The following is a 57,671-nucleotide window of genomic DNA, read 5'->3' as shown; positions in this document are numbered from 1 at the left end:
ATCTAGACATCTGCCCTTACGAGCACCGCGTTCTTGTCTCGCAACTGAATATACGTGGTGCAGCCTTTGGAACACCAACGCAGATATTATCTGGGGCGGTCGTCGTAGCAGAGAAAGCAGTATCGCCAGCATTATCTAAACCCAGGGAATATTTTGCTTGCGGAATACCGAAAGCAGTTGTATAAACTGCATTCGCACTCAAAATCAGCTTCCGCCTTAAAACATGCGAGCAGCCGAAACTAACTTTGGCAGTGAATTGTATGCCCTAAGAATTCGCACAGGCGTGACGCAAGCAGACGTTGCCTCTCGTGCCGGATTGGGTAGAGGCTACTACTCGCAGCTGGAGAATTCAAGAAAGGGGCCGCCTTCGACGCTCCTCTTGTGCCGCATCGTCGAGGCGCTGGAACTGAGCGACGCTGAGTCGCACCGTTTGTTCGCTGTCGCGGTTGCAGATCGGTGCGCCGCGACTTGTCACAGTTCTGTGGCCTCGACCTCTATAGCACCACTCGTGAAGTCATTGATTCAATCGGCGCCCAGGATTACACACGAGCAAGCGGCGCGTATCGCAGCGATCCTTAAGGAGGAATAAATGTAGAAAACGACGAACCCCCTACAACTGAGATCCGCCGCTTTCTGGCCGAGATAGTATCTTCGAACGTGGAAATTCTAAGATATCGCTCTCCGGCCGGACGGTCAACTGTTGTTTTCAAAAAAGCTGCATCCGTCTATTAACTGGAGGGTAGAGCAATGGTGAAAGCAGTCTTAGAACCCGTTTGCGCAAGTGCACATGCGCGGGAAACTTTTACGCCTTTGTCCGTGATACGCAAACGCGCGGCCAAGGTATCGAATCTCTGGATCTTCGATTCCCCCAAGAACAATCGCCGCCTTACCGTGTCCGGTGACGTGCCCTTCATGCACTTGATGCTACTTGAAGGTGATACGGGCGTTGCTGGTTACGAACTCGTCGATGATCCTTTTAAAGTTGCTTCAAACAGTGATGCCGGCTATGTCAGGGTACGCAGCCGCGACGGCGCTGAGCATTGGATCGTCATAGCTCGTTCTGGGCGCTCTTCATCAGGCAAGGAAAGTGATCCCTCGATTCCGGAGGGTCTGCGAGAGAAGGCATCATCGGCCGGTGTAGAAGTTCATGCGCGCAGCGAACTTGAACTGCTTGGGAAAGAAGTCTTCCTGGACAACTGGCTCATGCTCTGCGCAATCATGACCCGTGTCAAAGCTTATCCCACGTATCGCGAAACCGAGCTGTTCTTGGCATTAATGTCTCGACATGGCGCGTTGCGCGTACAGGATGTCTTGGCCGACGCCCGGGCCGATCGGAGCATCATGCTTGCCGTGGTGGCCAGGGCGCTCCAGGAAGGCACGGTGCATACCGATCTGACTCGCCGCCTATTCGGAACTCACTCGCAACTCGACCGGGTGCGGTCATGAGTGTCCCACGTAGCCGGACCCTTATTCCTGCTGCCTTTGCGAACTTGTCGCAGTGGCCAGCACCTGATGAGGAAGTCCTGAACGAAGAAATCCTGCGTATTTACCGACCTCGTAAGCTGGCTGTCGCAATGTACGCGGACGGAGTAGCGCACGAACAGATCACAGCTGCTACGGCGATACCGCGCCAGAAGATTTTCTACCTGGTTGGCCGATGCATGGCTGGTGGTGAGGACGGCACGATCGCCGGCTTTCGTGCGCTGGTGCCTTGGAAGCGTTTGCGCGGCTACGAGCGACGTGCTCCAGTTGTCCATGAGCTAGGTGAAGGATCGGGTGGGTGTGCAGGTGCTCTATCGCAGCTGTTCGCGCGATTTCCCGAAGTGGAGCTACACATTCGGAACCGCTTTCTTGGCACTGGAGAGCGTTCGGTTCGAGTAGTTCGGATCAGCTACGCCGAGCTTCATGGTGAATTTCTTGACCAGCTACGCTCACTGGGTTTTACGTCGGAGGACTGGCCATTCAGTACGAAGAATTGCGGATACAAGTCTCTTCGGCAATTTTGTATCGGTTTGCTGAGCGAGAACGCAACGCGCTGGTTCTCGGCTCGCTCTGGAGAGGAAGCGGCGCGTCGACATGGGGTCGGTTCTGGGAGGCGCAGCCTTTTTCCGCAGCTTCGCGGCTATGGCGCCTGCCAATTAGATTTCCATAAAGTCGACGCAGCTTCAGTTCTGATCCTGGAGACCGAAGATGGCGGACGCTTGCCAGTACCGCTTGCTCGCTGGCACATCGGCTTTCTTATTGAGGAGCGATGGAATCTTGTGCTGGGCGCGTTTGTAGCGCTCGAGGGGAACCCGAGCGGGGACAGTGTGCTAGAGGTGGTCGAGTCCGCGATACGTCCACCGGCCGAAGAAAGCGATGCGGCTACTTGCCCATTAACTGTTGACGGCAAGGTTTTCCCCATACAAATCATGCCCGAGATAGCGTTCCAGGGCTTCGGCGTCCTGAAAATGGATAACGCATGGTCGAATGCGGCGACCGAAGTCGTCGATAACATAATCCGTACACTCGGTTGTGCGATCAATTTCGGTCCGGTCAAGGCGTGGTGGCGTAGGCATCCAGTTGAAAGGATTTTTGGCAAACTGAGCGAGCGTGGTTTAAAAAGACTGCCTTCCACATTCGGGTCTGGGCCAAAAGACACGCGCCGCAATAAGCCCGTCGAGCAGGCCGTGAAGTTCGAGATCACCATACGTGACCTCATTGATGTCATTTATGCCTGCATCAGAGAGCACAACGAGGAAGGGAATGAGGGTAACAATTTCTCTTCGCCGATAGGAGCGCTCCAGCATGGCTTGAATCGCTCCGATTCGGGAGTGTTTCTGCAGCCTTTACCCATTCCGGCGCAGCAAGACTTGAAGCTTCTTTCTCATGTCGAAGTTGTTAAGGTTTGCGGCAGCCGCAAGAATAACATCCGGCCTCATGTGACTCTCGGGCGATGGAAATATACAAACGCCGCGCTTGCGAACGCCTACGACCTCATCGACCGGCAACTCATCGTCTACTGCGATCGACGCGATGTCCAGGTCGCAAATGCGACCGTACTCGAGACGGGCGAACAGCTCGGCGCTCTGCAGGGCCCGGCGAACAAGCAAGGACACCATATTTCCTGGCGTAACCGTGCACTTATGAACCAGGCAGGTCTGTCGCAACGCCTGCATGAGAATTCGACGTCAGTGGCGGCACGCTGGTGCGATGGCAAGGCGGACGAACTGCGCGAACGCAGCAAGCGTGCTCGAAACGCCAAGCGCGCTTCTAAGGAAGCGCTCTCCCTTTCCAAGGTCCAGGCCGATCAAAAGCGCATCGGTGATAAAGCGGCGCTAGGGGACTCACTGATACCTTCCCCACCTTCAATCTTGCCAAAGACCGGTAGCTTCTTCGATTTCGAAGCTCCCAAGACTGGTCCTACTTATTTAGGAGATTAAATTGACTGCATTCGCTAACCTACTGACGATCGACCATCCTGCATTTAATCGAAATACTGTCCTATTGACCGAACCAATCAAGGAACTCTACCAAATCGTCCGCCACATCCTGCTCGTGCGCGAAAGCGGTTGCTGTTTCACTGCGCAAAGCGGTGTAGGAAAGACTCGCGCGCTTGTACTACTCGAACATCTACTGCGTGACCGCATGCCCGAGTTGGTCGTGATCCGGCATAACAGTTGGAACCAGCAGGTTTCATCGATCCGGGCATTCTTCAAACATTTTCTTACTGCGGTAGGTCACCCGGAACTTCGTGGCGAGACCTTCGACCTGCGCCACCGACTTGTGCGACGCCTCATTGATCTGGCTCGAGTATATCAGTCACCGTTTGTCGTGCTCCTTATCGATGAAGCAAATGCCATGCGTCTCGAAGATTTCCTCTTCCTGAAAGATATCTATAACGAGCTGGACCGTGAAGGCGTCCAGTTGGTAACGATCATGATGGGACAGGACCCAGATTTTTCCGACGTTATTGGCCACCTTCGGGAGATGGGCAAGTCTGACCTCATCTCTAGATTTGCACGGCGCCGTCAATCGTTTCGAGCATTCTCGTATAAGGAAGATGTGGCGTCAATTTTTGCTCAGTATGATAGTTCCGTCTGGCCCGCTGAAACTTCCCAGACCTGGACCCAGTTCTTTATGCCGACTGCCTGGGACGCTGGATTTCGGCTGGAAAACGAAACCACAAGGTTTTTCGACGCTGTGAAAAAATGTTCCCCGCATTCGGTCCACAAAGTGGGTTTTCCAGCCCGACAATTCTTCACGGCACTACGGCGCTATCTCACGGTCCAGCACCATCGCGACGCACCGGGGGTTTTTCCAAGCTCGGAAGCTTGGGACGACGCTGTTGACTTTGCACTTTTGGCGGACTCAATTGCCGAAATGAAAGGTGAGGCCAAGCGGGCACAAGGGAGACCGCGATGAAGATTTACGATAACGCCGTTAGAGAGTTTCCTTCCAACGCCGCGCTCGATTTGGTTCCCTTGCCGGAAGAATCGATGGTCTCCTCAATATGGCGATTCGCATGGCGTAACGGCCTCGGAGTAAAAGAACTGCTTACCCATTGCACGCACGGTGCGGGCTATCAGAAAGAGCATGCCACTTTTTCCTATAAGCGTGGTTTCGACCCGGACGTGTTCAGCCACAGCAGCTGGTGGATTGATGAGCCGAGTGAAAAAGAGGTATTCGGATCATCATCTGAAAAACATAGGTCTATATGGTGGAATACTGCGTTTCGCTATTGTCCCCTATGTCTAGGGCATCTTTATCATAGCTTCTGGCATCAATCGAAGTTCCTCTCCCACTGCCCGCTAGATGGAGCAGCACTGCGCGATACTTGTTACTCGTGCGGCAAGCATTTGCCCACTTATGGATTTCATCAAGAGATCCTAAGCAGGCCATACGTCTGCCCGCACTGCAACGGTCCCATCTCAGGCGTTGGATTGAGCGTGGATGCTCGGTTGGAGATACAGCAAAGCAAAAGGGAATACGCGCGAGCTTTTGAAAGTCTTGATCATTGGTGGGAGGAGTCGACAGCAGTACGCAATCAGCTGGAATCATTTTTGTCTTCACGGGCATATCATTTCTCGCCGTGGTTGAGGCCTGAAACTACATGGCTACAGTGGGTTATTCACCAAGTCCCCCCGCCGGCAACGCTACCTTTCACGACACGCGAAGTTCCCCAACTCGTGGTCTTGACTTGGAAAATCGCTCTTGAACGATGCGACCCTATGAAAAGCGTCCTTTTTCCGAAGCGTTGGAAAACTGAAAAACTTAGTCTTGCAATAAAGGTTTATCGTGCAACGCTACGACGGTTACTTCGCGTAATCGCAGAATCGGAACCGTTCGACGATGAGGACTATGTTCGTCATCGAGCCGAATCCATCAAAGACCTTCTGAATTCTCCGAGCGGCTGCAACATGAAATTATTAGCCTTCATCATGCTCAGAAATAGCTACGAGACCTATTTTAGTGTGATGCATGCATCGCCAGACCAAGCAGATTTCCAGGACTGGAATGTGGGATTCCCTTATGGGAACGAGTTTGCACAGCGGGTAAGGATATGTTGGCGGGCGCAGTTTATCGCTGAGTATGCAGCGTTCTATTGGTGGCTAGTCGCTGTGCGGGATGGGAGGAAAAGAGTTGGCGACTTCAGAAGAGAAACCGCGACAATGAGTCATGTTGATGTGAAGTTCGACGGAAGTAATGGTGACTATATTATTGGTAAGGTCGCCTTCCCAGCTGTTGATGGACTTCGGCTTAGTCTGTCTCCCTGATGCCATAGGTGGGTGAAACCGGATAATAAAGTAGCTTCCATGACCGGTGGTGGCAGCTCGCCACCTACCGGTCAGCCATTCATGCAACAAAAACGCTTTACCGCTACCTCAGTTTAAGGATCCGGCGCGCACCAGTGAGCACGATGACGGCGATGATGGTGCCCACAACAAGATCGGGGTAAGGCGAACCAGTCCAGGTAACCAACACTCCAGCAGCGATCACGCCGAGATTGGCGATAACGTCGTTGGCGGAAAATATATAACTTGCCTTCATATGCGCACCCCGATCACGTTTCTTGGCGATCAAAATCAGGCAGGCCGCGTTAGCAATGAGGGCTACGGTTCCGACACTCATCATCAAAACAGATTCGGGTTCACTGCCAAAGAAGAAACGTCGAACCACTTCACTCAGCGCACCTAGTGCGAGCACGAGTTGAAGCCACCCAGCCACGTGGGCCGCACGAGTTTTTAGCGCAGCCGCGCGCCCAACAGCGTATAACGCTAAACCATAGACTGCTGCATCGGCGAACATGTCGAGCGAATCGGCTACTAATCCTGCGGATTCTGCGATTAACCCCCATGTGAGTTCGACCACGAACATCACAGCATTTATAGCCAGCAGCAGCCGCAACGTCTTCGCCTCTGACGCGTCTCCAGCTTTATCGGAGCCGCTAGTCGATTGGGACAGGTCTGGACGGGAACTGATCAGGTGGGCGCCCAAGTCTAATCGTGTCAGCTTCGACAATATAGGATCGATGTTTCCCGAGTGTGCTACGTGGAGCTGCCTTGCCGAGAGATCGAAGTTGAGCGAATGTATGCTTTCGACATCAGCTACCGCCATGCGGATCATGTTCTCCTCAGACGGGCAGTCCATCTTCGGTATTGCGAGCGTGCTGATCGTGCGTTGTACGGTAGAGCGTGGCTCAGCCGGACGTGAGCTGCGAAGCTCCACCCCCAGTCGCAATGGTTGAAGGACGTCGAAAAGGATATCTGCGCTCCCACGGTGGAGCACTCTGACGGTTCGGGTATTTAGGTCGAAGGCGATATGATCGATGCCGTCGACTTTGTCCAAAGCCATCCGAATCAAGTTTTCTTCAGACGGACAGTCCATTTTGGAGACGAACAGCTCGGTTTCAAGGCCGCTAGAAGGCGTGGTCTGATTTTGTGTCATGAAAGTGAGTTTTTTGATGGCTGGTTATTGGAGGGTAAACCTTCAACCAGCTTCAAGGTCAAGTGTGCTCAGGACCTGTGATTGGCACCACGCTGAGTGAGCTACCCGGCTTGTCCCGCCGGCGCGAGGGCATCAATGATGCCGCAATCGGCAAATCGACCGCCCCGGCATGAAACCAGCAGACGGGAAAGATGTTCTTTCAATAAGTTGAGGTCTCTGATCTTTTGCTCGACCTCGGCAAGGTGTTGTTCTGTCAGCGCTGTCACGGCGCAGCAGTCGCCGTCTCGCTGGTCGGAGAAGGCCAACAGGCTTCGAACTTGGTCGACCGTGAACCCGATCTCCCGTGCACGGCGAACAAAGCTCAGGCGGGCTACATCCTCGCTCCCGTACAGCCGGTAGTTGCTGCCGGAGCGGGATGGAGAGTCGAGCAACCCAATTTTCTCGTAATAGCGAATCGTCGCTGGGGGCATCTGCGCCGCAGCGGACAGCTGTCCTATCGTAAATGTGCGTGACATATGCTTGACATTAAAGTGGCTTCAAGGTTTATAAAGCTCATTTATTAATCCGTCAAGCAAATCCAATCATGCGCATCAAGATCAATGCTTCTGTCGCCACGACCCTGTTGGTCATGTGTATGGCCGCAGGCTCTGCCTTTGCTGAGGGCACTCCACTGACGCTTGCCGAGGCCGTCGCACGGGCTAGACTCCACGCGCCGCAATTGCAGGGCGCTGACGCAGCCTTGCGCATCGCCGATGCCAATGTACGCCAGTCTGGACTTCGACCGAACCCGACACTTTCCCTTGAGGCTGAAAATGTCTTGGGATCGGGACGCTACTCCGGTTTCGGTGGGGGAGAAAAGACGGTCGCGCTGTCAATGCCCTTGGAGCTCGGTGGTAAACGCGGCGCGAGGATGCGCGTGGCCCAGGCTGAACGGGCCGCCGCCGGTATTGGGGCGCGCTCCGCGGAAGCGGAGCTGACATTTCTGATTACCGAGGCGTTCGTTACCCTTGCTGCCAACGAGCGCTATGTCGCGATCGCAAAAGCTGGTCATGAACTGGCTGCGCGTGCTCACCATGCAGCACGCGAACGGGTGCGCGTCGGAAAAGCATCTCCAATAGAGGAGCAAAGGGCGGACGTGCTGCGAATCAATACGGAGGTTCGTCTGGGCAAAGCACTACGCGCCGCCGAACTGGCCCAGAAAACGGTCGCACGGCTGACAGGCACGGCGATGCCGCTCACGATCGCGTCCACGTGGTTCGAGCAAATAGAACGCAGCGAGATGACGCCGGCAGCAGGGCAGGGGTTGGCGATCGCAACAGCAGAGGCCGAGGTGGCCGCTGCGGAAGCTCGCGTCGATGCGGCCAGGCGCGACCGGATACCGGACGTAACGCTGACCGCAGGCATGCGCCGTTACGGCGAATCGTCCGACAAGGCCGCTGTGCTCGGCCTGTCGGTCCCACTGCCATTGTTCAATCAGGGCACGGCCGCGCTGGCGCGCTCGCGGGCGGAATTCGATCGGGCTTCCGCCGCGCGCCGCGGCGTCGCACTGCAATTCGAGCAATCCAGCGCGCAGGCGGAAGCCGAGGTGGCCGACGCATTGGCGGCCGCACGGGCCGCCAATGGCCCCGCGCTCGCCGCCGCAGAAGAAGCGGCGCGCATCGCGAGGATCGGATACGCCGAAGGAAAATTCCCGCAACTCGAATTGATCGAGGCCGAGCGCTCTTTGGCCGAAACCCGCGAAAGCTCGGTCGACGCGCTCGCAGCACTCCATACTGCCCGGGCACGTCTGGCTCGGCTCCAAGGTTCCAACTCTCCAATTTATAAGGATTGACCCATGCAAGCGGTATTCCGATCGGGCCTGTGCGCCGCGATGATCCTGTTGAGCGCATGCTCCCCCAAGCCAGAAACAGCCCCTAAAGTAGCGGCCGAACAGGGTGAAAAAACGGCGACCGCCTCAGGCGAGAAAGCCGAGAAGGCCGAGAAGAGCGGCGAAGCCGGCGAGCGGGGCGAAGCTGCGGAGAGAGAAGGCGAAGCCGAAGCCAAGGAAGATTTTGTATCGCTATCGGACCAGCAAATCAAAGCCGCGGGTATCGAGATCATGCCGGTTCGACAGTCCTTCGCTGGGGCGGTCGAGGCGCCTGCAGTCATCGCGGCAGACCCGAAGCATGCAGCCGTCGTCTCGAGCGCCGTTGGCGGCCGGGTTGTCGAGGTCCGGCGCAACCTGGGCGACCCGGTCGCTCGGGGCGACGTGCTGGCTGTAATCGAAAGCCGTGACGTAGCCCAGCTCAGGGCCGACGTTGAAATCGCCAAGCGGCAGTACGAGCTCTCGCAAGCCACGTTCGCGCGCGAAGAACGTCTGTTTGGCGAAAAAGTCACCTCGCGACAGGAATTCGAAATTGCGCGCAATGCCGCGCAAGAAGCACGCACCCGCCTTCGCCTGGCCGAGCAACAACTCGCCGCCGCCGGGGGAACGGGCGGAGGGCAGCTTAACCGGCTGATGCTGCGCTCCCCGATCAAGGGCAACGTCACGGCGCGGCAGATCGCCCTGGGCGACATCGTCGCGCCGGACGCACATCTGTTCGAAGTGGCCGACCTCAACGAACTGGCCGTCGAGCTTTCGCTGTCGCCGAACGACGCCGCCCGCGTCACCGTCGGCACTGCGGTGGACGTGTCGATTGATGGCCGCACCGGCGCAGGCCGCATCACCCACGTATCGCGCGTCCTCGATCCCGCCACCCGCCAGGTACGCGCCATTGCACGGCTGTCGAACGGGGAGGGAAGCTGGCGCATCGGCGAGACGGTCAGGGCATCGATCGCGCTCGAGGGCGGTACCGGCGGCACCCAGCTGGCCATTCCACGGACCGCCGTGCAGACGGTGGAGGACAAGCCGAGCGTGTTCGTCCGGGAGAAAGAAGGGTTCGCGATCAAGCGCGTCGTCCTCGGCGGTAACGCGGCCGGCTACGTCAAGGTGGTGTCCGGCCTCGACGGCAAGGAACAGATTGCGGTCAGCAATACTTATCTGCTGAAGGCGGAGCATGGCAAGGGAGAGGCAGGGGACGATGACTGATTTCCTCGTTCAACGGCTCCTGAAGGATACCCAACCATGATTGCTCGCATCGTCAACTTTTCCGTTGCGCGGCGGTGGCACGTCCTCATCGCCACCATCCTGCTGTCGATCCTCGGCGCATTCGCACTGACGCGCCTGCCGATCGACGCGGTACCGGATATCACCAACACGCAGGTGCAGATCAACGTCGTCGCACCGGCGCTCGCGCCGGCCGACGTCGAACGACAGGTCACCTATCCGATCGAGACGGCGTTTGCCGGCATTCCCGGACTGGAATCCACGCGCTCGTTGACCAGGCATGGATTTGCACAGGTCACGACGGTCTTCAAGGACGGCACGGATATCTATTTTGCTCGCCAGCAGATAGCGGAGCGGCTGCGCGCCGTCGAGCGCAACTTGCCCCCGGGTGCTACTGCGAGCCTGGGTCCGATCGCGACCGGGCTTGGCGACGTCTACATGTGGACGGTGGAGTACGCCTCCAAGCCGGCCCAGAAAGTCGGTACGTCGGCCGGCTTGCAGGCGGACGGAAGCTATATCACCCCGGAACGGGAAGTGCTGCGCGGCGCTGTTGAGAAGGCTACCTACCTGCGCACGGTGCAGGACTGGATCGTCGCACCGCAGCTCAAGAATACCGAAGGGCTGGCGGGCGTCGACGTCATCGGGGGCTACGTCAAGCAGTATGTGGTCACGCCGGATCCGCAACGACTAGCGGCCCTGGGCATCAGCCTGACGATGCTGGGCGAGGCATTGGAGCGCAATAACACGAGCGCCGGCGCCGGCGTCGTCGTCCAGAACGGAGAGGCCCTCACCGTCAAGGCCGATGCGCGCATCACCTCATCCGAAGAACTGGCAAAGACCGTCATCACCACCCGTAACGGCACGCCAGTGCTGGTGTCGCACGTCGCTAGCGTCGGCCTGGGGCAGGAGGTGCGTTTCGGCTCGGCGTCCGAAGGCGGCCAAGAGGTCGTCGTCGGTACGGCCGTGATGCGCATTGGCGAGAACAGCCGGACCGTTGCCGCCGCCGTCGATGTCCGACTCAAGGAAATCGCACATTCCTTGCCGCCCGACTTGCTCATCCGGCCAGTCCTCGACCGCACTCGGCTGGTCGATGCCACCATCAAGACCGTGGCAACCAATCTGACCGAAGGCGCGCTTCTGGTGATCGCCGTCCTGTTCGCGCTACTCGGAAACCTGCGCGCGGCGCTGATCGCCGCAGCCGTTATTCCGGTCACCATGCTCCTGACCTCGGCGGGCATGCTCGAGGCGGGACTCTCGGCAAATTTGATGAGCCTGGGCGCGCTGGACTTCGGCCTGATTGTCGATGGCGCCGTGATCATCGTAGAGAACGCGCTGCGCCGCATCGCCGAACACCAGCATGCGACTGGCAAAACTCTTACCAAAGCGGAGCGCCTTGATACCGTTGCGGCCGCCGCGCGCGAAATGATCAGGCCAAGCGTCTATGGCCAGGCGATCATCATTCTCGTCTATGTCCCCCTGTTGACGTTCCAGGGGGTGGAAGGCCGGATGTTCGCACCGATGGCGGTAACGGTGATTCTGGCCCTGGTATTCGCTTTCATTCTTTCTCTTACCTTTGTGCCGGCGGCGATCGCGCTATGGCTTTCGCGCCATGTCAATGAAAAGGAAAACCGACTGGTCAAAGCCGTATCCACGTCCTATGCACCTTGGCTGGACCGTGCACTCGCGAAGCCCAAGCTGACCGGCGTACTAGCGACCGTCGGTTTTGCGGGCGCGCTGGGTCTGTTTACAACGCTGGGCCAGGAATTTCTCCCGACCCTCGACGAGAAAGACGTGTTGCTGCAGGTCGCCCGCATTCCCGGAACCTCCCTGGACCAGAGCCAGGCGATGCAGTTCGCTGTCGAGAAGGCGGTCGGCAAGCTGCCCGAGGTAAAGCTGGTCTTCTCCCGAACAGGTACGGCTGAACTGGCCGCCGACCCTATGCCGCCGAATATCACGGACACCTTTGTCATCGTTAAAGACCGTTCGGAATGGCCGGAACCCGGGATGAGCAAGGCCGAGCTGGTTGAGAAGATCGAGAAGGCGGTTGCAGGCATCCCGGGCCAGAACTACGAGCTGACCCAGCCGATCCAGATGCGCTTCAACGAACTGCTGGCCGGCGTACGGGGCGACATTGCCGTCAAGGTCTACGGCGACGATTTCAACGCCATGATCCGCACCGCCGAGCAGGTTGCCGAAAAACTGCGTGCGGTCGAGGGCGCGGAGGACGTCCGGGTAGAGCAGGTGCAGGGGCTTCCGCTGCTCGATGTGCGGCTGGACCGCGACGCCATGGCGCGGGTTGGATTATCCGCTCAGGACGTGCACGACACACTGGCGGCAGCCATCGCGGGCCGGGAGGCTGGTTCCATCTATGAAGGCGACAGGCGCTTCGACGTGGTGGTGAAACTGGGTGAGACCAGCAGGAACGATGTGGAAGCCTTGCGCCAGTTGCCAGTGCTGACGCCAAGCGGCAGTTTCGTGCCGCTGGGGTCGGTGGCCGCGCTGGAGACGGCCAAGGGACCGAACCAGATCAGTCGCGAGAACGGCAAGCGTCGCGTCGTGGTACAGGCCAACGTGCGCGGACGTGACATCGCCAGCGTGGTCAGCGAAGCGCGCGCAAGCATCAACGCGGACGTACGGGTGCCCGCCGGTGCATGGATTACCTGGGGCGGGCAATTCGAGAACCTCGAGCGTGCGCGGATGCGTTTGGCAGTCGTGGTACCAGCCTGCTTCGCGCTCATCATCGCGTTGCTGTACTCGGCTGTTGGGTCTTGGCGTTCGGCCGCGGTCGTGTTTACGGGCGTGCCTCTCGCCCTGATCGGGGGTATCGCCGCACTCTGGCTGCGTGGCATGCCGTTTTCGATCTCGGCGGCCGTTGGATTCATCGCACTGTCCGGCGTCGCTGTCCTCAACGGGCTGGTAATGGTGGGCTCGATCGACGACGTGGCGAAACAGCTTCCGTGGGCACAAGCGGTGCGCGAAGGTGCGCTGCGGCGCCTGCGCCCCGTCTTGATGACGGCACTGGTCGCATCGCTGGGCTTCGTCCCGATGGCATTGGCAACCGGCGCCGGCGCCGAGGTGCAGCGGCCGTTGGCCACCGTTGTGATCGGAGGCCTGATCTCCGCTACGATCCTGACGCTGTTCGTGCTGCCGACGCTTTACCAGCGCTTCGCCCGTCCGCCCGAGAACGTGGCGGAGGGAATTTGAACAGTCCAGTAGAGTGAACGCAAGGACTCGAACATTGGAAGGAATCACATGAAAGCGCAATACGACCTGGTCATCGTTGGCGCGGGTTCAGGCGGGTACATCGCCGCAATCCGCGCCGGACAACTCGGCTTGTCCGTGGCCTGCATTGAATCGAATCCTTACGCCGCACCCGACGGCCAGGCGCGCCCCGGAGGAACCTGCCTGAACGTGGGATGCATTCCATCCAAGGCATTGCTTGCGTCGAGCCACCTGTACGAACAGGTCGTCCACCACACCGCCGAGCACGGTATCACCACTGGCGGCGCGGCGATCGAGGTCGACAAGATGATCGATCGGAAGGACGGGGTGGTCTCGAAAATGGCCAAAGGGATCGAATACCTGTTCAAGAAGAACAAGGTCGACTTTATCAAGGCGCGCGCGCGCTTCGTCGGGATGCAGGACGGGGTATATTCCCTGGAAGTCTCGGCCGAAAATTCCGTGCAGGAGATCAGCGCGGGTAACGTGATCATCGCCACCGGGTCGAAGCCGCGCCAGCTGCCAGGCACCCGGATCGACAATGCAATCATCTGCGACAACGCCGGAGCGCTCGATTTCCGCGAGGTGCCGAAACGCCTGTGTGTGGTTGGCGCCGGCGTGATCGGTCTCGAGCTAGGCTCAGTGTGGCGGCGCCTGGGTGCGGATGTCACCCTGCTCGACGCCATGCCGGACTTCCTGCCCGGCTGCGACACCGCCGTGTCCAAGGAAATGCTCAAGCTGATGTCTGGCCAAGGGCTGAAATTCGACCTTGGCGTGAGCATCGACAGCATCGCGCTCAGCGGCGGCGGGGTGCAGATTTCGTATCGCGACCGTGCTGGCGCCGCCAAGGAGCTCGCTTGCGACAAGGTGATCGTGGCGATCGGGCGCGTGCCCAATACGGATGGGTTGGGAATCGAGGCAATTGGCCTGGAGCTTGACCAGCGCGGCTATGTGCCGGTCGATGAACACTGCCGCACGATATTGCCGAACCTGTTTGCCATCGGTGACGTCGTGCGCGGGCCAATGCTTGCGCACAAGGCCGAGGAAGAGGGAATCATGGTCGCCGAGATCGTCGCAGGGCAATCCGGGCAGGTGAATTACGCCGCCATCCCCTTCATCATCTACACGAGTCCCGAAGCCGCGTGGGTTGGCAAGACGGAGCAGGAACTGGCACGCGAAGGCCGCGCATTCAAGTCGGGACAGTTCCCTTTCTCGGCCAACGGGCGCGCACTCGGCCACGGCGACGCACAGGGGTTTGTCAAGGTCCTAGCCGATGCCGAGTCGGACCTTGTGCTGGGCGTGCATATCGTCAGCTCGCTCGCGTCGGAAATGATCGGTGAAGCGGCAATGGCGCTCGAGTTTTCGGCGTCTTCGGAGGACATTGCCCGGATCTGCCACGCGCACCCGACATTGTATGAAGCAATCAGGGAAGCGTCGCTCGCTGTCGACAAGCGTGCGCTGAACATCTGACCGTCAACTGTATAGGAACCGATAGTGGCCAAACCCTTTTCACCGCTCGCTGCCGTGTTGGTCGCCGGGCTTATCGCACTTGCCGACCTGGTCACCAAGGCCGCAATCGTGGAACATCTGGCCTACGGCCAGCAGATCGAGTTGTTACCCTTGTTGAACATCGTCCATGTGATCAACCAGGGAGCGGCGTTCGGTCTTCTGGCCACGGCCGGCGGATGGCAACGCTACCTTTTCATTGTTGTAGCCGTACTCGCGTCGATCCTGATCGTCCGGATGATCCGGAAACCTGAAACAGGCTCCGCGGAAAGGATCGCTCTGGCGATGATCCTTGGCGGAGCGGTTGGCAATCTCGTTGACCGAACTGCGCGGATGGGCGTCGTTGACTGGATCGATGTGCATGCAGGAGCGCATCACTGGCCAGCTTTCAACATCGCCGATATCGGGATCACGGTCGGCGCCACGCTCATCGTTTTGCACGCGCTGTTCGGTGGCCGTGCAGCACCTCCGGTATCCGACAAGACCCGATAGTCATCGCCCCCTGGACGCGCACTGCCACCCGAAGCATGGCCAGTCGCGCGGGGCGGTCTGAACAGGGCGACGATCCAGCCCATACAGAACAAACATAATCAGATCTACAACAATTCGAGACCCATGTTTCTGCCCGGCGGGCGTTGTAAAATTTGCCATACTCCAGTGTTCTCTTCCGTAACCGAGCAGTCAAGGACTCCATGAAGCGCCTGTTTCTGATCATATTGTTCGCGCTTTTGCCCTTACAGACTGGCTGGGCGGCAGGATGGTGCGTGATTTCCGACGACGCGTCGGCCATCGCAGCGGTATCCGACGTAACCGGGGCTGCAAATCCGATAGACGTGCAGCTCGAAGCTGGCTGCAGCGCAACTTGTGTATCGGCATGCGACTTGCAGCCCCTCGGCAGCGATTCTTCCGTGATCGAATGGTCAGGGCTGTCGCGCTCCTATCCCGGCAGACTCAATCAGCTAAATTACCAGTCTCCAATACTGGACGGCCCGATTCGGCCGAAATGGCACTGATCATCGAAGCCGGCAACTACCGCCTGCGCTTGATGGGTAATCGTGCACAAGCACTGCACGACCCCATCCGTCTCTACAAATAATGCAGCCGCAACTGACTTACTCCCGACCATGGCGGCCCACAATCGGCCACGTCGAGAGTCAGTGCGCTTGAAAAATCAAACATTCAACAGGAAAATTCAATGAAAACTCACATCAACTTCTTATCCGCGGTACTTCTCGCGTGCATGTTCATTCCACTCGACTCGCGGGCCAATGAGGGGGGCATGCCCTCAGAGAGCGCCGCAGAAGCGAAGACTGGTAGAGCAGCACCGTTCGGCTACTCCTCCAATGCAGCGCCTGACCGCGTTATCACAATAGTGGAAGGCAAGACCAGATCGATTCACGTCAAGCGACTCGAGACTGTCCGTATTGTAGACGGTCCAAGAAACCTTACCTGGACCTTCGATACGCTCGGCCTGTCGCCGATCTCCTTGGCGAACATCCTTCCAAACGCAACGAACGTAACAATCTATGTTGAGGAAAGTCCAATGTACGCCAACTAAGCTTCGCCATTTGGCGTTCTGGTAGGGCGCTATCACTAGTTCGAAGCCGCCCGCGGTTTCGAGCTAGTGTGAAGCCTGATATGCAATCTACCGGGCGAATACAAGCCGGGGGCACGTACCCCACGTGCGACGCTATTGATATGAGCAGTGCTGAAACAAGCGCCGCTTAACTACGTGCTCGGGCAGTATGAAGACGGCTCAATTTGACGGAGACGCTCATGCATGAGATACCGCGAGATGGTGTTCCAGACAGTACTCTTTCGTTCGCCCGGGACGGCTATCTTTTCATTACTAAACGTTGTACGCGCCTGGGGACCGACCTGTTTCGCCCACGACTGATGCTTCAATCGACGGTTTGTATGCGCGGCGAAGAATTGGCCAGACTATTTTATGACAATGAGAGGTTCAAACGCACCGGTGTTGCTCCATCGAGACTCCAGGAAACACTGTTTGGCCGAGGAGGCGTGCAAGGACTGGACGGTAATTCCCATCGGTGCCGAAAGGAAATGTTTCTCTCCTTGATGAGCGCCGAGCGTATTGCGGAACTGGCGGAGCTCAGTGCCGCGCAATGGCACAGGTCCGCGGCAAATTGGGAGCGCCGCTTCCAGGTGGTTTTATTCGACCAAGCGTGTGAAAGCTTGTGCCGGGCCGTCTGTGCCTGGACAGGAATCCCGCTGGTTGAGTCCGAAGTCAGGAGTAGAACGGATGACTTCGTAGCGATGATCGATGCTGGCGCGGCGATCGGGCTAAGACACTGGCGTGGAAGATGGGCGCGAAACCGCGCTGAGCGCTGGATCGAGGGTCTGGTAGAAGATGTGCGTCATCACCGGCTAACGGTGGATGAAGACTGCGCACTATATGCGATCTCATGGCATCGCGATTTGTCTGGGTAATTGCTCGACAAGCGAACTGTGGCGGTGGAACTCATCAACGTTGCAAGGCCAACGGTCGCGGTCGCCTGGTATATCATGTTCGCGGCCATGGCTTTGCATCAGCACCCGCAATGCGGTGAGCGTTTGCTGGCTGCCGAAGCGCACTACCTCGATTATTTCGTTGAAGAAGTCCGCAGGTTTTATCCGTTTTTCCCGGTGGTAGCTGCGCGCACGCGGCGGGAGTTCGAATCGAAGGGCTATCGTTTTCCGAAAGGAGAAAGGGTCCTGCTCGACTTGTATGGGACGAATCACGATCCGAGGCTTTGGGACGAGCCCCATACATTCATGCCCGAACGTTTTCGTCAATGGAAGCGTAGCCCTTTCAGCTTCATTCCACAGGGAGGGGGGGAATATCTCGATGGTCACCGTTGCCCTGGCGAGTGGATCACCGTCGAACTGATGAAAGTTGCCGTTGTGTTTCTCAGCACCAGCGTAAGGTACAGCGTACCTCAGCAGGATTTGCGGATGAGCCTCTCACGCATACCGGCGTTGCTGTCCAGCCGTTTTGTGATTGGTAATGTACAAATCTGATCACCTGAGGGAAGGGAAATACCTGCCTGATGAGAATGTCCGGGGTTCCGCGTCAGACCTCCCTGATTTGCGTTGCCAGTAATGCTCCGACTAGACAGAGAACTCGGGTTAGCAAAATACCAGTGCCTCCTTCGCACTTGGTTCAACAACTGCGTTTCCGCCCGCGATTTCGATCATGTTACGACGGCCAGCCGCCATAAGGCGCTTTCCGTCAGCTTAGTCGTACACCACACTGGATGTATCTCTGTTGCGCGTGCAGGGTTCGAATGGAATACCTCGTATCACGACTGATGTCCTTTTGCCTCTGAGAGGATTTCATAACCTCCCTTCCCAGCAATGAACGAAACCACTGTTCCAAGCAGCAGATCAGGAAGGTTTGAATTTGTCCACATTACTAACGCGCCCGAAAGCACGATTGCGCCGTTCACAAGCGAATCGTTATTCGTGAATATAGTCGAGGCCTTAAAATTGACGTCCTGGCCGCGATGCTGCTTCAGCAGGCGAATGCAGTAGGTATTCAGTAGGGCATTTGTTGCAGCCATGGCCATCATGGCTGGTCCCAGCGGTGCCTCACCGCCAAGAAAACGACGGACAACTTCAACTAACAATAGGCAGGCGAAACCAATGAGGAGCCAGCCAGATAATTGCGCCGCACGCTTTTTGATTGTGCTGGATCTACCCACCGCGTACAGACTGACGCCATAGACTGCAGCGTCACCCAGGTTGTCAAGGCCAGCGCCAACCACGGCAGTTGAAGATGCCCATATTCCGACAGTCACCCCGGCCAAACACTGGCCCAGATTGATTAGCAAGACCTTCCATAAAATGCCACGATCACGCTCGTTGGAAGCGTCCGAACCTGATTCGTCATCGCTGTCCTTGCCAATATCCGACATCGGATCTCCAAAAGATTGCAGGAAGAACGCGCCCAGCGCTTTTCTCTACCGGACGCGCTTGGATGAACACATAATACGTCAGTTACCAAAGCGAGCGCGCACATATCAAACACGAGCCAGGTAAGAAGCTTGGATTAGGGTTGCCGAGCACTTGCAGTAAACTGCCATGACAACGCACGCATGGAGCGCGTCTGGCGACGCCTGAAGGGCGGATTGATCCATTGCCAGTGGTATAGGACCAGGGCCGACGCTGAACCGGCAATTACGAAATACATCAAAATCTTCTGGAACCGCCAGCGGCGCCATTCGCGTCTCGGCTATCTATCGCCAGAATTTTTTGCCGAAAAGATCAGCAGACGGCAGCTGGCTGCTTGAAACGGACGTGTCCACTATTGACAGTACAGCTCACTTGACCAGGGCAGGAATTGCACGCACATAGACCAGTTCACTGCCCAGTTCGACCAGGGTTTGTGTGATCACAGCCGCCGCCGCAATTCCACGCAAATCGTCGGGTAACGCGAGCGCGAGCGGCAGCACTACCAGAGAATTGCGCGTCGACGCGCTGAAGGTCACGGCGCGAGCCGCTGCTACCGGCAGTTTGAACATGCGCGACGTGAAAGCTCCTACCAGTGGGGCAAGCGTCATGAAGCCAATATAAACCGGAATGACCGGCACCAATTGCTCGATTTCCCTGATGATCGCTCCGATCTGCGAACCGATGACGACCACCAGCACTGCGGCCATGGCGGGGACCGGGAGCCAGGCCCATCCGGTATTCCATTTCTCGACGATGGACGATCGCTTCGCCAGCCCGGCAGTAGCCACCGCAAGCAACAGCGGAGCCACGATCAGCAGCAGGAATGCGTCGACAAACGGCGCGACAGCGATGACGACGCCAGATTCGCCGCCAGTTATTACGCTGAGGTAGATGGGCAGTAGGAGCAGCTGAAGCAGGAGCAGGATTGGCGTGGCGGCCAGGGTCAGGCGCGAATCGCCTTTCCCGAGATGAGTGAATACGACGACGTAGTCAATACATGGCGTCAGCAGAACCAGGAGCGCGCCGATTAACAGCGCAGGACGATCGCTCAGTCCACGCGTCAAGACCCATACCAGAAGCGGTATCAGCACAAAATTGGCGACCAAAACTGCAGATATGAACGCTCGATTACCCAACCCCTGCCTTAGCTCGAGAAAGGGAATCTGCAGAAACATCGCATACATCAGGACCGCAATGGCAGGTGTCACCAACAGATCAAGCCTGGCCGCAGCATCAGGCGCAAGGATCCCCCCGAGCACGGCCAAGGCGGCACTTACAACATAGACTGGAATCTGATTCCGTTCCAGGCTTTCGCGGTTCAAGTTGTTTACCTTTCGGCGATAAGGTGATGATTACCCGGCAGGCATCAGCCGCGACGCCTGCTGCGAGCCATTCAATAACTATTTGCGGACCTTCATCAGATTGAAGCCGAAGCCAAGACCAGCCGCCAGGAGCAGGGCCAGTTGCGCCGCATAAGTCTCTATCGTCGGGTAGAGGCCGAGGACCGGCATCCGCGGTCCCGTGACCGGTGTGGCCGTCAGCCATCCGGCTTCTTGCAGCCCTGCGATTCCTTTTCCGACCAGGACAACTGCCAGGGCGGCCACCAGCACGGAGCTGAACGAGAAGAATTTACCGATCGGCATGCGTGCACTGGTACGCAGGAAAATCACAGCAATTATCGACAGCAGGACCAGGCCTGTAACGAATCCTGCCAACAGCGCAGGGCCGTTGCCGTCGGCGCCGAGCGCCGAGTAGAACAAAACCGTTTCGAAGACTTCCCGGTATACCGCGATGAATGCCAAAGCAAACAAGGCCCATGCGGAGCGTTTTTCCATCGCCGCTGTCAAATGCTGCTTCAGGTAGGCTTGCCACTGTCCGGCCTGGCCTTTCTGGTGCATCCATAGGCCGACTGACAGCAGCACCGCGGCGGCAAAGAGCGACGAGAGGCCCTCAGTCACTTCACGACTTGCACCGCTGATGCTGACCACATAAGTGGCCACCACCCATGTCAAGGCGCCTGCTGCCAGGGCCGAGATCCAGCCGGCGTGCACGTAGTGCAAGGCCTGTGGACGCTCCGCTTTGCGGAGGAACGCAACCATCGCAATCACGATCAACAGGGCTTCGACACCTTCGCGCAGGAGAATGGTCAACGCGCCCACGAACACCGTCGTCGCGTCGGTCTTGCTCGCGCCGGTAAGCTCCTCGACGCGTGCGAAATACGTGTCCAGCTGCCCGGCGTATTCGGTCGCACCCAACACATTGCCTTGCGCAACCGCGCCCCGGTACAGCTGCATGGTTCGCTCCACGTCGACCAGGAGCTGGCGGTCCGTCGCATCGAGCCTCGCCTCGAGCGGCTCGAAACCGTCCAGATAGGCCGATAAAGCAAGTTCGGTAGCCTTCGACCGCTGGTTATTTTTCAAGGCATCCAGACTGTCCTGCAGCAGCTTGCGCGCAAGAACGATGCCCTTGCGTTCTTGCTGCTCCCATACCACCCCGGGGTGGGTACGTGCATAGGCCAGAACCGCCCGCGCGGTCGACGGTGAGCCTGCCTTCGCCAGTTCCTCTTCGGTTGCCGTCACGAGCGTGTTCATGTCGGGAATCGTGGCAGACGCGGAGCTGCTCTGGGCGAATGCAGACTCTCCGGCTGCGATGTCCGTGCCCTTGAACGCCAGGCTACCGACATAGAATGCCAGAGACCAGCGGTCATGCTCGGACAAGCCTGCAAAGGCTGGCATCGATGTGCCCTCGACACCCTGGCTGATGACCTGATATAGGGCCATGAGAGAGCGGGAACGGGCTCTTTCCTCATTGGTAAATGCGATTGGTTTAGGTTCGAGCTTGGCCGTGAGTGGCCCATCGCCGGCGCCGGCCGCTCCATGGCATGAAGCGCATTGCGCCTGGTACAGCGCCGCACCGCTGGCCAGATCGGGCAAGGCGCGCGGCGCAACAGGGAAGGGGTAGGCCTGCAGCAGCAAACGGTTTGCCTCTCGCGCAAGCAGGGAAACCTGTTGCGGCGCTTCCTTGCGCTCGACCGCCTGCTTCAGCTTGGTGGTGGCAGCTGCAAGTTCTGCATGCAAAGGATGCGGAGGCAATGCCGTCACCTGGTTCTGTGCACGCGTCGAGAACTCCTGCATTTCGCCGTATTCGAGTTCGCTGACAATCGCTCCGTTCTGGACCGCGCCGGCGTAATCGACGGCGACATAATCGAGCAACTGCCAGAGCTGGCGGACTTCCGCTTCCGATGATGTGGGATTAGCGTGTGTCGTACCGATCACGCAGCAGCAGAACATTACGAAGGCGATTAGCCGACGCCAAATGGGGTACGTCATATCGGGATACTTGTCTTCAGGTTCGAGAATCTGATATTAAACACCTTCAAGCTACTTGAAGGTCAAGCGCATTGTTCCGGCTGTTCGCTGGTTCAGCAATGCAGTGATGGCGCGGAATGTCCAGGGCTAGTCAATGGCGCCCAAGCCTTACTGGCTCGTCGCAAACGTCCGCAGCGCCGAGCGCCTGCAGGATTTCACATGGATTTGTGCTGTCGGTGGCGATGCAACGGCTCCTGAGGTCTCTGAGCTGCGCTTCTAGTACTGACAGGTTTGCTATACGGTCGACGATGTGCCCGATGTGCTTGTCGAGCAAAGCGTTGACGCTCTCGCAATTTTTTCCGGGCGCCTCGCGAAAATCGAGCAGCGTCCGGATCTCATCGAGTGTAATGTCCAAGGCGCGGCAATGCCGAATGAACAGCAAGCGCTCAGCGTGAAGCTCGTTATAAGCTCGATAATTGTTTGCCGACCTTTCAGGCGGAGCGAGCAATCCGATGCGCTCATAGTAGCGGATGGTTTCAACCAAGCAGCCTGACCGGTCTGCCAATTCGCCGATTTTCAAGAAAAATCCCGGTGCGTTAACTTAGTGCTTGACCCCGTACCCGCTACAGGGTGTTCAATGTGAACTATACACAGTTCTCGAGGAGTCGTCATGTCGGAATGCCAGACAAAATCATGTTGCGAAAAATCTGCACCGATCGAGACCGCGGGTGCCTCATCTGCAGCCTTGGACCATTCTCTTCTCATTCGCATCGACCAGATGGACTGCCCGACAGAAGAGGGACTGCTGCGGCAAGCGCTCGGACGCGTTGCAGGCGTCGGAAAGCTCGAGTTCAATCTTGTCCAGCGCCGCTTGCGGGTGGAGCACAGCCTCGGCGATCCACAGGCGATCCTTGCAGCAGTACGCGCGGTCGGCATGGACCCGGTGATTGAACAGACCGAGGAGCAAAGCGGGTCAGCAGCCGGCACTGTTTTCCGCATCGAGAACATGGATTGCCCCACCGAGGAGACGCTCATCCGTAACAAGCTGTCCGGCATGCCGCAGGTCGAACAGCTCGACTTCAATCTCGTCCAGCGTCGCTTGGTCGTCAGGCATAGTGGGCCGGCAATGGCGATCCTGGATGCACTGACGTCCATCGGTATGCAGGCGGTGCTCGTTGCAGCTGGGCAAGGACGAGCCGCTGCGGTCCCATCGGTCTCCCGAAAGCGGCAGTATTCAGTCCTTGCCCTGGGCTTGGCCGCAGCAGTCGGTGCCGAGGTCGTCGCATGGACGACGGGCGATGAAAACTGGTGGCCAGTCATCCTGCTATCGCTGCTTGCGATCGCGACGACGGGCTTGGGGGTGTACAAGAAAGGCTGGATTGCGGTCAAGAACCGCAATTTGAATATCAATGCCCTGATGTCAATCGCCGTGACCGGCGCGGTACTGATCGGGCAATGGCCCGAAGCGGCGATGGTCATGGTCCTTTTCGCGCTTGCCGAGATAATCGAGGCCCGCTCGCTCGACCGTGCGAGAAACGCCATCCAGGGCCTGATGGCATTGACACCCGAACGGGTAAGCGTGCGCCTTGACGACGGCAACTGGAGTGAACAGGACGCCACCACGGTCGCGATCGGCGCCCTGGCCCGTGTCGCACCCGGCGAGCGGATCGCCCTGGACGGGGAAGTGACCACTGGCCAGTCGTCAGTCAACCAGGCGCCGATCACGGGCGAGAGCATGCCGGTACCGAAGACGGTCGGCGACAAGGTGTTTGCCGGCACGATCAATGAAACGGGCTCTTTCGAATACCGTGTCACCGCCGGCCACAGCAACTCGACCCTGTCGCGCATCATCCGCGCGGTCGAGGACGCGCAGGGCAGCCGCGCGCCCACGCAGCGTTTCGTCGACCGCTTCTCCAGCATCTACACGCCCATCGTGTTCGCCATTGCGCTCGCCGTCGCCCTGGTGCCGCCGCTCATGCTGGGCGCCGAATGGATGCCATGGATTTATAAGGCGCTTGTCCTGCTGGTGATCGCTTGCCCCTGCGCCCTGGTGATCTCGACCCCGGTCACCGTCGTCAGCGGCCTGGCTGCGGCGGCGCGGGCCGGCATCCTCATCAAAGGCGGCGTCTACCTGGAGCAGGGCGGCAAGCTGCGCTCGCTCGCACTGGACAAGACCGGCACGATCACCCAGGGTAAACCCGAAGTGACGGACGTGTTGCCCCTGCAAGGCGATGCACAGACTCATCTGCAGCTCGCGGCCGCGCTCGCGGACCGTTCCGACCATCCGGTATCGACCGCGGTGAGCCGCCACTGGCAAAACTTGGGCCTGGACCTGCTCCTCGCATCCGTGACCGAGTTCGAGGCCTTGACCGGCCGCGGCACGAAAGGGCGGATCGACGGGAAGTGGTACTACCTCGGCAATCACCGCCTGGTCGAGGAGCTCGGCATCTGCAATACCGCGACGGAAAGTGTCCTGGCGACACTGGAGGGTGAAGGAAAGACCGCGGTTGTCCTCTGCGATGAGACGTCGCCACTGCTGGTTATCGGGGTGGCCGATACCATTCGTGAAACCAGTCGCGAAGCGGTGGCCCAGCTTCATGGGCTGGGAATCCGGACGGTCATGCTCACCGGCGACAATGCGGTGACGGCCAAAGCGATCGCACGGCAGGTTGGCATCGATGACGCCCGCGGGAACATGCTGCCCGAGGATAAGCTCTCTGCCATCAATGACGAGGTGGCGCAATTCGGTACCGTCGGCATGGTAGGGGATGGCATCAACGATGCCCCGGCGCTGGCCAAGGCCGATATCGGGTTTGCGATGGGCGCAGCGGGCACCGACACCGCCATCGAAACAGCCGACGTCGCGCTGATGGATGATGATTTGCGCAAGATCCCGCAGTTCATTCGCCTGAGCAGGCAGGCAGCCGCCATCCTCAAGCAGAACATCGTTGCAGCCTTGCTGATCAAGGCCGTGTTCCTGGTGCTCGCTATCGCAGGATCAGCCACCTTGTGGATGGCCGTGTTCGCGGACATGGGCGCCAGCCTGCTGGTTATCTTTAATGGCATGCGTCTGCTTCGCGTACGTCTGCATGGCAGCAACGTGTAACCGCACCGATGCTATACTCGCGACCATGATGCGCCGTTTTCTCACTTGCATGCTGATGATGCTCGCATTCCAGTTTACCTGGAGTGCGATCAGCGCCTATTGCATGCATGAGACTGGACGAGCCGCACAGCACCTTGGACATCATCAGCATAAGACCGGCGCTCACGATCAGGTGGCGGCCGCCGATGACGGTAAGCCTGCGTCGACGAAGAAGATCGCGCAGCACTCGCATTGTTCTTCGTGCGCGCACGCAGTGCTCGCTCCCGCAGCCGTTCAAAACGCCCCCTACCTGACGATGGCGCACTTCGCGCCGGTTGGTCCAAACGTCAGTTACGTTTCAGTCACTCAAGTCCCTCCCGAACGCCCCCAGTGGCCCGCCGCCGTGTAATTCCGGCGGCTATACCTTCTTTTACCAGGTAATCCCCGAGCCTTCCGACCGTGTGCCAACGCACTCGGCCGGTGTGCTCGCTGTCGCCGGATAGCTTTCGATTCGTTAACTTCGGAGTTATCTATGCAATCCAGATCGTTGATCATGGGCGCGCTGTTGCTGTTTTCACAGTCGACGTCCCTTTACGCGCAAACGGAAATTTTGCGCGATCCAAACAGTCCGCCGCTCGCCGGGAATACGTCGCTACTGCCGCTGACCCTGCAGCAGGCGTTGCAGGCTGCGTACGCAGGCAACCCAGGCTTACGAGCCGCATCACAGGCGATCGGCATTGCCGAGGGTGGGAGGCTTCAGGCAGGCGTCATACCCAATCCTGAGCTGGCTCTATCCACCGAAGGAACCGACCGTCGGTCCAGGGTCGAGACCGCCCAGATTACCCAGCTCATCGAGCTCGGCGGCAAACGAAGCGCCCGCATCGCGGTCGCCGAACAAGAGCGTCTACTCGCCGTCCAAGCAGTGAACGTGCGACGAGCGATGTTGCGTGCCGACGTTATGGCGGCCTATTTGGAGGCCTTGACAGCGCAAGAGCGGGTCGGTCTGACCGAGGCGGCCATTGAGGTCGCAAGCCGGGCGACGAATGCCGCGAGTCGGCGCGTCGCTGCCGGCAAGATATCGCCAGTCGAACAAACCCGTGCGAGTGTTGCAGAGTCGGCCGTGCGTCTTGACCTCACCCAAGCAACAGCCGACCTGAAGTCAGCCAAACGCAAGTTAGCGATACTGATGGGCAGCTCGCGAGCGATTGCCCAGCCACTCCAGATGCCAGCCGTCGAGTTCGCTGCCGTACCGACGATGAACGAGCTCGAGCAGCGGCTAACCATGTCGCCGCAACTGCGTCAGGCCGAAGCGCAAGTCAAACGGCAGGATGCTTTGGTCGGCATGGAACGTTCGGCGCGGGTACCAGATGTGACGGTGACCGTGGGTAGCCAGCGGGATCGTGAACGCAGCGGGAGCGAAGCCGTCTTTGGTATCTCCGTACCGCTGCCACTTTTCAATCGCAACCAGGGGAACATGCTCTCAGCACTTAGACGAGCCGACCAGGCTCGCGACGAATTAGGCGCCGAGCAGCTTCGGGTGTATGAGGAAATCGCGGACGCTCACCAGCGTGCAGAGGTCGCTCAGCTTCAGATCGACAGCCTCAAGTCCGAGATGCTGCCAGCGGCGCAGCAAGCCTATGACGCTGCCGTGACTGGTTTTGAACTCGGAAAATTCGGGTTTCTCGACGTTCTTGACACCCAGCGCGCATTAATTCAGGCACGCAGCTTGTATCTGCGCGCTCTGTCCGATCGGTATCGAGCAGCAACTGATATCGAACGAATCGCACCGGCTACTAATGCCGAGAGCACCACCATCTTCAAGGAACACCTGCAATGACGCCCCTGCAAAATCATCGTAAGAAAAATCTGCCAATCATTGCCGCAATCGTGGCCGTCGGTGTCGTGCTGGCCCTGGCCATCCTGTTCTGGAACAAGGGAAGCGCTGAAGGTAGCGCCGGCGAAGATGCCCATGGCCATGCCGAGAGCGGTCAGAAGGAGGGCGCAAAAGAAGCCGGTGGAGCAGGCGACGAACGCGCCGAGGATGAGCACAAGGACGAAGGAGTGGTCAAGCTGCCGGTCATGCAGGCAGAAAAGGCCGGAATTACGACCGCCGTTGCCGGTGCGGCCACGATCGAGAACATTGTCAAACTGCCTGGCGAAGTCCGTGTCAACGACGATCTGACAGCTCACGTAGTGCCGCGCCTGGGCGGCGTCGCCGAATCAGTGCCGGCGCAGCTGGGGCAAACGGTCAAGAAGGGCCAGGTGCTAGCCGTCATTTCAAGCCCGGAGCTGGCTGACCTGCGTAGCGCCGCGAGCGCGGCACAGGTAAGGCTCGGCCTGGCCAAAACCATCTATGAGCGGGAAAAGAAACTGTGGGAGGACCGTATCTCTGCCCAGCAGGACTTTCAGCAGGCCGAACAGGCACTTCGCGAGGCCGAGCTTACCTTGCAGGCAGCGCGCTCGAAATTGGCAGCTCTTGAAGTGGGCTCCGGAGGCGGCGCATTGAACCGGTACGAGTTGCGTGCGCCGTTCGACGCTGTCGTCGTTGAAAAGCACATCACGCGGGGCGAAGCGGTGCAGGAAAACACCAATGTTTTCGTACTAACCGACCTCTCGCGCGTCTGGGTCGATGTCGCAGTCACACCGAAAGACTTGGCAAGCGTGCGCAGCGGCGCAACGGCGGTTGTCAGTGCCACCGGCTCTGATATGAAAGCCGTTGGGAAGGTAAGTTATGTCGGCTCACTAGTCGGGGCACAGTCCCGCGCCGCCACAGCGCGCGTCGTGATCGACAACCCAGGCGGCGCGTGGCGCCCTGGCCTGTTCGTGGACGTCGCACTGGTGCAAGGGACTAAACAGGCTGCTGTGGCGATTCCGGCCGATGCTATCCAGACGGTGGAAGACAAGCCAGTAGTGTTTGTAGTGACGGAAGGGGGCTTTCGCACGCAGCCGATCGTGGCCGGCATTAGTGACGGCAAAGGGGTGGAAATCCTGAAGGGCCTGGCAGCAGGAACGCGCTACGTTAATCGCGGCAGCTTCGTGCTCAAGGCCGAACTTGGCAAGGGCAGCGCCGAGCACGACCACTAATAGGGGATTTCCATGTTCGAACGCATCATTCGTTTCGCCATCGACAGCCGATGGCTGATCATGGGTCTAGTCCTGGCCATGGCGGCAATTGGCGTCTACAACTATCAGCGTCTGCCGATCGACGCTGTGCCAGATATTACTAACGTGCAGGTTCAGATCAACACCTCGGCACCAGGCTATTCGCCGCTCGAGGTCGAGCAGCGCATTACCTATCCGGTCGAGACCGTGATGGCGGGCCTGCCTGGACTGCAGCAGACTCGCTCATTATCGCGTTACGGGCTGTCGCAGGTCACAGTCGTTTTCCAGGATGGTACTGACATCTACTTCGCGCGCCAGCTGGTCAACCAGCGACTGCAGGAAGCCCGTGAAGGGCTGCCGGAGGGCGCAACGCCCATGATGGGGCCAATTTCCACTGGCTTGGGCGAGATCTACCTCTGGACGGTCGAAACAGAAGCAGGCGCAAAGAAGCCTGACGGGACAGCCTATACGCCAACTGACTTGCGCGAAGTGCAGGACTGGATCATCAAGCCGCAGTTGCGTCAGGTCCCGGGCGTGACCGAAATCAATTCGATCGGTGGCTTCGCTAAGGAATACCACATCACGCCGGATCCGAACCGGCTCAGTTCCTATGGTCTGACCCTGGCCGACGTCGTCACTGCGGTTGAGCGCAATAACGATAACACCGGGGCAGGCTACATCGAGCGCTCGGGCGAACAGCTTCTCATCCGCGCGCCGGGGCAGGTGCGAACCATCGAAGACATCCAAAACACCATCCTGAAAAATACCGATGGCGTCGCGGTTCGGATTCGTGATGTCGCGGACGTCGCCGTCGGCCGCGAACTGCGCACGGGCGCCGCGACCGACAACGGTGCCGAAGTTGTGCTCGGTACCGTATTCATGCTCATCGGCGAAAACAGCCGGCAGGTCTCGCAGCTCGTTGCAGAGAAGATGGTCGAGATCAACAAGACTTTGCCTGCTGGCGTCAAGGCCGTCCCCGTGTATGACCGTACGGTGCTGGTCGACAAGGCGATTTCCACGGTACGTAAGAATTTGCTCGAAGGTGCGATCCTGGTGATCGTGATCTTGTTCCTATTCCTGGGCAATATCCGCGCAGCGATTATTACCGCGATGGTCATTCCACTGTCGATGCTATTCACCTTCACCGGCATGGTGACCTACAAGGTCAGTGCCAACTTGATGAGCTTGGGTGCTCTCGACTTCGGCATCATCATCGATGGCGCGGTCGTGATCGTGGAGAACTGCGTGCGGCGCCTGGCGCACGCGCAAGAACAGACCAAACGTGACCTAACCTTGGAAGAGCGCTTCCGTGAAGTGTTTGCGGCCGCAAAGGAAGCGCGCCGGCCACTGCTGTTCGGGCAGTTGATCATTATGGTTGTGTACCTGCCGATTTTCGCTTTGAGCGGGGTCGAGGGCAAAATGTTCCACCCGATGGCGTTCGCTGTCGTCATAGCTTTGCTTGGCGCGATGATTCTGTCGATCACGTTCGTGCCCGCGGCCGTTGCCCTGTTCATCGGCAAGCGCGTGGCCGAAAAGGAGAACCGCTTAATGACAATGGCGCGTAATGCCTATGCGCCTGCATTGCGCGCTGTCCTGCGTAACGGACCGATCGTGCTGACGGCATCGATTGTCACCGTGGTCCTGTCTGGACTGCTGGCGACACGACTCGGGAGCGAATTTATTCCCAACTTGAATGAGGGCGACATTGCGATCCAGGCGCTACGCATTCCCGCGACCAGCCTCACCCAATCAGTCGATATGCAGAAGAAGCTGGAGGTCGGCCTCAAAGCGAAGTTCCCCGAGATCGAACGGATATTTGCCCGCACCGGTACCGCCGAGATTGCATCCGATCCGATGCCGCAAAACATCTCGGACGGCTACATCATGCTCAAGCCGGAGGCCGACTGGCCGAAACCGAAACGCAGCCACGCCGAACTTGTGGAAGCCATCCAAGAGGAGGCGGAAAAATACACCGGCAATGCCTATGAGTTCTCGCAGCCTATTCAACTGCGTTTCAACGAGCTAATCTCCGGCGTGCGTAGCGACGTCGCAGTCAAGCTGTATGGCGACGACATGGAAGTGCTGGCATCGACCGGTGCTCAGATCGCCGCGGTGCTACAACGCGTGCCGGGCGCAGCTGAAGTTAAGGTAGAGCAGACTACCGGTTTGCCGATGCTGACAGTCAATATTGACCGGGACAAGGCAGCGCGCTACGGGCTGAACATCACTGATGTGCAGGCCACGATCTCTGCGGCCACAGGTGGACGCGAGGCCGGCACCATGTTCGAAGGCGATCGCCGCTTCGCCATCGTGGTACGGCTACCAGAGGTGCAACGCGCAGACTTGGATGCACTTCGTCGCCTGCCGATCGCAGTGCCACCACCCTCAGGCACAAGCGCTGGAGGCAATGAAGACGTTCCCGCCTTCATTCCCTTAGGTGAACTGGCAACGCTCGATCTAGCACCGGGTCCGAACCAGATCAGCCGCGAAGACGGCAAACGCCGTATCGTGGTCAGTGCCAATGTACGCGGCCGCGATATCGGCAGCTTCGTGCCGGAAGCGGAGGAGGCTCTGGCCAAGGGCGTGAAGATCCCTGCAGGCTATTGGACCACTTGGGGCGGGACATTCGAACAGCTTCAGTCGGCTACCCAGCGCTTGCAGATCGTTGTGCCGCTGGCGTTGTTCCTGGTGTTCATGTTGCTATTTATGATGTTCCGAAACGTCAAAGACGGGCTGTTGGTGTTCACCGGCATCCCGTTTGCCTTGACCGGCGGGATCGCGGCCTTGGCTTTACGAGGCATTCCGCTGTCGATTACCGCTGCGGTCGGCTTCATCGCCTTGTCTGGGGTGGCCGTGCTGAACGGGCTGGTAATGATTTCGTTCATCCGCTCGCTGCGAGAAGACGGCATGTCGCTCGACGAAGCGATCACCCATGGAGCGCTAACGCGTCTGCGGCCGGTCCTTATGACGGCGCTAGTTGCGTCCTTGGGATTTGTGCCAATGGCGATTGCCACTGGCACCGGCGCCGAGGTACAACGCCCGCTGGCGACGGTGGTTATCGGCGGCATCCTGTCGTCCACGGCGCTAACGTTGTTGGTACTGCCTCTTCTATATCGACTGGCGCATCGTAAGGATCCAGATGGCCCCTGCGTGAGACGCGCGTGGTCACCCCCGTCTAAAACCCGCGTGAAGCTGTGTATCCGGCGGTGTGAACAGCACACCGCCTCTTGAGGGGCGAGTCAGCGGTATGTGCCGGCACTCATGTTTGGCTCGCCCATGCACTTCGTGCGGCCCATCAGGGAGAGGTCGATTATGCGTTTGACACCAAGTGGGATTGAAGTGGTTTTGCCGCATCTTGTGCTGGGAACGAATGTCCTGTCACTGGCGTGGACCGCTTACGGCGCCATATTTTGGGAGAGCTTTTCGCTCGCTGCGAGTGCCCTGTACCAAATTGCCGTCATCATGCTTTATAGCAATAAATGCGAGCGCGCAGTTGGCAAAGAAGAGGAGGCAGGTCGGGACGAAAATATGCGATTCGCCGTTGTCGTCGTTCTGCTAATTCCAAGTCCGTTTATCGCAGGAGGGGCCATACATGCTCTTAACCATGCCTCTAACCTCTTGCCAAGCGATTTGATGCCGCTTGCAATGTGCGCGTTCACGGCCGGCGCATTGCGTGCGCTATACAGTTGTTTATTGTGCGAACAGCACGGTGCGATGTTCGTGATCAAGGCAGCGGTCGCTTTGTTACCCTTTATCGCCCCACTGGTGGCGGTAGGTTTGATTGCAGCAGGGTTCGACAACGTAGATGCCGTAACTGGCATTGCACTGGTGCTGATCCTGCTCTTGGCCGTGCTTGCGCCGCAAGTGGTTCACATCAGGCGGCTTTTCTACTGAGGTAAGGATTGGCCTGTACGCAAATAATTGCGCGCCGCTGCGCGATGCGATGCAAAGACCGGCGGTCGGTCCAGTGCCAACTTAAAAATGTAAGATATTGAGGAGATATCATGGGTTCAGGGCATTCACATTCGCACGCCATTTCACCTACACAGAACGCTCGTCCTCTGTGGATAGCACTAGGGCTGACATCGTCGTTTCTGGTCGCTGAGCTCATTGCCGGGATCATGACGAATAGCCTCGCCTTGATTTCCGATGCGGCGCATATGTTCACAGATGCCGCCGCACTCGCGATATCGCTGGCCGCAATTCACATCGGGCGACGTCAGGCCGACGCAAAGCGTAGCTTTGGGTACTATCGTTTCGAGATCCTGGCAGCAGCCCTCAACGCGATTCTGTTGTTCATGGTGGCCATTTACATTCTTGTTGAGGCCTGGAAGCGGCTGCAGGATCCGCCCGAGATAGCCTCTGGCGCCATGCTCATCGTGGCGGTGCTCGGCCTGGTGATCAACTTGATCAGTATGCGGCTCCTTTCTGCCGGTAAGGATGCTAGCCTGAACGTGAAAGGCGCTTATCTGGAAGTATGGAGCGACATGCTCGGATCGATTGGCGTGATCGTCGGTGCGCTTGTGATTCGCTGGACCGGCGCCACCTGGGTCGATTCGTTGATCGCTGTGGCCATCGGACTGTGGGTGTTGCCGCGCACTTGGATTCTGCTCAAAGCAAGTTTGAACGTCTTGCTCGAAGGTGTACCTGAAGGCATCGATTTAGCTGATGTGAAAACCAAGATTCTTGCAGTGCCAGGCGTTGCAAGCGTCCACGACCTGCACGTGTGGGCCATCACAAGCGGCAAGGTGAGCTTGAGCGTGCACATCGTTTGCGATCCGGGGCATGTGGATCTCGAAGCGTTACTGATCTCGGTCCGTCATGAAATCGCAGATGAATTTCACATCTACCATTCGACAGTGCAAGTCGAGCGCACGCCTTGCGAGCAGGCCACCGAGGTCCATGGCTTCGAGCCATCGGCAAGTCACTGATTTTATAGAGAAGAGCATATGATTGAACATATCAAGAATGGGCTGACCGAAGCGCGGCACGCTCTGGACTTGTTCGTGAACGACGCAACCAAGCTGCAAACCGTGGCTGACGCCGCACAGGTACTGGTGACATCGTTCGGCAAGGGAGGAAGGGCTTTTTCTTGCGGGAATGGCGGTTCAATGTGCGACGCCATGCATTTCGCGGAAGAACTGACAGGACGCTTCCGTCGTGATCGGCCCGGGATCGCCGCAACCGCAATTAGCGACCCAACTCATATCACCTGCGTTGCAAACGACTATGGATACGATCAGGTGTTCGCCCGTTACATCGAGTCCCATGGTCGTCCGGGCGATGTACTGCTCGCGATCAGTACGAGCGGGAAAAGCCCTTCGATTCTGGTCGCGGCCCAGATGGCGCAAAAGCTTGGTATGGTCGTGATCGCTTTGACAGGGACTGCTGGCTCGCCATTGGAGGACTTCTCAGACGTCTGCATCAGCTGCCCGGGCGGTAATTTTGCTGACCGTACTCAAGAGCTACACATCAAGATCATCCATATAATGATCGAGTTGGTCGAGCGCGAACTGTACCCGGCCAATTACTAGCGTAGGCATGGGCGAGTTCCAGGGCCAACGCGAGTGTACAGCGCGTCCCGCTGCCGAGGCGAACGGACGCCTTGAGCATGAGGGGGTCATTGTCCTGGTTAAGAACGTCGGCTAATGCTGCCAAAGCTAAGAATCGCTGTGTCTTTTCTGCCGACGCTACCAATTCGCTCGATGCTTGTCTTCAGTATCGTTGTGCCGCGTGTCGTCCGGTGCGTGCAGATAACCACTAGTGGTGCTGATCGAAGCGTGACCCAGATTGTCTCTGACATGCCGCAAGTCTACGGAGTTGTTCGCCATGTGTGACCCCGCGGTATGCCGCAACCAGTGCGCCGATGCCTGACTGACTCGATGAGCAACATGCACGAATTGTGGTCCCTTGAGCTCGATTCGCTCGGCCGTCATCGCGAAAACAGCCTTGATGATATCGTGGATCCCGCCGCGACTCATCGCCTTAGGCTTCCCGCCGATGGGCAGTAGCAGCGGCGTCGACTCTCCAGGTACAGGCAGCGCAGGGAAGCTTAGTTCACGCCTATATCGGCCGAGTTCGTTCATCAATTCATTGGTCGCCGGCACTAGGCGTACCTTACTTCCTTTGCCGAGGATCTCGAGCCACCACCGTTCGCTGCCATCGCGGTCGCGCCTGCAGAAGAAACTGCCCATATTGTTCTCGGCAATCTCCGAGATGCGTAGACCGCACACATAGAGCAATGTGAACAACCACCGCAGTCGCAGATATCGCTCACGCTCCCTCGGCGTTTCGCGCGGCATGGCGTCAATCGTGGCCTTTACTTCTAGCCAGAGTTCATCGTCAAAATAGCGTTCAATACGAGGCGCCCGTGCGCGACCTCTTTGGCGGGAAAGCGAGAGCGGATTGCCTGCCAGGTAGCCTGCACTGACAAGCCAGGCGAACATCGACGTCAATATGATACCCGCCTGCCTTTGACTTGACGCTGACAATGCCCCTGCGAACGGGCGCCAACGCGGATCATTGCGAGGATGTCTGCGACTCTGTTCACTCACCCATCGGTCTCGGGGCAAGGGGTTGCCCAAGAATGCCTGATAGGCCAACCAATCTTCGTGCGTCAGGGAAGACAGCGGCTTGGCACGCTGAAGCACACACCAGAGAAGCAGCCGCTCAGCCTCTTTTCGATAGGCGTCGAACGTGGCCTTTTTATGGACAAAGTTCGCGAGCCAAGCCAGCACCGCCGCGACATCGGTGTTCGCGCTGATCTGCCTCGGCACATGCCACTCGCGATTAGACCCAACGGACCCATCCAGGTCGCGTGATACCGTCATCACCTCCATAGGCGGAACGGAAATTTCTTCGAGGACGGCGGCTATCTGTTCAGACATTGAAACGTACTGTTTTACGGGAATTTAACTCGGTTGAGATTTCCCGGTGCCGCTCTGAATGCGCACCTCTTGGCGAATCTCGACTGGTTGCAGCGTCTGGTAGCGCTGCCGAATATTATTGTAGACGCCAGGCGTGTCTTCAGCGGCGACTGTTACAACCATCGCATATGGCAAAGCGGGGAGGGCGGCGTTGTCGACGCTTTGTCCGTCCTCACGCGCGCCGTACGTGATGTCGAAAAGCGGATCGTCTAGCGTGTCGACGTTGAACCGATGTTCATGTTTGAGCGTCGTCTCCCACTTTTGCTCGTCAGTGCGCGCTTCGAGCTCGGTCGTGTACATCTTCGATGACGAGAAAAATGGCATCGTTTTCTTCGACGTCTTCTTCGGACGCAACAGCACCGTCAGCCCGGCACGCGTGTAATTCACAGCGTGTTCAGGATCGGTATGACTGGCAAAGCACAGCGTCGCGCGAAGAGTGACTTTCCCATTCAATGGCAGGGAGGGGAACGGGTGAGCGCGCGCAGATTCTGTCCGGCCTGCAGGGTGCCCTGATAGATTACTCGCACTTCGTTGTCCTCGCACGTCAAGACTTCATCGACACTTTGAGGAAACCGGCCGTGTCCGATGTGGCTCATCAGCATGTGCTTTGGCCGGCTAGCGTGGTGCGACATCAAGGCGCGAACCGCTAAAACGCTCAACGGAGAATTGAGGGAGACCTTCACGCCGATCGCTGTTCTAAGGGTCGCTGGAGAGCTAAAACTGGTGCCTGTCGTGTGAGCGTAGTGACCACTGAGAGCGTTGTAGACGACGAAGGGTTCCTCTTCCGAACCACCGAAGGCTACGCCATCGGGTTTGATCATGCCAGGGCTGCGGCCGGGACCGTGTGAGCTATAGGGCGCGCGCTCCCAGGACAAACCTGTGCCGTCGCAGGCGCCCACCGCCAGGGCATTGACCATATCGGAAGGAGGCTGCACCCGGCTCTCCGGCCATTCCTTTTCGCCATCATTACCGACCGCGATAGCTGCCAGCGTGTTGCCAGAGGCGAGATGACTGTCGATTAGCGCCGTCCATGGATGGACCTCGTCATCATCCATCGGCATATATGGCCCGATGCTGAAGTTCACAAAGTCGTATTGCTCAGTTTTGAGGACATGGTCGATATTCTTGAGCACATCGTAGAGGTCGACATCGGGCACATTATCGGAAAGCTGCAACGACGGGCTGATGCAGCGGTAGTGATGCACGTCTGCATAAGGGCGCGGGAACTGCTCGCTATCTTCGTCAAGTGGTCCGAACAGCAGAGCGCTGGTCACACCGTTGCCATGATTGAGATAGGCCGCCGAGGTCGTCTCTGCACCTGGCAAGATTGTCTCTTGTACCCACCGGCCCAGGTCGGTGTGACCGATGCCGCCGTCGAACACTGCAACCTTCAGCTTGGTGTCGATCGCCGGCTGCTCAGTTAAAGCAGGCGCGACGACGCTCGAGCTACGCATGTCCCTGCCGCCGATACGTAATGACGGCATCACCCGCACCGCCCGCACAAATTGGAACGCTGCCAGATCCTGCGCTTTAGCGGCCGCCAGGCGCACTGGAATGAATGTCAGGGCAGATACGCTCAGCGCACGTGATACTTCAGCTGTTCCACCTAGCGAGGCGACGTAGGATGCGAACGCTTTGATGATGTCGGCATCTTCGACAGCGGCATGCAGGACAACCTCAAGAGAGGCCAGCGCTTGATCCGAATTCCTGGCGAAGTTCTTGTCCGCAGCGCTGAACTCCTCCAGGAGTTCGAATCGACAGAGTGCCTTCTGCTGCGTTTCGGAAATCTCTTCCGAAAAAAGCATTCTCTTCAACTTACTGAATGCTACCTCGGTACCTGCGACATACAAAGCTGCGGTGAAGGTCGCTTCACCTGCACGTTGGCGGCTGCTTGCGACGTCGCGCGGCACTACGCGAGCTGAGCGACTTCCCACGCAACGCAAGCCGCTTGCCTTGAGCAGGTTATTGGGATGATGTGTTTTAGCGAGGAAGGCAGGATGTAACGTAAACCTGGCAACGGACTCGCCGCGAGGCTTGAGCGCCGGCGGCTGTGCATGATGGGTGTGCAATAACAGATCAAGTTGCTTGCCCAAGAATTCTCGCTGCTGCGCGATGTTATACGGGTACTTTTTAAGTCCCGATCCGCGCTTGAGCGTGAAAGGCTGCGTGAGCGTCTCGCCGTATCCCAAAATGATGTTCGTTGCCGCCATTCCTGATTACTCCCCGAGGTAACGTTTGATGACACTGCTCACTGTAGGATGGGTTTTCCCCAGCCGAGATGCGATTTCCCGTCGCGATAGGCCTTCCAGATGCAACAGAAGCATCTCGCCTTCATGCGGTTTAACCATGTCGCCTTTTCTCATCCTGAGCTGCAAGGCATTCTTGACCAGAATCGGTACGAGCGCCGATTGCTCGAGGAGGGCGGTTTTACGAGACGAATGGATGAGGTGGCCGATCGAGCTGAACGATTCCCCGTGCAGCAGGGCAGCCAGATTCCGGCGGATGTTCTCGCCCATCGGCAGATCCTGCAAATACTCCACAATCAACTCCGGTGAAGGGGGCTCGAACTGGACGACGTGATCGAACCGGCGCCACACTGCAGGGTCGAGGAGTTCACCGTGATTCGTTGCCGCAATTAACAGCGAGTTCGCTGGCCAGTCGTCGAGGGCCTGCAAGAGCACGTTGACCAAGCGCTTGAGTTCGCCGACATCGCTGTCGTCATCGCGCCGCTTTGCGATCGCGTCGAACTCATCGAGTAGCAAGACGCATGGTCGAGAGATTGCATGATCGAACACAGCGCGTACATTGTTGCCAGTTTTCCCAAGATAGCTGCTCATGACCGTCGCCAGATTCAACGTCAGCAGAGGCAACTTGAGTTCTTGTGCCAACCAGTGCGCAGCAAGCGTCTTGCCGACGCCAGGCTTGCCGCAAAATAGCAACATCCTTGCCGGCGCCAAGCCTTCCTGCATTAGCAGTTCGAGGCTGCGCCATTCTTTCATCACGCCTGACAGCACGCCGTCAACCGTGTTGCTAAAGACAGGCCGTTTTGGCAAAACCACTGGGAAGATGGTTTCTACAAGCTCCATTCGCGAATCGGCATCTACTGGCGTCGGGACGAAGTCCCCGGCGCCGCGCATGACATTGTCAACAGAGAGGAACTGCGCAAGCTCTTGGGCTAGCGCCAAGTCGGTTTGTTTAAGCTTTGAAGCAAACCGGCCAACTGCGAGCGCGAACGCGCTACGCGAACCGGTCATTCCCGATTGAACCACCTTCACCAACTCTTTTCTCGGGAAACTTTCCACGACAATCCTTATCAATCAACTAGTTACGACACTTGGAAAATCTCTATGTGTCGATTTTATACGAATCTTTCCACCAAAGCCATAATTTTTACCGTACCTGGGACGGGACGGTGTGGCGGGCGAACTAGTGCGGGAGCCGTGATGGAATCAGCCGACATAATGATAATAATGTCTGATGCGTGTCAGCACGTGAGCAGGTAAAGAAGGCCATCGAAGGCTGCTAGAACAAATGATGAATCGCCACCGCTTGGACGGTGGCGCAATGAAATCAGAATGTGGCAGGCACATGCACGGGCAGGTACACATCGGGCATATCGCGCGTTACCCCGACGCGTACCGATACGCTGAGGTTGCGATTGTCGCGCAGTCCATACACCAACGGCTGCCGATCGGACGTTTGTGCTTGCGAGCCATTTTCTCGATGAGTAGGAGGAAGGGAATCGCCCACCGATTGATGATTGAATGGTCAACCCATACGCCGCGCTCTTCCATCACTTCTCCAATGTGCAGGTAGCTCAGCGGGTAAGCCGCATATTAACGGATGCGCACCAGGATGACGCCGATCAGGAAACGCATTCCTTCGAAGTGGAGCCTGGTCATCGTTCACAGGCTTGGGCGTAAAAGTCTACCCGATCCCAGTGGCGGTTCCGTTAATTCGACAGAACCGTATATAACCCCGAGTTCCTGCTCACACGAACTCTCTCTCCTTAACGATCTGCGTAGTAAACTTTCCGAACGATGATGTAATCGCGTTCTTCGACCAGGTTGTGGCGCAGCTGCACGAGGTCCCACGAATCGTCTTGATTGACAACGCCAGCATCCACAAGGGCGACCATATAAACAAGAAGCGGAGCCAGTGGGCCAAGGATGGCTTGTATCTGTATTATCTGCCGCCCTATAGCCCTGAACTCAATTGAATCGAGATTTTGTGGAAGCGCGCCAACCATTACTGGCGCCGCTTCGTTGCCAAGAACGGCACAGATCTGCTTGATGAGGTTCAGTCCTTGATGAGCGGCTTCGGGAGCAAACTCACGATGAATTTTGGGTGACTACTTAGCGTTAACTACCAGACAGGCGCCCTTAGCGTTCGTAGTGCTTCGGAAACAGTTTGTGGACGCTACAGCAACGTGGGTAGTGCATGCCACGGAAGAGGTCAGTGGCTTCAAGAATCGGCGGCACTTCTCGGAACAGCACGATGCCATGGCAAGCAAAACTATTGAAGCCAATATCCGTTTCGCTTCACATTGAACTGGTAGAGGTCGATCTCTTGCCGGGTAATAGCTGAGTCCGATGTGACGGACAGTGTCGAGTCGTAGCCGATCGCCCCCGCCGCGGGCTAGGGACGCCGTCTTTTGGAACCTCTACGCCGAAGAAATTGAGCGAGAAGCCCTGATTGTCTCTGCGGCACGCTATCGTAAAGCGCCCGAGGTAGCTGCCTGAGAGGTAGCTTTTCGCAAAGGTGCTGCCGCTGATGTCGCGCGTTTCGCCGTCGACCGCCAAAGTCATCTTGCCGCGCTGCTCGGTGAGCTTGAGTTCACGGTCTTGGCACTTACCCTCAAGTATCGAACGCTCGATCTGCGGGACGTGGTAACTGTCGTCCGAGCTTACGATAACGGTAGTAGTCAAGGCGGCGGCAAACAACAAGGCTGTAAGCATGAACGGAGTCCCAGGGTTGTGCGTGATCGATTATTGCATCACCGAGAGGCGTCGACAATCACAGATGTTTCATTCGGAACCAGTATACCGGTTGCGTTGACCAAATAGCAAATCCGTGCTTTCCAGGACGCCAGCGGACGACGGGATCTTGCAGTGATTCAGCCCGGTACGCGTCCCATGCACAGGGCCGCGCACCGGCACTACCTACAGTTTCATATCCTTAGTTGTGATCTCCCGATGAGGCACCAACATTGCGCGCTTCATGCAGGGAGCGTTCGTGTAACAGACGCCACGCTGCCGGGATGACGAACAAGGACAGCAGCGGTGCAGTGACCATTCCGCCGATCATCGGCGCCGCAATGCGCTGCATGACTTCTGAGCCGGCCGCGCTTCCGAACATGATGGGAAGCAGCCCGGCCACGATGACTGCAACCGTCATCGCCTTGGGACGTACCCGCAGGAGCGCACCTTCCGTGATCGCTTCCATCACCAGTTCGCTGGTCAAAGCACGCCCGGCATCGAGCCGGCTCTGGAGCGCATTGCGCAGATAGACCTGCATGACGACACCAAACTCTGCCGCGAGCCCTGCGAGCGCGATAAACCCGACCGCAGTTGCAACGGACACGGCGTGGCCAAGCAGCCAGACCAGCCAGAACCCGCCGACGAGTGCGAACGGCACGGTCGCCATCAGAAGGAGCGCTTCCGCCGTGGAGCGGAAGGCCAGGTATAGCAATAGGAAGATGACCAGCAAGGTAAGCGGGACGACGGTCTTCAAGCGCTCGGAAGCGCGCTCGAGATATTCGAACTGTCCCGACCAGCCGACGGAATAACCCGGCGGCAGCGTGACCTTTTCCCGGACGCGCTCCTGCATTGCGCGAACGGCAGTCAAAAGGTCGACACCGCGGACATCGACATACACCCAACCGGACAGGCGCGCGTTTTCGCTGCGGATCATCGGAGGCCCGTCCATCACGACAATCGTCGTCACGTCGCCTAGGCGGATCTGCGCGCCCCGCGCGGTGACGACCGGCAGTTCGCGCAAGGCCTGAACCGAATCGCGGTAGTCCTGCGGATAGCGCACGTTGATCGGGAAGCGCTGCCGCCCGTCGACGACTTCGCCCACGTTGTCGCCACCGATCGCCGTCGATACGACCGTCTGGATGTCGGCCACGCTCATGCCATAGCGCGCGGCGCGCAGCCGGTCGATGGTCACGTCGATATAGCGGCCGCCGCTGAGCCGTTCGGCAAGCGCGGAGCTGACGCCGGGGACCGTCTTGACGGCGGCTTCGATGGCCGTCGTCACCTTATCGATCTGGCCCAGGTCCGGCCCGGAAACCTTGATGCCTACCGGCGTCTTGATACCGGTGGAGAGCATGTCGATGCGGTTGCGGATCGGCGGCACCCACACGTTCGATAGCCCAGGCACCTTCACGATGCGGTCAAGCTCCTCCACCAGCTTTTCGGTGGTCATACCCGGCCGCCACTGGTCCTTCGGCTTGAACTGGATCGTCGTTTCGAACATTTCCATCGGCGCCGGGTCGGTCGCGGTCTCCGCGCGACCCGCCTTGCCGAAAACGGTCGCCACCTCGGGCACTGTCTTGATCAAGCGGTCGGTCTGCTGCAACAATTCGCTTGCCTTTGCGGCGGACAGGCCTGGCAGGGCCGAGGGCATGTAGAGGAGGTCGCCCTCGTTCAGGGGCGGCAGGAACTCGCCGCCCAGCCGCGAGATAGGGATGGCCGTCAGCAGAAGCGCGATCATGGCGATACCCAGCGTGGTTTTCGGGTGCCGGAGACTGGCGTCGAGCAGCGGGCGGTAACCCTTGATGAGCAGGCGATTGATCGGGTTGGCGGACTCCTTCGGGATCCGGCCCCGGATGAGATAGCCCATCAGTACAGGAACCAGGGTAATGGCCAGTCCGGCGGCCGCCGCAAGCGTGTACGTCTTGGTGTAGGCAAGTGGCGAGAACAGCTTGCCCTCCTGGGCTTCGAGCGCGAACACGGGGATGAAGGAGAGGGTCACGATCAGGAGCGAAAAGAACAGTGCCGGCCCGACTTCGACCGATGCCTGGGCAATGATTTCCCAGCGGGTCCTGGCGTCGGGCGCGCTGGCCGCGTTGGTTTCCGCATAGCTCTCGAGGTGCTTGTGGACGTTCTCGACCAGGACGAGCGCGGCATCGGTAGCGGCGCCTACGGCGATCGCGATGCCCCCAAGTGACATGATGTTCGCATTGACACCCTGGTAGCGCATGACGATGAATGCCGCCAGCACGCACAAGGGCAGGGTGAGCACGGCCACGAGCGCGCTACGCACATGGAACAGGAAGACCGCGCACACGATCGCGACTACGATGAACTCTTCAACGAGCTTGCTCCCCAGGTTCGCCACCGATGCCGAGATCAGCGTCGACCGGTCATAGGTCGTGACGATCTCCACACCTTCCGGGAGCGAATGCTTGAGCGTTTCGAGCCTGGCCTTGACGGCGTCGATGGTGTCGAGTGCGTTCTTCCCGGACCGCATGATCACGACGCCGCCGGCGACCTCGCCCTGGCCATTGAGCTCGGCGATACCGCGCCGCATCTCGGGCCCCAGGCGCACCGAGGCGACGTCCCCCAGTAGGACCGGCGTGCCGGCTTCGTTCGCGTTCAAGACGATGTTGCGGAAGTCCTCCAGAGAACGTAGGTAGCCGTGCGAGCGGACCATGTACTCGGTTTCCGCGATTTCGACGACGGAGCCTCCGGATTCCTGGTTGGCCTGAGCGACCGCATCGAGCACCCAGGTGTGTGACATGCCGAACGCGCGCAAGCGGTCCGGGTCGAGGACGATCTGGTATTGCCGGACCATGCCGCCGATGCTGGCGACTTCCGCGACGTCGCGCACCGTCCTGAGCTCGAACTTCACGAACCAGTCGTTGAGGGCGCGCAGCTGGCTGAGGTCGTGCCGGCCGGTCCTGTCGACCAGCGCATACTCGAATACCCAGCCGACGCCGGTACCGTCGGGTCCCAGTTCGGCCCGCACGCCGGCGGGAAGGCGGTTCTGTACCTGGTTGACGTATTCCGTCACACGCGAGCGCGCCCAGTACAGGTCGGTCGCGTCATCGAACAGCACGTAGACGAACGAGTCGCCGAAGAAGGAGTACCCCCGCACCGAGGTCGCTCCGGGCACGGACAGCAGGGCAGTGGTCAATGGATACGTCACCTGGTCTTCGACCAGCTGCGGCGCTTTGCCGGGAAACTGGGCGCGAATGATGACCTGGGTGTCGGAAAGGTCGGGCAGGGCGTCGAGCGAGGTCGTGCGCAGCGAGTGGACGCCCCATGCCGCTAGCAGGGCGGCGGCAAGGAGAACCCAGACCCGGGCGGCGATCGACGCGCGGATGATGCGCGCGATCATTGCTTGCCGTCCTTCGCTACCACGACCCGCTTGAGCAGGTAGCCATCGGCACCCTCGACAAAGTCGAATTCGACGGTCTGGCCAGCCTGGATGTCCTTGAATGCATCAGGCGCAGGCTTCATGAAATCCATCGTCATGGGCGGCCATTGCAGTGTCGGGACGGGCCCGTGCGACAGCGTGATGGCATCTTCCGAGACCTGCTCCACCTTGCCGACCGCCGTATGTACCATTGCCGCTTTGCCTGGCTTGTCTGGCTGTGCAGCGGCGTTCGGCGACTTCTTCATGGCGTCCATACGGTTGGGTGCAGGCGTCTGGGCCCCGCCGCCATTGGTGGGTGCCGCCGGCATTTCACTTTCGAACTTGGGGAGGACCGATTTCAGGTTCGCTTCGGAATCGATCAGGAACTGCCCCGAGATGACGACTTTCTGGCCTTCGTCCACGCCGCTCAGGATCTCGGTGTCATTCCCGATCTCGCGGCCGGTTGTCACGACCACAGGACGCAGGCTGTCGCCCTGAGCGACCAGTACGATGGAACGTGTACCCGATGCGATCACGGCCTCGGTCGGAACCATCAGGCGCGGCTGTGCTGCAGCAGCGCTCAGCCGGACGCGCATCAGCATGCCAGGCATCAGTGATGCGTCGCGGTTGTCCAGTTCGATGCGGGCCTGGGCAGTCCGGGTAGCGGCGTTCACGCCTGGCAGGATTTCACGCACCTTGCCTTCATAGGTTTGCCGGGCATTGCCTTCCGCCGTCGCGCTCACCCGCATGCCGGCTCGAGCGGAGCCGATCAGGGCTTCCGGCACCTCGGCAAGCAGCCAGACGGTTTGCATGCCGACTACCTTGGCGATGGTCATGCCCGGTGTTACCTGGGCGCCTTCACGCACCCCGAGTTCGCTGACGACCCCGGAAACGGGGGAGGTGAGCAGCTGGTGCGTCTGCACACGCCCGGTACGCTCCAGCTCCGCGACAAGAGAGTCGGGGATCGAGAGTGCGCGCATGCGCTGGCGAGCGACGGAGGCAAGCGCTGTGTCGCCGCCCCGTCTGAGCGCAAGATACTCCTCCTGGGGGGCGATCCATTCCGGGACGAATACCGAAGCGACGGACTGACCGCGCTTGATCTGCTGGAGTGGCGTGCGAACGTGAAGCCTGTCGATGTAGCCGGCGGTACGACTCTGGATGACCTCCTCGCGGCTGGCATCGAACTGGGTCGTGCCGACCAGATCGAGCGACTCGGTGACTACCTCGCGCCGCACGGTCGCGAACCGGATACCGAGATTCTGCTGGAGGGTCGGCGAGATCCTGACCCCGGTCGTTTCACCGCCGTCGGCGTACACCGGGACCAGCTGCATGTCCATGAACGGGCTTTTCCCGGGCTTGTCGAAGCGTTTTCCGGGAACCATCGGATCGTGCCAATACAGGACGCGCCTGCCCGGATCCGATGGGGAGGCGGTGGCCGGCGCGCTCCTGTCGCCGTGTCCGCCGGAGCCGCCTGGAGACCTGTTCGCGCCCAGCCAGTAGCCCCCATACCCGATCAGGGCACCCGCAGCAGTAAGGATCAGAGTCTTCGTTGCAAGGGAGCGCTTCATTTGCCAGTCCTCCCGGCACTTGCCAAGTCCTGCGGAAGCAGGCGCAGTTCCAGTCCCGCCCACACCAGTGCGGCCTCCAGCTCGAGCGCATTAACCTGCAGCCTGCGCGCGAGAGCGGCACGCCGGGCTTTGAATACCGAGGTCAGCGTTCCCATCCCGCCGCGATAGTCGGCCAGCGCGGTCTCGACCTGCCGTGCCGCCGTCGGCAGCAGTTCCTTCTCGAGCCGGGCGATGCGGCGCTTCAGGCTCTCGAGCTGCCCCAACTGGGCCTCGATAGCCGACCGTGTCTCGAGCAAAGCCTCCTCGTACTCCAGCCTTGCCCGTGTGCCCAGTTCGGCTTTCTCCGCGATCTCGCGGTCCTGGCGCTGCGCCCGGTGGATGGTCAAGGGGATGCTGACGCCAAACGAAACCATGTTTGAAAACTGTCCGCCGCGCTGGGCGAAGCCGGCTTCGAATGACCAGTCGGGCCGGCTTTCTTGTACGGCCGCGCCCGCGTCGGCGTCGGCCAGGTCGACGGCGCGGCGTGCGCCGAGGATGGCCGGATGCATGCTTTCCAGGTTCGACATCGCCAAGCGGGTTGCCGCAGTGTCCAGATTCGGCCCCTCATCAGACACGGCCCTGGAGTCGGTGCGGGTCCAGCGGCGCAGCTGGAGGAGCGCGGTCTGCAGGTCCTGCTCGGCCGCATCGACGTCGTCGCCGCTGAGCACGAGCTCGGCTCTTGCCTGAAGGACGTCGCTGGCCGAGGCCTTGGCCCCGCGATGCGATGCCTGGAGGGCCGAAAGTTCGCTTTCCATTTCGTGCGCAATCGACCTGGACAGGCCGACCGCTCGCTGCTTGTACAGCACGGTCAGCCACGCTTTTCCGGTCTCGACACGGATATTCGCGACCTTGTCGAGATGCGCCGCCTCGGCGGCCTCGACCGTGCGGCGTGCCACCTGCGTCCGGGCCTCCCGCTTGCCGCGGGAAACCCATTGCTGTTCGATGCCGATCCGGCGCATTGTCATGAAATCGGCTTTGGGGCGGAAGCGGTCCGGGCCCGTTACGGGCAGGTTATCGATGCCCAGTTTCAGGGTAGGGTCGGGCAACTGGTCCGCGCGCGCGGCAGCATGCTCGCTTGAGGCGACCGAGGCCTGTGCCGCCTTTGCTGAGGACGAAACGGACGTTGCAAGTGCCAGGGCTTCGTTCAGGGAAAGCCCAACGGGGGCAGCAGATGCGCCCCTCGGAACAAGTAGGAACAAGGCCACGACCAGAGCGTGGCCAAGGCGTGCGGGCTTGGCCGGCACGCCATGACGTGACATGAGATAAGAATACATACATCCTCCGCGAATGAAAACGAGCGCCGGCAACTGGCCGGGCACATGCCAGACGGGAGGTGGTCAGACTCGGATACGCAGAGTTCGCAGGTAGGGCGGGTCAGCGTCCGGCGCGGGGAGGTCGCCGAGCCAGGGCAGGGAGACCGCAAGCGTCGAGACGGGTGCGACGATCCGAACGAGGCCGGCGGGAGACAGCAGGCTCAGCGCAGGAGCCGGGTTATGGTGGTCGACGGACGCCTTGGTGTCAGCCGAGAACTCGGCACAATGGACGGGGCGCTCCATGTCCATGCCGGCGCAGAGCTCCCCATCCATCATCTGCATGGGCGCCTGCTTGCCGACTATCTCCGGGCACACGTACGATGCCATCGCCATGCCCGACGTCATGAAGGTCATGACGAGGAGAAGTGCAATGCATCTGAACAGTGCGGGGAAGGAGCGTCGCATCGGGTTTGGAAAGGTAACGGCGGTCCGTGACATTCTAGCCGTATTTCACAGCTTGATACGTGAGACGGATGAAGAAAAGTCTCACTTCTTAACTAGGCAGCCGACTAGTCGTGATCTTCGCTTAACACGGATGTGGCCTTCCCCCACCTCGCTCGAATGTTACCTATGCGGCCCTCCAGCAATGCTCAACGCTACATGCAGAATGCCGCGCGAAGGGAATAGACGACCGCAACGTCTCGTTCGACGATTTCAAGGTGTAACGCGACCGCAGTAGGGAACGTTGTGTTTACCTTGCGTGTTCGCTTAGGCAAGTACCGATTGACTCAAAGCAGCTTTACATCGCATTCGAACAAGTGGCCCGTCGAGTGTGGCGTGCTTGGTGCCCGTGCGAAACGTGTGGAATGGTGTTCGATGACCATGCTAAGGTTGCCATATGCACCACCGGTTAAAAACCTTCTTGCTTTGCCTATTGTTCGTGACCCTGCCGATACAGAGTATCGCCGGGGTCGCGCAGTTCGCTTGTAGCATGGCGCATCATCAAGTTGACCCCGACAGCGCTCAACAAGTTGTATATCCCACGCCTGAAATCTCGGCGAACCTTAGTGATATCGTCACCTCTGGAGACGACGCTGCGTCTGGCGATTGTGAGCGCATGCGTAGTCACAAGGGCGCGAATTGCGGAACATGTTCCGGGTGCTGTATTGGTAGCTATGCGCCTCCACCAGTTTTCAGCCTCGCTGCTGTGCAAGATTCGGCTGTAACTGCCAAGCCAAAAGCCACTTTCTCCTTCACTGGTCATTTCCCGCCACGGCTGGAGCGACCGCCACGATCCTCTCATTCCCTCGCATCATAGTAGGCTGGTCCGCGGCGTGCCTGTTCCTCGATTCAAGCATGCCAGGGCAGCGCTGGCCGTTGGACAATCTGTTCCATCAAGCTGATGCCGAATCACGCCGTACTTGCTACTTCATTAGTGGCAGTATTGGCTGGCCTACTTTGCGCACCCATAGCCAAAAATTTTTGACGAAGCCCGATGCGTTGCATTCCGCATTCTGGGTCGTCAAATGATCTATCGATTAATCGGAGAACCAGATGAATTCGTTCGATATCGACGCTAGCTGCAATAGCAACTGGCGCCGCCGCTTCCTGCAGGGTGCCGGTGCAGCGATCGGTCTTGCAAGCTTGAATCCCCGTTCACTCTTTGCGCAGCCTAGCGACCGGGGGACTCTGCGCGGGACCGACTTTGACCTAGTGATCGCTCCCATGCCCGTCAACTTTACGGGCGCCGCGCGGATCGCTACCGCGGTAAATGGCCAGGTTCCTGCCCCGATTTTGTGTTGGAACGAGGGCGATACCGTGACCATCCGGGTCACCAACCAACTGCAGACCGTTAGCTCCATCCATTGGCATGGAATCTTGCTTCCGGAGGAAATGGACGGCGTTCCGGGAATAAGCTTTTCAGGCATTGCGCCAGGTCAGACCTTCACCTACCGGTTCAAAGTGCAGCAAGCAGGCACATACTGGTATCACAGCCACTCAGCCTTCCAGGAGCAGACAGGATTGTACGGTCCGATCGTTGTGCTCCCAAAAAACGGTGAGCTAGTTTCGGCCGACCGTGATTACGTAGTCATGCTGTCGGACTGGACCGACGAAAAGCCTGAGCGCGTACTCGCTAATCTTAAAAAGATGAGCGACTTCTTCAATAACAAACAGCCGACGTTCGGTGAGTTTATGCAAGATGCCCAGCGCATGGGTGTTTCGGGCGCGGTTGAAAAGCGCAAGATGTGGAATCAGATGCGCATGATGCCGACTGACTTCAGCGATGTCACGGCTAGCCGGAACATCAGTAGCGCACTAAGGTACCTGATCAACGGCTCGACCTCAGAGAGCAACTGGACTGGAATATTCAGCCCTGGCGAGAAGGTTCGACTTCGGATCATCAATGGTTCGGCAACGACTATCTTCGATCTGCGCATTCCAGGTTTGAAAATGACCGTCGTTACCGCCGACGGGCAGGATGTGGAGCCGGTGACGGTCGACGAGATTCGTGTTTCGGTAGCTGAAACCTACGATGTCATCGTCGAGCCGACTGAAGAGCAGGCTTACACAATCTTCGCTCAGTCCATCGGCCGCTCCGGATCGGTACGCGCAACCCTCGCACCCCGCCAAGGGATGCAGGCACCTGTTCCGGAAATTGACGAGGCACACTGGCTCACTATGGTTGACATGATGGGAGCAATGGCCATGTCGGGCGCAAATGGCGGCCACGGCGGCCATGGAGCAATGCAAAACTCGTCCTCATCCAGTACGGCAAGTCGTGAGGCCATAGCGACGCACCAAAACCATGCACAGGATGCGCCGACAGCGGCTGACTCGCATGCAGGCCATGGCCAGTCGACGACAGCATCGACGTCCAAGCCAGCTCAAGCGCCGAAGGTACGTCATGCGCGAACTGAGTATGGCCCGGGCGTTGACATGCGTGTTGACATGCCCAGGACGAATCTGGACGACCCTGGCGTGAACCTGCGGGATAACGGCAGGCGGGTACTGACCTATGCAGACTTGCGTACGGTTGGAGGACCAGTTGATCCTCGGGAGCCCACGCGGGAGATTGAACTGCACCTGACAGGGAACATGGAGCGCTTCATGTGGTCGTTCGATGGCCAGAAATTTTCGGAGTCCCTGCCAATTCATTTCAGGTATGGCGAGCGGTTGCGCGTTGTGCTTGTCAACGACACGATGATGAATCACCCGATCCACCTGCACGGGATGTGGAGCGAGCTTGAATCTGCAACCGGACAATTCCAGGTGCGCAAGCACACCATTAACGTTCAGCCCGCGCAACGCGTCAGCTTCCGGGTGACCGCAGATGCGCCGGGCCACTGGGCTTTTCACTGTCATCTGCTTTATCACATGGAAGCCGGAATGTTCAGGGAGGTAGTAGTGTCATGAAGAATCAACTGAGGAAGCCGATTCCTTATGCCTTGGTGATCGCCTCGCTTTTTTCGCAGAATGCTGCCGCGCAAGCGACTGCGTCCGTCCAGCAGGTCCCCTCGGTGCAATCATTGACGGGGGACACTCACTCGACAATGGATCATGCGGCCATGGGTCACGTGACACCGCCGAGCTCTCCAGCTAAGCCTGTTCTGCAACCAGCAGTGCCTGCAAAACCAGATGCCAGACAAAGTTCTGGACAAGCAGCTCATTCTGTCCCAACGGAAGCAAAGACATCACGGGCGGAACAGCAGAATCAGCAACAAGGACAAGGATCTGAACATACTGGCCATCATACGACAGCTCCAGCCAATCGCTCAGGCACGCCTACGGCTCCGGAACCAGGAAACGTTGGGCAGCCGGTAAGAGAGCAGAGCCCGGCTTCAGGGCACGCAGGACACGCGATGCCAGCGCAAGCAAGTCCGACAGTGCAGGGGCAACGCAACGCGCCTCAAGCGCAGAATATGGATCACTCGGCGATGGGCCATGCACCGCCCCCCGGAGCGTCCGCCAGTAACGCCCATGCTGGGATGGATCATGCCGCCCAAGCCATAGTTTCGCCCGCCGCCGGCGGACAGGACATGCAGATGGGGCGCATGCAAGGCGGTCCACCGCCGGCCGACGCGCGCGACCCGAACGCGTATAACGAGGGCACGAAGTTCGCGCACCTCGGTAATCATGAGATGAACGACAACGCGCCATTCTGGAAAGTCCTGTTCGACAAGGCCGAGGCGGCGAAAGGCGACGGTGAGCAAGGCCAGAATGTGGAGTTCGAGGCCTGGTATGGCAACGACTACGACAAGGCCTGGGTGAAGGCGGAAGGCGAGCGCCGTGGCGAGGCACTTGAGTCGGCGCGCACTGAGCTCTTATGGGACCGGGCGTTTGCAACATTCTGGAGCACGCAAGTAGGTGTCCGGCACGATAGCGGCGAAGGCAAAAGCCGTAACTGGTTAGCCTTTGGCGTGCAGGGCCTGGCTCCCTACTGGTTCGAGACCGAGGCGACAGCGTACTGGCGTCCTGGCAGCGGCTTGGCAGCACGCCTGAGTGTCAAGTACGAGGTTCTATTCACTTCCCGACTGATCCTTGAGCCCGAGGTGGAAGCGAACCTTTACAGCCGTAGCGATCCGGAACGTGAGATAGGCAGCGGCCTGTCCGACATCAGCGCGGGCCTGCGGCTGCGTTATGAAGTCACACGCCAGTTTGCACCTTACATCGGGGTGACATGGAGTCGGCAATTCGGCGAAACCGCCGACTTCACGCGCATTCGTGGGCGGGGCCAAAGCGAGGTGCAGGCTGTTGCCGGCATCCGGTTCTGGTTCTAGTTCTGGATTGAGTAAATAAAGAAGCGAATTCGTATGAGACACGCTGAAAAGCGTGCGGGATTAATGGAAGAGGCAACCTTTCAATGAACGCTTAAGGAGAAGATCATGATCCAAAATCAGTTCCAATCGTGCATTCAGGCTTGCTACGAATGCGCTCAAGCCTGTGACACATGCGCTGCGGCCTGCCTTCAGGAACCGGATCCAAAGATGATGGCTCGCTGCATCGAACTGGACAACGAGTGCGCTGCGATCTGCCGTCTTGCTGCGCAGCTCATGAGCCGCTCGACCGAGCACGCAATTCAAGTGTGCCAGCTGTGTGCCGACATTTGCGAAGCTTGTGGGGACGAGTGCGCGCAGCACCAGGCGCAGCATTGCCAGGATTGCGCTGCCGCATGCCGCCGTTGCGCACAAGAGTGCCGAAACATGAGTCAGTCGGCCGCTGGAGCCGCATCGATGTCTGGATCGCAAATCGGATCCCACTAAGCGTATGGGCTGCAGTCATCGATGGGATGAAAACCGACTGTAGCCCCTTTTTGGAACAAGTATTGCATTCAAGGAGAGCAGATTATGGCAAATAACATGAACAGGGCAAAGGATGCACAGGATGCGGGCGCCCGGGCATTGGAGCGGGTTGGAGCACAGCACGCAAAACGTGATGGCATCTCTTTTGATTTCGACGCTGGTAGCGCCCCTTATGACTATGCAATCCGTGTCGGCACTGGCGCAGTCAATACATTGTCGGGCAGCGAAACGCGTGATTATCTGTGGGGCCTGGGCGGCGATGATGCGCTCGATGGCGGTGCTGGTGAAGACAATCTCTTCGGGGACGCAGGCGCCGATCTGCTCGTCGGCGGCGATGGTGGCGACCGGATGATGGGAGGGATGGGTAATGACCGGTTGTATGGAGGTGCTGAAGCAGACGGTCTGATGGGAGGAGCGGGTAACGACTTGCTTGACGAGGGCGAGGGCCATGGCGACCTCAACGGCGGCGCCGGCGACGACATCCTGATCGGGGGCTTGGGCGCGGACGCTTTCATGATCTCGCCCGACAGCGGCAATGACGTCATTCGCGACTTCACTGCTGGGCCAGGAATGTTCGATCACCTCGCGATCAACGGCCTGAGCTGGGCGGACCTTTCGTTTGCCGACACTCCCGACGGTGTCAAGATCAGCTGGGACGGCGGTTCGGTGCTCATGAATGGAGTGACAAAGGCGGATTTATCGCAAGACGATTTCATGTTTGCCGAGTCTCCTGAGCTTCCACCCTCCTCACGCCCGGCTGACGCTCCTACGCCTGAGCGGCCGACTATGAGCGAAGAAGGACCTGTGATTAACGGTTCGGACAGAAGCAATCCAGCGTTTGATCGCATCGCTGATGCAATGTTAAGGCGTGATACACCGGTGCAGTTCGGCTTTACCGGTGATGAAACCTACAGGGTGAAAGTAGGTACGGAGGTCGCAGACACCTTCGATGGGGCCGAGACATGGGATCACTTTTTTGGTCGCGATGGCAACGACCAGCTCTTCGGCAATGGTGGTGACGATATCCTCCAAGGCGACGCAGGCGACGATAGCCTGGAAGGTGGCGCAGGGTCTGATAGGCTCGACGGCGGGATGGGTAATGACCAACTTGACGGTGGCGATGCGGAAGACGAGGTCATGGGAGGGGACGGTAACGACGTCATCGATGCGGGCGCTGGTCACGACATGATTGAAGGCGGCATGGGTAACGATACCATACGCGGCGGTACTGGCGCAGACGCATTCATGGTCATGCCTGACAGCGGTAACGATGTCGTACTTGACTTCGAAGCGCGTGGTGCTGCCCAAGGGGCTTTCGATCACATCGCATTCATCGACATCATGCCAGACCAGGTATCTGTCCAGGATGCGACGGCTGGTGCCTTGATCTCGTGGGACACGAATGGGGATGGCGCGGCGGACGGTTCGGTCTTGCTGCAGGGTGTCTATATGGCGGATCTACGCCAGTCCGACTTCATGTTTAATGAAGAGCCTGCCTTTATCGCTGGGGTAAGTACGGTTGGCTCTAATTACGTCTTCCCGCTGTAAGGCGAGACGCCTTGCATGAGCTGTCAGTGACATCTTAGGCATCTTTTAATGCTTTAGATGTCACTGCTTAAAATTGCTATTAGCGTAGTATCGGGGAAGGTAAAAACACAACTTAAGTTTCCGTTCTTTGAGGTGACTGATGGTGGCATTGAAAACATTGCTTCTGGCGGCCGTGATAGTAATTGCCGCTGGATCCGCGTTTATATACTCTGGCTTATATAATATTGCGGCAAATGATATGCATACGGCGCCAGTCCGTTGGGCGCTTGAAACTACGCGCAACCAGTCAATTGATCGTCGTGACGACAGTATAAGGGTCCCTGCCGATCTCGCTGACATGCGACGAATCGAGAACGGCGCGAGGTCGTACGCAGCAATGTGCCAGATATGTCATCTCGGGCCTGGTGTCGAGCCAACGCCAATACACCTTGGGTTAAATCCGCAACCACCTTTATTTACCAAAGAAAATAGCCATCAGTCAGACGAGAGTTTGTTTTGGATTATAAAGAACGGTATCAAGATGACAGGGATGCCTGCGTGGGGAGCGACACACAGCGATAAAGAGCTATGGGATATCGTTGCTTTTCTCAAGAAGCTCCCTGAATATTCAATCGAGCAGTACGAAGATCTTAGTGGTCGCGCGGAGCACAACAGTAACCCGAGTTCGACACATGCGAATGGAGATTCCCCCGCTCATTCGCACTAGCAGTTTATTCCATAAAAAGCACTCGCACTGATGAATCTTCGAGCCTGAAGATTTTTTCACTCAACATGACAGGAGTAGCCATGAATAGTTATTTGCGGTTCGGTACGATGATTGCAGCATCTACGGTGGTAATGTTTGGCTTGATGTATTTGAACGTCTATGAGTCGGCGCATATATTTTTCAGCGAAACTCGGCTGTATATGGCCTTAGTGATGGGCGCGGCAATGGCGGTAGTTATGCTCGGATTTATGCTCGGCATGTACTCAAATAATAGGCTCAATGTAGGTATCTTTGTCGGCAGCATCGTATTGTTTGCGGTGGCGTTATGGCTGGCACGCAGTCAGAGCACAGTCGATGACGTGTCTTGGATGAAGGCAATGATTCCTCACCATTCGATTGCGATCTTGACCAGTGAGCGAGCGAATATTTCCGATCCACGCGTGCAGAAACTCGCTGATCAAATCGTCGAATCGCAGAGGAGGGAAATAGCGGAGATGAAAGCTCTTATTCTAGAGCTTGAGGGAAAATGAAACGCTGCGAGATCTGAATTTTTTGCCAAAAAAATATGTGTAAGACACCGTCGAGACACGGAATGTCTTTGTTCAGGTCCAATTTTTAAAAGCGGAAGTGATTCGAGGCAAACGAGGAGATAGAGCGCGGTAGAGGCTGATTTTCAGGTAAGCGCCATCTTGTTGTGCGTTGCGTACATCGCTGCGCGCGTATCACAACAGGGGACATCTGATGCTGAGTTCACTGTGTTTTGCTGGATTCGCCGTCAGATTTCGCTGTACAAGCGAGGAGCAATGCTCCTCGTTTCGAAGTATCAGGCGCAAGGCTTGCGATTACTTAGCCTTCCTAGAGGACCAATGCACGTGCACGATGGACCAGATATCGCCCTTCTTTTCGAGGACCGCCGTGCCTGTTCCGAATACGTGCACTGGTTTGCCTTTAGAAGTGCCCGTGGTTTCAGTTTCCTCCCACACGACGGCAGTATTGCCATCGATGCGTTCGGTCTGCTTCAGTACCTTCCGCGTCGAGTTCTTTGCGAATTCCATGTCGCCGCCCAGATGATGGCTCGCATATTCATCGCGCGAACGCTCGACGTAGCCCGATTCATAGATCGCAATTTCCGGGGACAGCAGGCTGAGTGCTTTCGCCTTGTCGCCGCTCGTGAGGGCATCATGGAAGGCTGCGAGCGCCTCTTTCGGTGACGCCGCCAGACTCGCTGCGGAGACCGCGAAGAGTGCAGCGCTCAGGACGAGCGCTGGAATGGTTTTCTTTTTCATTATTATTCCTTGGAAGATGAAGTCCTCACGACGCCGTCGGCGGTGAGGTGGAACTCAGGACGGCTGCTGCGACGAGTACGGCCACCAGGATGCATGCCTCGACCTGAAGGATGAGAGCAAACCTCCCATCGGCGCCGCCTTCCGGCTTTGGCTTGCGCAGTTGTGCCAGCAACTGGGGCATCACGACGAACCGGTTCAGGCCACCCAGTGCCGCTGCGGACAGCACCAGTCCGATCTTGATGAGCAGGGTCGTCCCATAGGGATTGCCGAATGCGTTCTCGAAGCTTCCCAGTCCGCGCCAGGCGCTCAGCACACCCGTGATGAAGATGCCGACGAGGGCGACGGTAGCCGATGTCGACAGCGACTTCACGAAGCGTGCGCATTCGCCGCGGTTCTTCGACTCCCATTCAGGCTGGGTGCGCAGCGTGACCAGGCCGGCCACGATGACTTCGCCGATCCAGATGCTGATCAACACGAGGTGGACCCAGTCGACGAGCACAGCCCAGGTGAAGTCGCCAGCGGCGCCGGCGTGGCTCACCATGCTGCGCGAATAGAGCAGTACGCCCAGGGCAACCGCACGCACCAGCGCGGCTGCGGCACCCGGCCGTTCGCCATGGTGTGCCCGGAGGGTGAAGACAACGACGAGCAGCGCCGCTGCGCCGATCATCCAGGCGAGTCCGTAATGCGTCGCGGTGATGACGGACCGCACTGCGGGAAAAGCCTCGCTTATCGGAACCTCCGCCATAGATGCCGCTTCGAGCCACAGGACCGCGACATACGCCACCGCTGCCGCCGAGACCGTAAGAAGCATGAGCTTGCGCAGTCGCGGAACCATGCCGATGCCCCATGCCGACCGTGCGCTGCGCAGCCAGATATGGGCTGCACTGGCGCCGACAAGTATGGCCATCGACAGGTTCAGGACGACCGTGACGAAGCGTTGTGCCAGTGCGAGGTCAGCCTCCATGTCACTTTACCCGGAAGTCGAATTGGCCTTTGACCTTGTGACCGTCCCGTGTAACCGTGGACCATTGAACCCGCCAGGCCCCGGAGTGCAGGGCCGGAACGGTGGCGACCAGCACCTTGGGATTCGCATCGTCGAGGGCTGTCTTGCTTGCCTCGACGACCGCGCCTTTCTCGTCAACCAGTTTGACCTTGCTGAATGGCAGCTCAAGTTGCTCGCTGAACTGCAGGCGCACTTGCGAAGGCGCCGGGCTCACTATCGCATTCGCTTGTGGCGACGACGACTCGAGTTTGGCGTGTGCGGACGCGGCGGAAGTCGCCACCAGTCCGGCTACCGCTACTGCCGCTGCAAAGAAAGATTTGATTTTCATGCTGGTCTCCTGGGAGGCTCGCCAAACGCGGTTCAAGCGTACCGAGCCTCCGGTTGATGGATGGGCTCGGTGGGCTTACTGGGCCGCCTGGAGCTGGACGATCGTGACCGCGCCGTTGACGCGGTCGGCTGCGAACTTGACCTTGTCGCCCGCCTTTACCTGGTCCAGCATGGCCGGGTCTTTAACCCGAAACACCATGGTCATCGCTGACATGTTGAGGTTCTTCAATTCGCCATGGCGCAGCGTGATTTTGCCGGCTTCCTTGTCGATCTTCTTGACTTCGCCATCGGTGAGTTCAGCCGTCGCCGGCGCCGCGTGGCCAGCATGAGCGTCATGAGCACCATGGGCGCTGTGCGCGCCGTTCTGGGCGGTGGCAACGGACGCTGCGGCGGCCAGGGTGATTGCGAGAGTCAGTTTCGAGAGTGCGTTCATGTTCATTCCTTTCGTTCGTGAGGAAATACTGTTCAGTTGTAGTGCTTGAATACTTTGGTACTGCCGTCGGCCTGTACCAGCAGGACGTTGTACGGATCCTTGCGCGGGCCCTCCATGCCCGGAGAGCCGAGCGGCATCGCGGGAACTGCCAGCCCTTTTGCCTTGGGCTTCTCGGCAAGGAGGCGCTTGATGTCGCTGGCAGGGACGTGGCCTTCGATGGCATAACCGCCTACCATCGCGGTATGGCAAGAGCCGAGTTCATTCGGGATCCCGCCACGTTCGCGGTAGTCCGAAGGATTGTCGACGTTGGCCACCCTAGTCTGGAAGCCGTTCGTTTTCAGGTGCTCCACCCAAGCGGTGCAGCACCCGCACGAGGCGCTCTTGAAGACGTCGATAACCGGTGCGGCCGCCATTGCGAGCGCCGGAGCGCACAATGCAGCGGCGAGCGCGATCTTGCTTGCTAGTCGTCGGATCATGGGTTCGTCCTTTCCTGTTGCGATCAGTGATGACCCTTGTGGCTGGTCGGCTTGCGGACGGTGACTTCGACGTCCCCAGGCTTGGCAGCGGGCATCGCCTGGCCGCCCGCGCTCTGGCTGCGCACTGCGGCCGGCGGCTCGCCTTTCCACTCGTAGGCGACGGTGCCGGCGGGGTGCTTGTACCAGCCCGGGTCCTTGTAGTCGCCCGGCTTCTGGTCCTTGCGCACCTTGAGCACGGTGAACATGCCGCCCATCT

49 protein-coding genes and 2 pseudogenes (1 of these 51 only partly in view) are annotated in these 57,671 nt (G+C 58.6%); 29 read left to right on the top strand and 22 right to left on the bottom strand.

Annotation, left to right across the window (positions count from 1 at the left end):
- Positions 1-223 precede the first annotated feature (223 nt).
- From DIR46_RS27830 to DIR46_RS00470, 5 genes are all read left to right on the top strand, one after another.
- Positions 224-589 carry a helix-turn-helix domain-containing protein gene (locus DIR46_RS27830; RefSeq protein ID WP_109343494.1) on the top strand — a complete coding sequence of 122 codons (366 nt, stop codon included), beginning with the start codon at positions 224-226 and terminating at the stop codon, positions 587-589.
- A gap of 158 nt (positions 590-747) precedes the next feature.
- Entirely contained in the window at positions 748-1,446 is a 699-nt protein-coding gene (locus DIR46_RS26205; RefSeq protein WP_162819335.1) for a hypothetical protein, read from the top strand.
- Positions 1,443-3,422 (top strand): hypothetical protein, encoded by a 1,980-nt coding sequence (locus tag DIR46_RS26200; RefSeq protein WP_162819334.1) that lies wholly within the window; start codon positions 1,443-1,445, stop codon positions 3,420-3,422. The genes DIR46_RS26205 and DIR46_RS26200 overlap by 4 nt, the downstream gene beginning before the upstream one ends.
- A 1-nt stretch (position 3,423) precedes the next feature.
- Positions 3,424-4,404 (top strand): ATP-binding protein, encoded by a 981-nt coding sequence (locus tag DIR46_RS00475; RefSeq protein ID WP_162819333.1) that lies wholly within the window; start codon positions 3,424-3,426, stop codon positions 4,402-4,404.
- Entirely contained in the window at positions 4,401-5,756 is a 1,356-nt protein-coding gene (locus DIR46_RS00470) for a TniQ family protein (RefSeq protein WP_109343490.1), read from the top strand. Before DIR46_RS00475 ends, DIR46_RS00470 begins: the two co-directional genes overlap by 4 nt.
- 103 nt (positions 5,757-5,859) lie before the next feature.
- Here DIR46_RS00470 and DIR46_RS00465 read toward each other — a convergent pair whose 3' ends face one another.
- On the bottom strand, positions 5,860-6,927 hold the full coding sequence (locus DIR46_RS00465) for a cation efflux transmembrane domain-containing protein (protein WP_109343489.1): 1,068 nt from the start codon (positions 6,925-6,927) through the stop codon (positions 5,860-5,862).
- 101 nt (positions 6,928-7,028) lie between these two features.
- Positions 7,029-7,442, bottom strand: a complete 414-nt coding sequence (locus tag DIR46_RS00460; RefSeq protein WP_109343488.1) for a MerR family transcriptional regulator — start codon at positions 7,440-7,442, stop codon at positions 7,029-7,031.
- A gap of 68 nt (positions 7,443-7,510) precedes the next feature.
- On the opposite strand from DIR46_RS00460, the gene DIR46_RS00455 reads away from it, so the two are divergent.
- The 9 genes from DIR46_RS00455 (at position 7,511) to DIR46_RS27030 (ending at position 17,758) form a co-directional block, all read left to right on the top strand.
- Positions 7,511-8,758 carry a TolC family protein gene (locus DIR46_RS00455; RefSeq protein WP_205289051.1) on the top strand — a complete coding sequence of 416 codons (1,248 nt, stop codon included), beginning with the start codon at positions 7,511-7,513 and terminating at the stop codon, positions 8,756-8,758.
- 3 nt (positions 8,759-8,761) lie between these two features.
- On the top strand, positions 8,762-9,994 hold the full coding sequence (locus DIR46_RS00450) for an efflux RND transporter periplasmic adaptor subunit (protein ID WP_109343487.1): 1,233 nt from the start codon (positions 8,762-8,764) through the stop codon (positions 9,992-9,994).
- 36 nt (positions 9,995-10,030) lie between these two features.
- Positions 10,031-13,216: an efflux RND transporter permease subunit gene (locus DIR46_RS00445; RefSeq protein WP_109343486.1), complete on the top strand. Its 3,186-nt coding sequence runs from the start codon at positions 10,031-10,033 to the stop codon at positions 13,214-13,216.
- A 48-nt stretch (positions 13,217-13,264) separates the two neighbouring features.
- Complete coding sequence (gene lpdA / locus DIR46_RS00440) at positions 13,265-14,701, top strand: dihydrolipoyl dehydrogenase (protein ID WP_109343485.1); 1,437 nt, start codon at positions 13,265-13,267, stop codon at positions 14,699-14,701.
- 24 nt (positions 14,702-14,725) lie between these two features.
- Positions 14,726-15,229, top strand: a complete 504-nt coding sequence (lspA, locus tag DIR46_RS00435) for a signal peptidase II (protein WP_205289050.1) — start codon at positions 14,726-14,728, stop codon at positions 15,227-15,229.
- Positions 15,230-15,429: 200 nt separating this feature from the next.
- The gene (locus DIR46_RS26195) at positions 15,430-15,750 is read left to right on the top strand and encodes a hypothetical protein (RefSeq protein WP_162819332.1); all 321 of its coding nucleotides are present in this window, start codon (positions 15,430-15,432) and stop codon (positions 15,748-15,750) included.
- Positions 15,751-15,932: 182 nt separating this feature from the next.
- Entirely contained in the window at positions 15,933-16,295 is a 363-nt protein-coding gene (locus tag DIR46_RS00430; RefSeq protein ID WP_109343484.1) for a CzcE family metal-binding protein, read from the top strand.
- Positions 16,296-16,513: 218 nt separating this feature from the next.
- Positions 16,514-17,188: a cytochrome P450 family protein gene (locus DIR46_RS27035; RefSeq protein WP_229446442.1), complete on the top strand. Its 675-nt coding sequence runs from the start codon at positions 16,514-16,516 to the stop codon at positions 17,186-17,188.
- 24 nt (positions 17,189-17,212) lie between these two features.
- Entirely contained in the window at positions 17,213-17,758 is a 546-nt protein-coding gene (locus DIR46_RS27030) for a cytochrome P450 (RefSeq protein WP_229446441.1), read from the top strand.
- A gap of 281 nt (positions 17,759-18,039) precedes the next feature.
- Here the strand turns inward: DIR46_RS27030 and DIR46_RS00420 are convergent, their stop codons facing one another.
- Complete coding sequence (locus tag DIR46_RS00420; RefSeq protein ID WP_109343436.1) at positions 18,040-18,654, bottom strand: cation efflux transmembrane domain-containing protein; 615 nt, start codon at positions 18,652-18,654, stop codon at positions 18,040-18,042.
- A gap of 174 nt (positions 18,655-18,828) precedes the next feature.
- On the opposite strand from DIR46_RS00420, the pseudogene DIR46_RS00415 reads away from it, so the two are divergent.
- Positions 18,829-19,029, top strand: a pseudogene (locus DIR46_RS00415) (IS3 family transposase); the annotation flags it as partial.
- A 30-nt stretch (positions 19,030-19,059) separates the two neighbouring features.
- On the opposite strand, the gene DIR46_RS00410 reads toward DIR46_RS00415, so the two are convergent.
- The 3 genes from DIR46_RS00410 to cadR all read right to left on the bottom strand — a co-directional run bounded on the left by DIR46_RS00410 (position 19,060) and on the right by cadR (position 22,579).
- The gene (locus DIR46_RS00410) at positions 19,060-20,013 is read right to left on the bottom strand and encodes an arsenic resistance protein (protein ID WP_109343434.1); all 954 of its coding nucleotides are present in this window, start codon (positions 20,011-20,013) and stop codon (positions 19,060-19,062) included.
- A gap of 78 nt (positions 20,014-20,091) precedes the next feature.
- Complete coding sequence (locus tag DIR46_RS00405; protein WP_109343433.1) at positions 20,092-22,020, bottom strand: cytochrome c/FTR1 family iron permease; 1,929 nt, start codon at positions 22,018-22,020, stop codon at positions 20,092-20,094.
- 130 nt (positions 22,021-22,150) lie between these two features.
- Complete coding sequence (gene cadR, locus DIR46_RS00400) at positions 22,151-22,579, bottom strand: Cd(II)/Pb(II)-responsive transcriptional regulator (protein ID WP_109343432.1); 429 nt, start codon at positions 22,577-22,579, stop codon at positions 22,151-22,153.
- Between the two features lie 90 nt (positions 22,580-22,669).
- On the opposite strand from cadR, the gene DIR46_RS00395 reads away from it, so the two are divergent.
- The 7 genes from DIR46_RS00395 (at position 22,670) to DIR46_RS00360 (ending at position 33,720) form a co-directional block, all read left to right on the top strand.
- Positions 22,670-25,105: a heavy metal translocating P-type ATPase gene (locus DIR46_RS00395; protein ID WP_109343483.1), complete on the top strand. Its 2,436-nt coding sequence runs from the start codon at positions 22,670-22,672 to the stop codon at positions 25,103-25,105.
- Positions 25,106-25,616: 511 nt separating this feature from the next.
- A complete protein-coding gene (locus DIR46_RS00385; RefSeq protein ID WP_109343481.1) occupies positions 25,617-26,921 on the top strand; it encodes a TolC family protein in 1,305 nt (434 codons plus the stop codon).
- The gene (locus DIR46_RS00380; RefSeq protein ID WP_005670929.1) at positions 26,918-28,168 is read left to right on the top strand and encodes an efflux RND transporter periplasmic adaptor subunit; all 1,251 of its coding nucleotides are present in this window, start codon (positions 26,918-26,920) and stop codon (positions 28,166-28,168) included. Before DIR46_RS00385 ends, DIR46_RS00380 begins: the two co-directional genes overlap by 4 nt.
- 12 nt (positions 28,169-28,180) lie before the next feature.
- Positions 28,181-31,417, top strand: a complete 3,237-nt coding sequence (locus DIR46_RS00375; RefSeq protein ID WP_109343480.1) for a CusA/CzcA family heavy metal efflux RND transporter — start codon at positions 28,181-28,183, stop codon at positions 31,415-31,417.
- Positions 31,418-31,498: 81 nt separating this feature from the next.
- Positions 31,499-32,080, top strand: a complete 582-nt coding sequence (locus tag DIR46_RS00370; RefSeq protein WP_157225733.1) for a hypothetical protein — start codon at positions 31,499-31,501, stop codon at positions 32,078-32,080.
- Positions 32,081-32,190: 110 nt separating this feature from the next.
- Positions 32,191-33,117 carry a cation diffusion facilitator family transporter gene (locus DIR46_RS00365; protein WP_005670924.1) on the top strand — a complete coding sequence of 309 codons (927 nt, stop codon included), beginning with the start codon at positions 32,191-32,193 and terminating at the stop codon, positions 33,115-33,117.
- A gap of 18 nt (positions 33,118-33,135) precedes the next feature.
- Positions 33,136-33,720 (top strand): SIS domain-containing protein, encoded by a 585-nt coding sequence (locus DIR46_RS00360; protein ID WP_109343479.1) that lies wholly within the window; start codon positions 33,136-33,138, stop codon positions 33,718-33,720.
- Positions 33,721-33,876: 156 nt separating this feature from the next.
- Here the strand turns inward: DIR46_RS00360 and DIR46_RS00355 are convergent, their stop codons facing one another.
- From DIR46_RS00355 to DIR46_RS28015, 5 genes and pseudogenes are all read right to left on the bottom strand, one after another.
- Positions 33,877-35,073, bottom strand: a complete 1,197-nt coding sequence (locus tag DIR46_RS00355) for a tyrosine-type recombinase/integrase (protein ID WP_109343478.1) — start codon at positions 35,071-35,073, stop codon at positions 33,877-33,879.
- A gap of 24 nt (positions 35,074-35,097) precedes the next feature.
- Positions 35,098-35,499 (bottom strand): hypothetical protein, encoded by a 402-nt coding sequence (locus tag DIR46_RS00350; protein WP_162819331.1) that lies wholly within the window; start codon positions 35,497-35,499, stop codon positions 35,098-35,100.
- 62 nt (positions 35,500-35,561) lie between these two features.
- The gene (locus tag DIR46_RS00345; RefSeq protein ID WP_109343476.1) at positions 35,562-37,322 is read right to left on the bottom strand and encodes a S8 family peptidase; all 1,761 of its coding nucleotides are present in this window, start codon (positions 37,320-37,322) and stop codon (positions 35,562-35,564) included.
- Between the two features lie 6 nt (positions 37,323-37,328).
- Positions 37,329-38,414, bottom strand: a complete 1,086-nt coding sequence (locus DIR46_RS00340; protein ID WP_005670918.1) for an AAA family ATPase — start codon at positions 38,412-38,414, stop codon at positions 37,329-37,331.
- Positions 38,415-38,780: 366 nt separating this feature from the next.
- Positions 38,781-39,014, bottom strand: a pseudogene (locus tag DIR46_RS28015) (IS6 family transposase); the annotation flags it as partial.
- 167 nt (positions 39,015-39,181) lie between these two features.
- On the opposite strand from DIR46_RS28015, the gene DIR46_RS27825 reads away from it, so the two are divergent.
- Entirely contained in the window at positions 39,182-39,331 is a 150-nt protein-coding gene (locus tag DIR46_RS27825; RefSeq protein WP_370659805.1) for a transposase, read from the top strand.
- Between the two features lie 322 nt (positions 39,332-39,653).
- Here the strand turns inward: DIR46_RS27825 and DIR46_RS00325 are convergent, their stop codons facing one another.
- From DIR46_RS00325 to DIR46_RS00305, 5 genes are all read right to left on the bottom strand, one after another.
- Positions 39,654-40,070, bottom strand: coding sequence for a hypothetical protein (locus DIR46_RS00325; protein ID WP_109343474.1), 417 nt, complete (start codon positions 40,068-40,070; stop codon positions 39,654-39,656).
- Positions 40,071-40,290: 220 nt separating this feature from the next.
- Positions 40,291-43,458: an efflux RND transporter permease subunit gene (locus DIR46_RS00320; RefSeq protein WP_005670908.1), complete on the bottom strand. Its 3,168-nt coding sequence runs from the start codon at positions 43,456-43,458 to the stop codon at positions 40,291-40,293.
- Complete coding sequence (locus tag DIR46_RS00315; RefSeq protein ID WP_109343473.1) at positions 43,455-45,044, bottom strand: efflux RND transporter periplasmic adaptor subunit; 1,590 nt, start codon at positions 45,042-45,044, stop codon at positions 43,455-43,457. Before DIR46_RS00315 ends, DIR46_RS00320 begins: the two co-directional genes overlap by 4 nt.
- The gene (locus DIR46_RS00310) at positions 45,041-46,357 is read right to left on the bottom strand and encodes a TolC family protein (RefSeq protein WP_005670905.1); all 1,317 of its coding nucleotides are present in this window, start codon (positions 46,355-46,357) and stop codon (positions 45,041-45,043) included. The genes DIR46_RS00315 and DIR46_RS00310 overlap by 4 nt, the downstream gene beginning before the upstream one ends.
- Before the next feature lie 63 nt (positions 46,358-46,420).
- Positions 46,421-46,750: a hypothetical protein gene (locus DIR46_RS00305; RefSeq protein ID WP_005670903.1), complete on the bottom strand. Its 330-nt coding sequence runs from the start codon at positions 46,748-46,750 to the stop codon at positions 46,421-46,423.
- A gap of 1,140 nt (positions 46,751-47,890) precedes the next feature.
- On the opposite strand from DIR46_RS00305, the gene DIR46_RS00300 reads away from it, so the two are divergent.
- The 6 genes from DIR46_RS00300 (at position 47,891) to DIR46_RS00275 (ending at position 54,420) form a co-directional block, all read left to right on the top strand.
- Positions 47,891-49,750 (top strand): copper resistance system multicopper oxidase, encoded by a 1,860-nt coding sequence (locus DIR46_RS00300; RefSeq protein ID WP_109343472.1) that lies wholly within the window; start codon positions 47,891-47,893, stop codon positions 49,748-49,750.
- A gap of 629 nt (positions 49,751-50,379) precedes the next feature.
- A complete protein-coding gene (locus DIR46_RS26190; protein ID WP_005670897.1) occupies positions 50,380-51,114 on the top strand; it encodes a copper resistance protein B in 735 nt (244 codons plus the stop codon).
- Between the two features lie 105 nt (positions 51,115-51,219).
- Positions 51,220-51,597 (top strand): four-helix bundle copper-binding protein, encoded by a 378-nt coding sequence (locus DIR46_RS28085; protein ID WP_109343470.1) that lies wholly within the window; start codon positions 51,220-51,222, stop codon positions 51,595-51,597.
- A gap of 84 nt (positions 51,598-51,681) precedes the next feature.
- Entirely contained in the window at positions 51,682-53,184 is a 1,503-nt protein-coding gene (locus DIR46_RS00285; RefSeq protein ID WP_005670894.1) for a calcium-binding protein, read from the top strand.
- 139 nt (positions 53,185-53,323) lie between these two features.
- Positions 53,324-53,890, top strand: a complete 567-nt coding sequence (locus DIR46_RS27820; protein WP_109343469.1) for a c-type cytochrome — start codon at positions 53,324-53,326, stop codon at positions 53,888-53,890.
- Between the two features lie 80 nt (positions 53,891-53,970).
- Entirely contained in the window at positions 53,971-54,420 is a 450-nt protein-coding gene (locus DIR46_RS00275) for a DUF305 domain-containing protein (protein ID WP_005670891.1), read from the top strand.
- Between the two features lie 312 nt (positions 54,421-54,732).
- Here the strand turns inward: DIR46_RS00275 and DIR46_RS00270 are convergent, their stop codons facing one another.
- From DIR46_RS00270 to DIR46_RS00245, 6 genes are all read right to left on the bottom strand, one after another.
- On the bottom strand, positions 54,733-55,176 hold the full coding sequence (locus DIR46_RS00270; RefSeq protein WP_005670889.1) for a YybH family protein: 444 nt from the start codon (positions 55,174-55,176) through the stop codon (positions 54,733-54,735).
- Positions 55,177-55,201: 25 nt separating this feature from the next.
- Positions 55,202-56,140, bottom strand: a complete 939-nt coding sequence (locus DIR46_RS00265) for a CopD family protein (protein WP_109343468.1) — start codon at positions 56,138-56,140, stop codon at positions 55,202-55,204.
- Position 56,141: 1 nt separating this feature from the next.
- Positions 56,142-56,507 (bottom strand): copper homeostasis periplasmic binding protein CopC, encoded by a 366-nt coding sequence (gene copC, locus DIR46_RS00260; RefSeq protein WP_005670885.1) that lies wholly within the window; start codon positions 56,505-56,507, stop codon positions 56,142-56,144.
- Positions 56,508-56,582: 75 nt separating this feature from the next.
- The gene (locus tag DIR46_RS00255) at positions 56,583-56,939 is read right to left on the bottom strand and encodes a copper-binding protein (protein ID WP_005670883.1); all 357 of its coding nucleotides are present in this window, start codon (positions 56,937-56,939) and stop codon (positions 56,583-56,585) included.
- Between the two features lie 32 nt (positions 56,940-56,971).
- Positions 56,972-57,415: a DUF411 domain-containing protein gene (locus DIR46_RS00250; RefSeq protein WP_005670881.1), complete on the bottom strand. Its 444-nt coding sequence runs from the start codon at positions 57,413-57,415 to the stop codon at positions 56,972-56,974.
- 23 nt (positions 57,416-57,438) lie between these two features.
- A protein-coding gene (locus tag DIR46_RS00245; protein ID WP_109343467.1) for a multicopper oxidase family protein crosses the window boundary here: on the bottom strand, positions 57,439-57,671 show its 3' end. It continues 1,159 nt past the right edge of the window; the window shows 233 of its 1,392 coding nt (coding positions 1,160-1,392); the start codon falls outside the window, past its right edge — the gene reads right to left on this strand; the stop codon is at positions 57,439-57,441.

Origin of the sequence: Massilia oculi (assembly GCF_003143515.1) — a bacterium.
Classification (GTDB): domain Bacteria; phylum Pseudomonadota; class Gammaproteobacteria; order Burkholderiales; family Burkholderiaceae_D; genus Telluria; species Telluria oculi.
Note: the sequence above shows the minus strand (reverse complement) of the source record. Positions and strands in the feature narration are given on the sequence as shown.

What these genes read in the sequence shown, in the direction of transcription:
- DIR46_RS00375 (WP_109343480.1), top strand. Translation starts at nt 28,181, where the DNA reads ATGTTCGAACGCATCATTCGTTTCGCCATCGACAGCCGATGGCTGATC.
- DIR46_RS00270 (WP_005670889.1), bottom strand. Translation starts at nt 55,176, where the DNA reads ATGAAAAAGAAAACCATTCCAGCGCTCGTCCTGAGCGCTGCACTCTTC.
- DIR46_RS26205 (WP_162819335.1), top strand. Translation starts at nt 748, where the DNA reads ATGGTGAAAGCAGTCTTAGAACCCGTTTGCGCAAGTGCACATGCGCGG.
- DIR46_RS00355 (WP_109343478.1), bottom strand. Translation starts at nt 35,073, where the DNA reads ATGTCTGAACAGATAGCCGCCGTCCTCGAAGAAATTTCCGTTCCGCCT.
- DIR46_RS00360 (WP_109343479.1), top strand. Translation starts at nt 33,136, where the DNA reads ATGATTGAACATATCAAGAATGGGCTGACCGAAGCGCGGCACGCTCTG.
- DIR46_RS00310 (WP_005670905.1), bottom strand. Translation starts at nt 46,357, where the DNA reads ATGTATTCTTATCTCATGTCACGTCATGGCGTGCCGGCCAAGCCCGCA.
- DIR46_RS00315 (WP_109343473.1), bottom strand. Translation starts at nt 45,044, where the DNA reads ATGAAGCGCTCCCTTGCAACGAAGACTCTGATCCTTACTGCTGCGGGT.
- DIR46_RS00370 (WP_157225733.1), top strand. Translation starts at nt 31,499, where the DNA reads ATGCGTTTGACACCAAGTGGGATTGAAGTGGTTTTGCCGCATCTTGTG.
- DIR46_RS26200 (WP_162819334.1), top strand. Translation starts at nt 1,443, where the DNA reads ATGAGTGTCCCACGTAGCCGGACCCTTATTCCTGCTGCCTTTGCGAAC.
- DIR46_RS00275 (WP_005670891.1), top strand. Translation starts at nt 53,971, where the DNA reads ATGAATAGTTATTTGCGGTTCGGTACGATGATTGCAGCATCTACGGTG.
- DIR46_RS00385 (WP_109343481.1), top strand. Translation starts at nt 25,617, where the DNA reads ATGCAATCCAGATCGTTGATCATGGGCGCGCTGTTGCTGTTTTCACAG.
- DIR46_RS00250 (WP_005670881.1), bottom strand. Translation starts at nt 57,415, where the DNA reads ATGATCCGACGACTAGCAAGCAAGATCGCGCTCGCCGCTGCATTGTGC.
- DIR46_RS27820 (WP_109343469.1), top strand. Translation starts at nt 53,324, where the DNA reads ATGGTGGCATTGAAAACATTGCTTCTGGCGGCCGTGATAGTAATTGCC.
- DIR46_RS26195 (WP_162819332.1), top strand. Translation starts at nt 15,430, where the DNA reads ATGAAGCGCCTGTTTCTGATCATATTGTTCGCGCTTTTGCCCTTACAG.
- DIR46_RS00470 (WP_109343490.1), top strand. Translation starts at nt 4,401, where the DNA reads ATGAAGATTTACGATAACGCCGTTAGAGAGTTTCCTTCCAACGCCGCG.
- DIR46_RS00465 (WP_109343489.1), bottom strand. Translation starts at nt 6,927, where the DNA reads ATGACACAAAATCAGACCACGCCTTCTAGCGGCCTTGAAACCGAGCTG.
- DIR46_RS00255 (WP_005670883.1), bottom strand. Translation starts at nt 56,939, where the DNA reads ATGAACGCACTCTCGAAACTGACTCTCGCAATCACCCTGGCCGCCGCA.
- DIR46_RS00380 (WP_005670929.1), top strand. Translation starts at nt 26,918, where the DNA reads ATGACGCCCCTGCAAAATCATCGTAAGAAAAATCTGCCAATCATTGCC.
- DIR46_RS00285 (WP_005670894.1), top strand. Translation starts at nt 51,682, where the DNA reads ATGGCAAATAACATGAACAGGGCAAAGGATGCACAGGATGCGGGCGCC.
- DIR46_RS00265 (WP_109343468.1), bottom strand. Translation starts at nt 56,140, where the DNA reads ATGGAGGCTGACCTCGCACTGGCACAACGCTTCGTCACGGTCGTCCTG.
- DIR46_RS27035 (WP_229446442.1), top strand. Translation starts at nt 16,514, where the DNA reads ATGCATGAGATACCGCGAGATGGTGTTCCAGACAGTACTCTTTCGTTC.
- DIR46_RS00460 (WP_109343488.1), bottom strand. Translation starts at nt 7,442, where the DNA reads ATGTCACGCACATTTACGATAGGACAGCTGTCCGCTGCGGCGCAGATG.
- DIR46_RS00300 (WP_109343472.1), top strand. Translation starts at nt 47,891, where the DNA reads ATGAATTCGTTCGATATCGACGCTAGCTGCAATAGCAACTGGCGCCGC.
- DIR46_RS00430 (WP_109343484.1), top strand. Translation starts at nt 15,933, where the DNA reads ATGAAAACTCACATCAACTTCTTATCCGCGGTACTTCTCGCGTGCATG.
- lpdA (WP_109343485.1), top strand. Translation starts at nt 13,265, where the DNA reads ATGAAAGCGCAATACGACCTGGTCATCGTTGGCGCGGGTTCAGGCGGG.
- DIR46_RS00455 (WP_205289051.1), top strand. Translation starts at nt 7,511, where the DNA reads ATGCGCATCAAGATCAATGCTTCTGTCGCCACGACCCTGTTGGTCATG.
- copC (WP_005670885.1), bottom strand. Translation starts at nt 56,507, where the DNA reads ATGAAAATCAAATCTTTCTTTGCAGCGGCAGTAGCGGTAGCCGGACTG.
- DIR46_RS00450 (WP_109343487.1), top strand. Translation starts at nt 8,762, where the DNA reads ATGCAAGCGGTATTCCGATCGGGCCTGTGCGCCGCGATGATCCTGTTG.
- DIR46_RS00405 (WP_109343433.1), bottom strand. Translation starts at nt 22,020, where the DNA reads ATGACGTACCCCATTTGGCGTCGGCTAATCGCCTTCGTAATGTTCTGC.
- DIR46_RS00325 (WP_109343474.1), bottom strand. Translation starts at nt 40,070, where the DNA reads ATGCTTACAGCCTTGTTGTTTGCCGCCGCCTTGACTACTACCGTTATC.
- DIR46_RS00395 (WP_109343483.1), top strand. Translation starts at nt 22,670, where the DNA reads ATGTCGGAATGCCAGACAAAATCATGTTGCGAAAAATCTGCACCGATC.
- DIR46_RS00345 (WP_109343476.1), bottom strand. Translation starts at nt 37,322, where the DNA reads ATGGCGGCAACGAACATCATTTTGGGATACGGCGAGACGCTCACGCAG.
- DIR46_RS00365 (WP_005670924.1), top strand. Translation starts at nt 32,191, where the DNA reads ATGGGTTCAGGGCATTCACATTCGCACGCCATTTCACCTACACAGAAC.
- DIR46_RS26190 (WP_005670897.1), top strand. Translation starts at nt 50,380, where the DNA reads ATGGGGCGCATGCAAGGCGGTCCACCGCCGGCCGACGCGCGCGACCCG.
- DIR46_RS00320 (WP_005670908.1), bottom strand. Translation starts at nt 43,458, where the DNA reads ATGATCGCGCGCATCATCCGCGCGTCGATCGCCGCCCGGGTCTGGGTT.
- DIR46_RS00445 (WP_109343486.1), top strand. Translation starts at nt 10,031, where the DNA reads ATGATTGCTCGCATCGTCAACTTTTCCGTTGCGCGGCGGTGGCACGTC.
- DIR46_RS00305 (WP_005670903.1), bottom strand. Translation starts at nt 46,750, where the DNA reads ATGACCTTCATGACGTCGGGCATGGCGATGGCATCGTACGTGTGCCCG.
- DIR46_RS00420 (WP_109343436.1), bottom strand. Translation starts at nt 18,654, where the DNA reads ATGTCGGATATTGGCAAGGACAGCGATGACGAATCAGGTTCGGACGCT.
- DIR46_RS27830 (WP_109343494.1), top strand. Translation starts at nt 224, where the DNA reads ATGCGAGCAGCCGAAACTAACTTTGGCAGTGAATTGTATGCCCTAAGA.
- DIR46_RS28085 (WP_109343470.1), top strand. Translation starts at nt 51,220, where the DNA reads ATGATCCAAAATCAGTTCCAATCGTGCATTCAGGCTTGCTACGAATGC.